We start from the raw sequence: 56,357 nt of genomic DNA on the forward strand, positions 1-56,357 counted from the left end.
AGCCCGAGCCCGACCGTGAGCGCGAACTGGAACGCCCCCACACCGACGCCGGGAAGCTGCCGTCCGGCAGCACTCGGCGACATTCCCACCAGGGCCGCGCCGATCGTGGCCAGGCACACCAGCGGCGCGATCACCCGCAGGGCGCGGCAGGCGAACGTGAGCCACCCGGGGATCCGCTCGTCCGAGCCCGGGTCGAGCCGCCGGGCGATCCACGGCAGCACCACCAGCAGCGCGGCCACGAGCTGCACGGCCGCGTTCGCGACGGTCAGGGCGAGCCCGAGCGAGGTGCCCGCGAACGGCGCCGACACGGCCAGCCCGATCGACGCGATCGCGAAGCACACGTGCACGACGCGCAGCCGCCACACCGGCGCGCCGCCGTGCCACAGCCGCGGCTGGGCCAGCAAGGGGCCGTCACCCGTGGGGCCGCCGGGCGGCAGGACCGTACGCTCGTCGCGGTCCCAGGTGCGCCGCGCGATCCACCACAGCAGCACGACGACCGCCAGCGGGACCAGGGCGGTCACGGCCAGCCGCTTCGACGGCTCATGGCCCCACAGCGCGCCCAGCCAGTGCACCCACACGGGCGCGGTGTCGTAGGTGCAGGCCCGTCCGGCGGCGGTGCACTGCCAGCCGACGAGGTCGACGCCGGCCCGGGTGACGGCCCCGACGAGCGTCCCGGTCAGCAGCAGGGCGAACAGCCGCTGGGCCGCCTCGGTCACGTGCCGCAGCCAGGCGCCGTGCGGCGGCCTGGGGAGCATGAAGTACGACAGGTTCGCCAGCGCGAACGGCAGCAGGAGCAGCCACAGCGCGATCGTCCTGCCGCCGGAGGTGAGGCCGCCCCAGGCGTACGCCTCGCGGTGGCGGCTGCCGGGCACGTCCGCGTGCTCGCCGTGCGGCCTGCCGTCCGTCGACCAGCGCCGGTAGAACCCGGTGGTGCCGTCGCCCGCGACGATCCGGGGGTGGGGGTGGTTCAGCATGCCGTCGGGGGGCGTGCCGGAGACGCCGTGCACGCGTAGCTCGGTCACACCGCCGCAGGTCTCGTCGAGGAATCCGTCCATGCCGCCATGGTCCCGCCGGGCGGCGACTACGTACAGTCACGACTGGGTGGCGCCCGCGGTGAGGCCGGTGATCAGGTGGCGCTGGACGAGCAGGAAGACGGCGCCCGCGGGGATGGCGATGAGCACGGCGGAGGCGGCCGGCGACGCCGTCCCTCCACCGCCGCCACACGCGGAGATCATCAGAGTGGATGCCGCAACTACCGCCGCGGCGGGTAAGAGTCGTCGCATGTCCTTCTCCTCTGTTTCCTCACGGGCCACGAGGGGGGAACACGCCGGGCGTTACGCCGACATGCCGCCCGGAAAAAGATGCTGCGAAAGATGTTGCATGATCGTTTTCGGAAATTCCAGAAAGGATGGCAAGCGTGGTGATCCATGAGGGCGAGGCGAGGGCCCACTGGATCGACCGCGACACGGTGGCCTGGCAGGTCGACCCGTCGTACCGGCACTCCCTGGCCTTCGGCACGGGCGTCGTCCGCCTGACGCCCGGGACGCTGAGCGACGAGCAGCGGCGCCGGTGGCCGCACCTGGCGTCGTACACCGCGCTGAAAGTGGACCCCCGCGACGTCGGCCTGGTGCGCGCGGCGCTGCGCGAACGGGTCGTGGCCGAGGAACGCGACGCGTCGGGCGCGCTGCTGACGGCCACGGGCGTGCAGATCCCCGGCGTGCTCGACGACCTGTACGCCGCGGCCGCCCGCGTCAGGCTCGGACCGGCGGGCCGGTTGTTCCCGGAGCTGTCGCTGTGGGCGCCGACAGCGCGCAAGGTCGAGCTGGCCCTGTATGGCGGCGGGTGGTGGCCGAGCGGGGGCGGCGGCGCGCGCACGCTCCACCTGATGCGGCGCGACGACGAGACCGGCGTCTGGTCGCTCCGCGGGCTGCCGACGTGGTGGGGGCGCGAGTACATGTTCCTCGTCACGCTCCACTCGGGCACGAACGAGGTCACCGACCCGTACGGGGTGGCCGTGACGCCGGACGGCGGGCGCAGCAGGCTCGTCAACCTGGACAGCCCCGCGCTCAAGCCGCCCGGCTGGGACCGCCTCGCCAAGCCCCCGGCCGTCCCCCTGCACCGGGCGTCGATCTACGAGCTGCACGTGCGCGACTTCTCCGCCTCCGACGCGAGCGTGCCGGCCGGGCTGCGCGGCACGTACGCGGCCTTCGGCGCGGACTCCGCCGGGATGCGGGAGCTGCGGGAGCTGGCGCAGGACGGGCTGACCCACGTGCACCTGCTGCCGGTCTTCGACTTCGCCACGGTCCCCGAGCGCGCGGCCGACAGGACCGAACCCGGCTGCGACTTCGCCGCGCTGCCCCCCGACTCCGACCGGCAGCAGGAGTGCGTGGCGCGCACGGCCGCGACCGACTCCTTCAACTGGGGGTACGACCCGCTGCACTACACGGTGCCCGAGGGCTCGTACGCGACGGAGCCCGACCGGCGGATCAGGGAGTTCCGCGGCATGGTGGCCGCGCTCAACCGGGCCGGGCTGCGCGTGGTCATGGACGTGGTCTACAACCACACCCACTCCACCGGAGTGCTCGACCCGATCGTGCCCGGCTACTACCACCGGCTCCTGGAGGACGGGACGGTGGCCGACTCCACCTGCTGTCCCAACACCGCGCCCGAGCACACGATGATGGGCAGACTGGTCGTCGACTCCGTCGTCACCTGGGCGAGGCAGTACAAGATCGACGGCTTCCGCTTCGACCTCATGGGCCACCACCCCAAGGCCAACCTCCTCGCCGTCCGTCGCGCCCTCGACGAGCTGACCCCGGCAGAGGACGGCGTGGACGGCAGGTCGATCATCCTGTACGGCGAGGGCTGGAACTTCGGCGAGGTGGCCGACGGGGCCAGGTTCGAGCAGGCCACGCAGGCGAACCTGGCGGGGACCGGCATCGGCACGTTCACCGACAGGCTGCGCGACGCGGTGCGCGGCGGCAGCCCGTTCGACGCCGACCCCCGGGTGCAGGGGTTCGGCTCGGGGCTGGCGGGCGCGCCCAACGGGTCGCCGGCCAACGGCACGGCCGTGCAGCAGCTGGCCAGGCTCGCGGATTACGCCGACCTCGTCAGGATCGGGCTGACCGGCAGCCTGCGCGACTACGTTCTGCCCTCGGGGAGGAAGAGCTCGGAGATCTCCTACAACGGCTCTCCCGCCGGGTACACGGACGAGCCCGGCGAGGCGGTGGCGTACGTGGACGCGCATGACAACGAGACGCTCTTCGACGCGCTGGCGTACAAGCTGCCCCAGTGGACGCCGATGTCCGACCGGGTGCGCATGCAGGTGCTGTCGCTGGCCACGGTGCTGCTGGCGCAGGGTCCGGCGTTCGTGCACGCGGGCAGCGAGCGGCTGCGGTCGAAGTCGCTCGACCGTAATTCCTACGACTCCGGCGACTGGTTCAACCGGCTGCTGTGGGACTGCGCTGCCGGGAACGGGTTCGGCGGGGGCCTGCCGCCCCGGGCCGAGAACGAGGACAGGTGGCCGTACGCCCGGCCGCTGCTGGCGGACCCGGCGCTGAGGCCCGGCTGCGCGGAGATCGAGATCTGCCGGGCCCGGTTCGGGGAGCTGCTGCGGATCAGGGCGTCGTCACCGGCGTTCGCGCTGGGGTCCGCGGCCGAGGTGCGCCGCCGGCTGTCCTTCCCGGCGTCGGACGAGGGGGTGATCACGATGCACGTGGACACGTCCGGGCTGGACCCGCGGTGGTCGTCGGTCACGGTGGTCCTCAACGCCACGCCGTCCACGCGTGCCCAGGTCGTGGAGTCTCTGGCGGGGCGTGAGGTCTCGCTCCACCCCGTGCAGGCGGCCTCCGGCGACCCGGTCGTACGGGAGTCGGCGTTCGACCGGGCCACCGGCACGCTGACGGTCCCGGGCCGCACGGTGGCGGTGTTCGTGGGTGTGATGCGATAGACGTGTGAAGGCCGTCCCCCTGCACAGGTCGATCAGCGAGGGGGGCCGCACGGGGGCACGGCGTGATCGTCAACGTGACCACGATGGCGGCGGAGTTCGGCGTGGCGGGCATGAGCCTGTACGGGTCGAGCAAGGCCGCCATAGTGCTGCTGACGAAGTCGTGGGCGGCGGAGTTCGGCCCGCGCGGCGTGCGGGTCAACGCGGTGAGCCCGGGGCCCACCGCCACGGAGGGCACCGCAGGCATGAGCGCGTACCTGGACCAACTGGCGTCGGCCGCGCCGGCGGGCCGGACGGGCACGCCCGAGGAGGTCGCCGAGGCCATCGCGTTCCTGGCCTCGCCGCGGGCGAGCTTCATCCACGGAACGACGCTCCACGTGGACGGCGGCCGCACAGCCGTGTGACACGCGCCGGTCCGGCGCCCCTGGCAAATCCCGCACCGGAGATAGGTGCGACATCCCGAGTTGAGGGAACAGTAACCAGGAATGCACATCACTGGCGTTGGCGGTCGCCGCAGCGCAGACTGGACAGACGGCGATCGCGTGGAGCAGTGGAGCACCCGTGGACAATCAGCTTGATCACATGCCGGTCCTGTCCCGCGGCAGACATCGCAACCCGAAACGCGGTGCCTGCTTCATGGAGCTGGCCTCCTACCTGGCAGGGGAACGGTGGAGCGACCATCCGGCCTGCACCCACCCGTTGCTGGCCGCCCTCGCCCGCCTGGTCAACGACAACACCAGCGACGAAAGCCGCGCCAAGCTCGTCCGGCTCGTGCCGTCCATCATCGGCCTGGCCAGCGACGACCTGCGGGTGGACGCGCAGATCGCGCTGCGCTGCGCCACGACGGCCCTGCCGGTGGCGGCGGCCGAGCGGCAGCTCGCCCTGGCGGTGTCGGTGCTGGCGGCGGAGGAGATGCTGGCCCGGCTCGACGGGGCCCCGTCGGGACGGCTCGGCGAGCTGAGCCGCCGGGCGATGGAGGCGGTGCCGCACGCGGCCGACCAGGCCCGCCGCTTCAGCCGCGCGGCCAGGATCACGGAGAAGGGCTTCCGCCGGTACGCGGCGCCGAACGCGGTGCAGCTGTCGGTGGTGGGCATCGTCCAGGCCTGCATCGCCGAGCCGGACGTGCTGCTGCGCCGGCTCCTGGAAGAGGCGATCGACGACTGCATCGCCCTCATCCGCACCCCGGAACCCGCCGCCCCGGCCCCGGTTCACGCCTGACCTTCTTTCTGCGCGGCGCCTGGCCGACGGGCGCCGCCTACGCGTCGAACAGCTCAGCTGGATCGAACGACACGGAGAAAGGCTTGGTCAGCGTCAGCACCTCTCCCGCTTTGGCCTGGCCGACCGTCTCGTAACCGTGTGGGCCCAGCTCGAGCACCTCGGCATGCGGACTGTCGATCCCCTCGGTTTCGACTCTGATGAACACCTCGATGCCCGCTTTCGCGTATTTTGGTGTCTTGATCTCGTAGTCTCGTCGGCGATTGCCCGGCCCCGGGCTGACGATCTCGGCCACCACCGCCACCTCTGAGGCGAGAAAGGCGTCCGTCCGATCCATGACCACGTCGCGGGGCAGTACCGCGACGTCGGGCAGGAAGCCGTCCTCCACCACCTGCACACCGACGCTCTCCACCGCCACGAGCCCTTCCGGGTCGGCCGCCGCGCCGAGAATCGTCCGCAGGCGGCCGGCGCACAGCGCGTGCAGCGCCGTGGGCAGCGGGCTGATCACAAAACTCCCGTCGATCAACTCGATGCGCTCCCCGCCCTCGGGCAGTTTGAGCCAGTCATCGACGGTGTAACCGGTGATCTGGCCGACCGGGAAGAGGAGGGTCCGCATGGGCGGCGGATGTGCGACCAACCACCCTGCAATCGGCTGAGAACTTATTTCTGACCGCCTTCACACGATCACACAGAGTGACGCGACGACATTACCTTCGCTTGACCCGCCGCGCGCCCCTTTCGCGAGTACCCGCTTCTTCGCAGCTCAGGGAAGCCTGGCCTTCGTTGCGGATCTTGGTGATGTGTGCCTACATTTTCGATGAAATATCGGAAAGTGGAGGCATTTGATGATGATTGAGATGACTCGGCCGTATTCGCCGGAGAAGCACCACAGTCACCGGGACGTCACCGGTGGATGGTTGCGGCCCGCGGTGTTCGGGGCGATGGACGGGCTGGTGTCCAATCTCGCGTTGATCGCCGGAGTCGTGGGTGCCGCCGGGGCGGGACGAGGGGCCGTGCTGGCCGGGTGCGCGGGGCTGATCGCGGGTGCCTGTTCCATGGCGGCCGGTGAGTACACCTCCGTCAAGTCGCAGACCGAGCTGATGCGGGCCGAGATCGCCGTCGAGCGACGGGAGCTGGCCCGCAACCCCGAGGGCGAGCAGGCGGAACTGGCGGCGCTGTACCGGGCGCGGGGGCTCGACGACGACCTCGCCCGGCGGGTGGCCGCGGGGCTGTCGGCCGATCCCGAGCAGGCGTTGCGGGTGCACGTGCGGGAGGAGCTGGGGGTGGACCCCGACGACCTGCCCTCGCCGTACGTGGCCGCTCTCTCGTCGTTCTGCGCGTTCGCGGCCGGGGCGCTGGTCCCGCTGGTGCCGTTCCTGTTCGGGGCGTCCGGGCTGGTGCTCGCCGTGGTGGTGAGCGTGCTGGCGCTGTTCGGGTTCGGGGCGGCGGTGGCGCTGATGACCGCGCGGCCGTGGTGGCTGGGCGGGCTGCGGCAGCTCGCGCTGGGCGCGGCAGCCGCCACCGTGACGTTCGGGCTCGGGCACCTGCTGGGCGTCGCCGTCTCATGACGCTCCATGGCCTGCGGGCTTGGCACCTGCTGGGCGTCACCGTCTCATGGCCTGCGCGCACCTGCCGAGCCGTCACCGCCTCATGACGCCCCGCGCGCTCATGGGCGGGTGGCGGCGGCCAGCTTGACGCCGAGGGCGATGAGGGCGGCGCCGGTCAGGCCGTCCACCACCCGGCGTACGGCAGGCCGGGCGAAGACCTTACGCAGAGTGCCCACGACGTTCGCCACCACCATGAACCACGCGACCGTCCCCGCCAGCGCGATCAGCGAGAGCACCAGTGTCTCCCCCACCGAGGACCCCGAGCTGACGAACTGCGGCATCAGCGCCACGAAGAACAGCGCCGCCTTCGGGTTGAGCACGTTCGTGAACAGGCCCTCCGCGAACGCCGCCCACGCGTTGCGCCGCCCCGGATCGGGCAGGTCCAGCTTGAGCTCGCCGCCCGAGCGCAGAGCGGAGCGCAGCGCCCTGGCCCCGAGGTACAGCAGGTAGGCGGCCCCGACCACCTTGACCACGGTGAACGCCATCGCCGAGGTGGCCAGCAGCGCCGCGATGCCGGTGGCCGCGGCCACCACCCACACGAACACGCCCACGGCGACGCCCGTGGCCGCCGCCATGCCGTACAGGCGCCCGGAGGCGGCGGAGCGGCGTACGACGACCGCGAAGTCGGGACCGGGCGACATCGCCCCGAGTAACACTATGGTGCCGAAACCCGCGATCTGCGGCAGAGAAGTCATGCCGCCCACCTTATGAGCACCCGGCCCTCCGGGATCAAGGTGGATCGCTCCCACGTCCAGGTCGGCACGGTGATCATCTCGGCGGGGCGGTCGAGGTGGACGGGCGTGTCGAGGAGCGCGGAGTGCGGGGTGAGCGGCAGCCCGCCCGCGGGGATGACGACGGTCTCGAGCGGCGTGCGCAGGGCCGGGCCGTCCGGCTCGTCGAGCTCGCTGCGTACCCAGGTGTCGTCCCCGTCGAAGGACGTGAACGCCAGCGCCCCGCCGGGGGCCGCGCCGGAGTGGCGCAGCGTCCCGGCGGGCAGCCAGCCGTGATGCCCTGCCCGGTAGGTGATGCCGGAGACGCACAGCTCGCCCTCCAGCAGCACGAACTCCTCCCCCGCCAGGTAGTGCCTGTGTTCGGCGCGGGCCCAGCCGGGCGGGAAGCGCACGAGCCAGGCCGAGCCGTCCAGCGGGGCCTGCCGCACCGGAAGGTTGGAGCCGGGCATCAGGAAGTCGCGGAAGGCGAGCTCCGCGTCGAGCAGGTCGATCAGCACGTCACCGCCTGCGCCGCCACTTCTTGAAGATGGAGCGGATGGTCAGCGCCACCACGACGAGCACGATCTGCCCGCCGATCACGATGCGGTTGACGTCGACGGCCGGCCGCCACTGGACGTCACCGTCCTTGATCAGGAACACGCCCGCGGGCGTGGCGCTGAGTCCGAACCCGCCCCCGCTGCCGCTGCCGCTCTCGTCGCCCTTCTCGTCCTTGCCCTGCCCCTGCCCTCCGCCGCCGCCGTGGAGGACCCTGGCGACCGGGATGACGATGAGGTCGCCCTGCTGGATCGGCTCGCCGAAGACGCGTCTGACGGTCGCGGTGTCCTGCGCCTGCTCGACCACCTTCATGATGTCCATTCCCCCATCGTTACCCCGGATCGCCCGTCTGGCCACCTCAGTCGAACGTGGTGGAGATCTCGTGCCAGCCGCCAGGCGCGATCTTCTCGGCCGGCTCGGGCCCCCAGGACCCCTTCTCGTACGGCAGCGGCGCATCCGGCAGGTCGAGCACCCGCTGGACGATCCGCCACGACTCGTCCACCAGGTCGAACCTGGCGAAACGCCGCGGGTCGCCGCTGATGGCGTCGGTCAGGACGCGCTCGTAGGCGGCCTCCATCGGCCCGAGCACCTTGGTGAAGTCGACGCTGACCGGCACCGGCCTGGTGTGCTGTTTGCCCGGCTCCTTGGCCAGCAGGTCGAAGGTGACCCCGGCGTCCGGCTGGAGCCGGAACCTGATGAGGTTGGGGGTGACGGACGCGTCGCCGCCGCGGAACATCGTCACCGGCGGCCTGCGCAGCTCGGCGACGATCTCCAGGTCGGTGGTCGGCAGCGCCTTGCCCGAGCGGAAGCACCACGGCACGCCGGCCCAGCGCCAGTTGTCGACGTAGGCGCGCAGGGCGACGAACGTCTCGGTCGTGGAGCCGGGGCGCACGCCGTCGGTGTCGAGGTAGCCCGCGTACTGGCCGCGTACGACGTCGGACGGGTCGATGGCCTGGACGGCGCGGAGCACCCGCCACTTCTCGTCGAGCTGGGCGCGGGCGTCGGTGGACGGCGGCGGGTCCATGGCGAGGATGGCGAGCAGCTGGAGCAGGTGGTTCTGGACCACGTCGCGGATGGTGCCGTTGGCGTCGTAGAAGGCGCCGCGGTCGCGCACGTCGAAGTCCTCGGCCATGGTGATCTGGACGCTGCGGACGTGGTTGCGGTTCCAGATGGGCTCGAGCAGGGTGTTGGCGAACCTGAAGACCATGAGGTCCTCGACCGGCTCCTTGCCCAGGAAGTGGTCGACGCGCCGCAGGTGGTCCTCGTCGAAGTGCTTCAGCAGCTCGTCGTTGAGCGCGCGGGCGGAGTCGAGGTCGTGGCCGAACGGCTTCTCCACGACGAGCCGGGCGTTCTGGTTGAGCCCCACCCCGGCCAGCCCTTCGGCGACCGCGGCGAACAGCGCCGGCGGGACGGCGAGGTAGTGGACGAGGAAGCCCTTGCCCCCCACCTCCTCACGCAGCCTGGCGAACGTCTCGGGGTCGCGGTAGTCGCCCGTGACCAGCCGCAGGTTGCCGGCCAGCTTGTCGAAGGCCGCGTCGCGCACGCCGCCGACGGCCTCGCGGGCGTGCTCGCGCAGCCCGTCGAGGTCGAGGTCGGTCTTGGCCACGGCGATGATGGGCAGATCCAGGCGGCTGTCGGCGGTGAGGCGGTAGAGGGCGGGCAGGATCATCTTGCGCGCGAGGTCGCCGGTGACGCCGAACAGCACCAGCGCCCCCGCCCGCTCCGTGCCGTGCGCGCGCGTGTGCCCCATGTCAGACGCGCCTTCCGCGCAGCTCGCGGTATTTCCGGACGAGCCGCTCGGTGGAGGCGTCGGGCAACGTGGTGGGCGCCTCGTCGGAGGTGAGCGCGGGCGCCAGGTCGAGCGCCATCTTCTTGCCCAGCTCGACACCCCACTGGTCGAAGGAGTCGACTCCCCAGATGGTGCCCTCCACGAACACGATGTGCTCGTAGAGCGCGACGAGCTGGCCGAGCGTCGAGGGGGTCAGCTTGGGCGCGAGGATCGTGGAGGTGGGCCGGTTTCCCGGCATCACCTTGTGCGGCACGATGTCGGGCGGGGTGCCCTCGCCGGCGATCTCCTCGGCCGTCTTGCCGAACGCCAGCGCCGACGTCTGGGCGAGGAGGTTGGCGATGAGCTGGTCGTGCATGCCCTCGCGGTCCTCGAACGGCTCGGCGAAGCCGATGAAGTCGGCCGGCACGAGCCGGGTGCCCTGGTGGAGGAGCTGGTAGAAGGCGTGCTGCCCGTTGGTGCCCGGCTCGCCCCAGAAGATCTCGCCGGTGGCGGCCGTCACGGGGCTGCCGTCGGCGCGCACGGACTTGCCGTTGGACTCCATGGTGAGCTGCTGCAGGTAGGCGGGGAAGCGGTGCAGCCGCTGGCTGTACGGGAGCACGGCGCGGGTCTCGGCGCCGAAGAAGTCGTTGTACCAGATGCCGAGCATGGCCATCAGCACCGGCATGTTGGCCTCGAACGGCGCGGTGCGGAAGTGCTCGTCGATGGTGTGGAAGCCGGCCAGCATCTCGCGGAAGCGCTCGGGCCCGATCGCGATCATCAGGGACAGGCCGATGGCGCCGTCGTAGGAGTAGCGGCCGCCGACCCAGTCCCAGAAGCCGAACATGTTGTCGGTGTCGATGCCGAACTCGGCGACCTTGGCGGCGTTGGTGGAGACGGCCACGAAGTGCTTGGAGACCGCGTCCTCGCCCAGGGCCTCGACCAGCCAGCGGCGGGCGACCCTGGCGTTGGTGAGCGTCTCGAGCGTGGTGAACGTCTTGGAGCTGACCACGAACAGTGTGGTCGCCGGGTCGAGGCCGGCGAGGTTGCCGGTGATGTCGGCGGGGTCGATGTTGGAGACGAACCGGGCCGCGATGCCGGCGTCGGCGTAGTCGCGCAGCGCCTCGTAGGCCATGGCGGGGCCCAGGTCGGAGCCGCCGATGCCGATGTTGACCACGGTCTCGATCGGCTTGCCCGTGGCGCCCTTCCACTCCTTGGACCTGACCCGGTCGGAGAACGCGCTCATCTTGTCGAGCACGGCGTGCACGTCGGCGGTCACGTCCTGCCCGTCGACGGACAGCTCGGCGTCACGGGGCAGGCGCAGCGCGACGTGGAGGACGGCGCGGTCCTCGCTGACGTTGATGTGCTCGCCGCCGAACATGGCGGAGATCCTGTCGCGCAGCCCTGCCCGCTCGGCCAGGGCCAGCAGCAGGTCGATCGTCTCGCCGGTCGCGCGGTGCTTGGCGTAGTCGAGGTAGAGGTCGCCGGCGGTCACGGTCATGCGCTCGGCCCGGCCCGGGTCCTCGGCGAACAGCTCGCGCAGATGTCTGCCCGCCAGCTCCTCGTGGTGCTTGCCGAGAGCCGCCCACTCCTGGCTCTGGGTGATGTCGCCGTTCACGCTTGCTCCTCGTGTCGCCAAAACCGGATCATCATTGTCCCTGCCAACCCGTACCCAACGAGGTTGATTCCTCGCACGGCGGAGGGGAGTCTTTAAACGCTCAGTGGGATTCGCGGCCCACGTGGTCGCCGCTGGAGCCGACGAGGAAGTCGAGGTCGGCGCCGCGGTCGGCCTGGGTGACGTGCTCGACGTAGAGGCGCTCCCACCCGCGTACGGGCCTGGCGTGCCCCTGCATGACGGGCTCCCTGGCGGCCAGCTCGGCGTCGGGGATGTCCACGTCGAGCCGCCTGTCGGCCACGTCGAGCACGATGGGGTCGCCGGTGCGCACCTTCGCCAGCGGGCCGCCGGCCGCCGCCTCGGGCGCGGTGTGCAGGACGACCGTGCCGTAGGCGGTGCCGCTCATGCGGGCGTCGCTGATGCGCACCATGTCGCGCACGCCCTTCTCCAGCAGCTTGGCGGGCAGCGGGAGGTTGCCGACCTCGGGCATGCCGGGGTAGCCCTTGGGGCCGCAGCCGCGCAGCACGAGCACCGAGGTCTCGTCGATGTCCAGGTCGGGCGAGTCCAGCCGGGCGTACACGTCCTCGATGCTGTCGAAGACGACGGCCCGGCCGCGGTGCCGCAGCAGCTCGGGCGAGGCGGCGGCGGGCTTGATCACCGCCCCGCCGGGGGCGAGGTTGCCGCGCAGGACGGCGATGCCGGCGTCGGGCAGCAGCGGGGTCGCGCGGCGCCTGATGACGCTCTCGTCCCAGATCTCCGCGCCCGTGAGGTGCTCGACGAGGGGCCGCCCGGTGACGGTGATCGCCTCCGGGTCGAGCAGGTCCTCGACCTCCTTCAGCACGGCCGCGAGGCCGCCCGCCCTGAACAGGTCGTCCATCAGGTGCCGCCCGGCCGGCTGGAGGTCCACGAGCAGCGGCACCCCCGAGCCCGTGCGGTCGAAGTCGTCGAGGGCGAGGTCCACGCCGAGGCGGCCGGCGACGGCCAGCAGGTGGACGACGGCGTTGGTGGAGCCGCCGACGGCGGCCAGGGTCACGATGGCGTTGAGGAACGAGCCCCTGGTCATCACCTGGCTGGGCCTGCGGCCCTCCCTGACCAGGTCCACGGCGAGGCGGCCGGTCTCGTGGGAGCGCTCGAGCAAGCGGCTGTCGGGCGCGGGCGTGCCGGCGGTGCCGGGCAGCGTCATGCCGAGCGCCTCGGCCATGCAGGCCATGGTGGAGGCGGTGCCCATCGTGTTGCAGTGGCCGCGGCTGCGGATCATGGACGACTCGGACTCCAGGAACGCCTCGCGGGAGAGCGTGCCCGCGCGTACCTCCTCGCTCAGGCGCCACACGTCGGTGCCGCAGCCGAGCGGCGCGCCCCGGAAGTGGCCGGTCAGCATGGGGCCGCCGGGCATCACGACGGCGGGCAGGTCTACCGACGATGCCGCCATGAGCAGCGACGGAATGGTCTTGTCGCAGCCGCCGAGCAGCACCACGCCGTCGATCGGGTTGGCGCGCAGCATCTCCTCGGTGGCCATGGCGGCCAGGTTGCGCCAGAGCATGGCCGTCGGGCGCACGTTGGTCTCACCGAGCGAGACGACCGGTAAGTTGAGCGGGACGCCGCCGGCCTCCCAGACGCCGTGCGCGACGCTCTCGGCCACCTCGTTCAGGTGGGAGTTGCACGGGGTGAGGTCGGAGGCGGTGTTGGCGATGGCGATGTGCGGCTTGCCGCCCTCGAACGCCTCGCGGGGCAGGCCGCGCCGCATCCATGCCCGATGGATGTAGGAGTTGCGGTCGTTACCCGAATACCAGAGCGAACTCCTCAGAGCCATATCCGCCACCCTATCGGGCTCACTGGGGATTCAGCACGTCCTGTGGAGGAAGCTGCACAGGCATGGACCATATCGACGCGTACTGGCGGGCGGCGAACTACCTGTCCGTCGGACAGATCTATCTGCTGGACAATCCGCTGCTCAGCGAGCCGCTACGGCCCGAGCACGTCAAGCCGCGCCTGCTCGGCCACTGGGGCACGACCCCCGGGCTGAACTTCTGCTTCGCCCACCTCAACCGGGTGATCATGGAGCGGGACCAGGACATGATCTACATCGTCGGCCCCGGGCACGGCGGGCCGGCGGCGGTGGCGCACTCGTGGCTGGAGGGTTCGTACTCGGAGCGCTATCCGGACATCTCGCAGGACGTGGAGGGCATGCGCCGGCTGTTCCGCCAGTTCTCCTTCCCCGGCGGGGTCCCGAGCCATGTGGCTCCCGAGACGCCCGGCTCGATCCACGAGGGCGGGGAGCTGGGTTATTCGCTCGCGCACGCGTACGGGGCCGCGTTCGACAACCCGGACCTGGTCGTGGCGTGCGTCATCGGGGACGGCGAGGCCGAGACGGGCCCGCTCGCGGCGAGCTGGCACTCCAACAAGTTCCTCGACCGCGACCGCGACGGCATCGTGCTGCCCATACTCCATCTGAACGGCTACAAGATCGCCAACCCGACCGTGCTCGCCCGCGTCCCCGAGGCGGAGCTGCTCAAGCTCATGGAGGGGTACGGCTACCGCCCCCACGTGGTGGGCCCCGACCACGGGGAGATGGCCCGGGCGCTGGACACCGCGTTCGACCAGATGGCCGCCTACAAGCGGGGTGCGGCCGACCGGCTGCCGATGATCGTGCTTCGCACGCCGAAGGGGTGGACGGGGCCGCGCGAGGTGGACGGCAAGCAGGTCGAGGGCACGTGGCGGGCGCACCAGGTGCCGCTGTCCAAGGTCCGCGAGAACCCGGCCCACCTGGCCATGCTCGAGGAGTGGATGCGTTCGTACCGGCCGGAGGAGCTGTTCGACTCCGGCGGCAGGCCCGTGCGGGGGATCCTGGACACCGTGCCGCGCGGCACGCGCAGGATGAGCGCGAACCCGCACGCCAACGGCGGCGAGCTGCTCGCGCCGCTGCGGCTGCCCGACTTCCGCAGGCTGGCGGTCGAGGTCAAGTCGCCCGCCACGCAGTCGAGCGAGCCGACGCGGGTGCTGGGCGGCTTCCTGCGCGACGTGATCGCCGCGAACCCCCGGACGTTCCGGCTGATGGGCCCCGACGAGACCGAGTCGAACCGGCTGTCGGAGGTGTTCGAGGTCACGGACCGGGCGTGGAACGCCGAGGTCCTGCCGACGGACGAGAACCTGGCTCCCGGCGGGCGCGTGATGGAGGTGCTGTCCGAGCACCTGTGCCAGGGCTGGCTGGAGGGCTACCTGCTGACCGGCCGCCACGGGCTGTTCAACTGCTACGAGGCGTTCATCCACATCATCGACGCCATGTTCAACCAGCACGCCAAATGGCTGGAGTCGTCGCAGAAGATCCCCTGGCGGCGACCGGTGGCGTCGCTGACGTACCTGCTGTCCTCGCACGTGTGGCGGCAGGACCACAACGGGTTCAGCCACCAGGACCCGGGCTTCCTCGACGTGGTGGTGAACAAGAAGGCGTCGGTGGTGCGGGTCTACCTGCCGCCGGACGCCAACACGCTGCTGTCGGTCGCCGACCACTGCCTGCGCTCGCGCGACTACGTCAACGTGATCGTGGCGGGCAAGCAGCCGGTGCTGGACCTGTTCACGATGGAGGAGGCCGTCGCGCACAGCACGCGCGGCCTGGGCATCCTGCCGTGGGCCTCCACCGACGACGGGGCCGCGCCGGACGTGGTGCTGGCCTGCGCGGGCGACGTGCCCACCCAGGAGACGCTGGCCGCCGCCGCCCTGCTGCGCGAGCACGTCCCCGACCTGAGGGTACGGGTCATCAACGTCGTGGATCTGATGCGGCTCCAGCCGCCGTCGGAGCACCCGCACGGCATGTCGGACGCCGAGTTCGACACCCTCTTCACCACCGACAAACCAGTCATCTTCGACTTCCATGGTTATCCATCGCTCATCCACCAGCTCACCTATCGCCGCCACAACCACGCCAACATCCACGTGCGCGGCTACAAGGAGGAAGGGACCACGACGACGCCCTTCGACATGGCCATGCTCAACGACATCGACCGCTACCACCTCGTCATGGACGTCATCGACCGCGTGCCTGGGCTCGGCACCACCCAGGCGCATCTGCGCCAGCGCATGAGCGACGCCCGGCTGCAAGCCCGCGCCCACGCGCGCGACCACGGCGAGGACACCCCCGAGATCAGGTCGTGGACGTGGCCGGACGCATCCTCGTGCTGAACACCGGCTCGTCGTCCATCAGGTACGAGCTCGTGGACGTGCGCGCCCGCGAACGCCCGGCCGGCGGGACCCGGCGCTCAACCTGGCCGCGTCGTCCGGCGAGCGGGCGGTGTCGCCGCCGGACGCGGAGGTGGCCGTGCTGGTCATTCCCACGGACGAGGAGTGGGAGATCGCCCGCCAGACCCTCGCCCTGCTGGGGTCATGACGGGACGGTCCCCGTCAGGCCGAGCTCGCCCGGTCCTGACGCCGCCCGTGAGACGGCGGGCACCCAGAACTCCACGGTCGTGCCCTCCCCGGGCGTGCCGCGGATGTCCCACCACCCGCCCGCCGTCTCGGCCCGTTCCCGCATCTCCATCAGCCCGAAGTGCCCGTCCCGGCTCTCCCGGTTCGCGAGCCCGGTCCCGTCGTCGCGCACGCGCACGTGGATGCCGCCGTCGAGCGAGGCCAGCCGCACGATGACGGTGTTCGCCCCGGCGTGCTTGCGCACGTTCGTCAGGGCCTCCTGGCAGATGCGGAACACGGTGATCGCGGCCTCAGGGGGCGGCTCGCCATCCAGGTCGAGCACCAGCTCGTACGCCGTGCCCGCCATCTCCCGCTCCAGGTACGCGGCCAGCCCCTCCGCCAGGCCGTCACCCGGCGGCCGTAAGCGGAAGGCCAGGTCGCGCAGGCGATCCACGGCGGACTCGACGACGTCGTCCAGCGGGGCGATGGCGGCGGCGTACTCCGCGGGCAGCCGCTCCCCCAGGGCCCGCAGCCGCATCCCGACCGCCACCATGGACTGGATGGTGTCGTCGTGCACGTCGGAGGCGATGCGGCGGCGCTCGCGCTCCTGGGCCTGGACGAGATGGGTGAGCAGCAGGCCGCGCTCGTCCAGCGCTCTGGCCATGCTGCGCCGCTCGGTCAGGTCGCGTGTCACCTTGCCGAACCCGCGCAGGTCGCCGCGCTCGTCGAACAGGGCGGTGATGACCACGCTCGCCCAGAACCGCGTGCCGTCCTTGCGTACCCGCCACCCCTCCTCCTCCCACCGGCCGTCGGCGGCGGCCGCCTCCAGCTCCATGGGAGGCTTGCCGGCCGCCACGTCCTCGGGCGGGTAGAACACGGAGAAGTGGGTGCCGATGATCTCCTCGGCGGTATACCCCTTGATGCGCTGAGCTCCGGCGTTCCAGCTCACGATCCTGCCGCGCGGGTCCAGCATGAAGATGGCGTAATCGCGGATGCTCTGCACGAGCAATCTCAAATCTTCTTGCGGGAGGTCATCCACGGCCATACTGCAGCTTTTCATGACACAGCGTAAGGACCCAAACTCAGGTCCCACATATGCTCAGTTTTCCGAGCGACTGCCCCGAATCGGGGCAAGGCGGGGCTCCAGCTCGCACCACACCACTTTGCCGCCGTCGCGGGGCGAGATCCCCCAGCCGGTGGAGAGCAGACCGACGACGTGCAGCCCCCAGCCGTTCGCCGGACCGGGCTCGCGCGGCTCGGGCAGCCGCTCGCCGTCGTCTCCCACCTCGATGCGCACCCGCGACGCGTCGCCCCTCATCCGGAGGGACGGCGGGCCGTCGCCGTGCACGAGCGCGTTCGTCACGAGCTCGGACACCACCAGCAGGACATCCTCGTGATGGCCCCGGTAGCCGAACTCGGCCAAGGCCTGTCGGGCGATCCGGCGCGCCGCCGTGATGCTGCCCATCTCCTTCGGCAGGGGCGTGTCCACCTGGTACGTCCCCACCTCCTCGCTGCCCACCCCTCTACTCTCGGGTAACGCGGCACTCGATCACGAGACGCAAGCGCTCCATAACGCCTGATGCACCTGGGGACGTGACATGGTGCAGATGCATCAGTCGAGCAGCCCGTCCCGGCGGGCGATCGCCACCGCTTCCAGCTTCGAGCCGGCCCCGAGCTTCTCCAGGACGTGCTGTACGTGGTTGCGCGCCGTGTTGCGGGCGACACCGAGGCGTTCGCTGATCTCGGCCGTGCTCGCGCCCTCGGCCATGAGCAGCAGCGTCTCCCGCTCGCGGGCCGTCAACGCGGATCCCAGCAGTCCCGCCCGCCCGGTCAGCCGGTCGAGCATCCCTGGCAGCAGCGCCGGCGCGAGCACCACCCCGCCGGACGCCACCTCGCGTACGGCCGACTCCAACTCTCCCAGCCGGGACGACTTCACCATCAGCCCGGCGCCCCCGGCCGACACCACCCTGGCCGCCACAGAGGCGGTCGCCTCGCCGGTCAGCACCAGCACCCGCGCCTTGGGCGCCGCCGCGGAGAGTCGTTCGATGGCCGTGATCCCGTCGCCGTCGGGCAGGCGGCGGTCGAGCACGACGACGTCGGGCTGGAACCGCCGGGTCTCAGCCACCGCCCCGGCGATGGTCCCGGTCTGGGCCACCACCTCGAAGTCGGGCGCCTTGCCCAACGCCAGCCCGATCGCCTCGGCGACCATGGCGTGGTCCTCGACGAGAATCACCCGGATCGTGGGGGGAGTCGCCATCCTTCGCCGTGCCTCTGTCCGTGGGGGTCCTGCTCCCGCTCGGGCCGCCTCGGGAACGGCCTGCGCCACGAGAAGTGTGCCACGATCCACCGCCCGGCCGCACGACCCCATGGCGTCCCCGCCCGCCGCGCGGCGTCCTCCTGGCCCGGCCTGGCTACTTGCTGGATATCGGGTGCCCCTTGAACATCGGGTGCTTGGTCTCCCAGTATCGCCAGCCCTCCACCCGGGCCGGCACGTTGGCGATTCCGCTGGCGACCTTGAACTCGCGGCACGTCCCGATCTGCGACCACGCCGACCAGCCGATGCGGTAGCCGAAGACCCGATACCACATATTGCCGTACATTCCCTTGGTGATCTCCCGCGTATATTCGTGGCCGGTGAAGACCATGTGCCGCTCTTCGAGGTGCGGGAGTCCCATCAGGCGGAATTGGCGTACCAGGTCCTTCGTGGTGAACTTCTCGGTGACCGACCATTGCCTCTCTTGCTCGGTCTCCAGGAACGCGCGGATTTCGTGCTCCCTCGTCACCGTCACCGTCATCGTGCCTCCGGGGCCGTCGATGAAGCGGGTGCGGGGCAGGAAGAAGTTCCGCGGCGAGAGGCGGTGGACCTTGAAGAACAGATGCGGGTCGCATCTGCCGCGGCCGAGGACGTCGTGGGGGAAGAGGCGGGCGTCGGTCGCCGTGGCCGTGGCCGTGGCCGTCTCCGTGGCCGTCGCCGTCACCGTCGGGGTGGGACTCGGGCTCGGCGTCGGGGTCGGGGTCGGCGTCGGCGTCGGCGTCGGCGTGGGGCTCGGGATCGGCGTCGGGGTCCGGTTCGGCCTCGGGGTCGGGGTCGGGGTCGCGACACCGATGCGGATGTCGATGCCGCCGTCCGCGTCCGCCGCCGTGGTCGAGGTCGCGACCAGCGCCATCGAAAGGGAGCCGCATATCGCCCTCTTCATCGCGTGACGCGCCGTAAGCCGGGCAGACGTGGCTGTGGCTTTTGTCCGGAGATTGGGCGTGAACATGTACCGTTCCTTTCGGAATGTGTCGCAAATTGACCCGCGAGCCGGAATGCGGCCCGTAAAGCCGCGGAGCGGCCCGAAGCAAGATCGGTACGATGTTTGCAGTTGCCATCGGCCATACCGCCGCGCCACGCCGGAGGCGAATTCCCCGTGCCTGGAAAGAGCCGGTGAAGAAGTGTCATCACCGGGTCGCGTCTTTGGCAAAGAGGCACCATGGCGCCCCGGGGCCGCGACGGCCGATCACGTGGCGCGCGACGCCCCTTCGGCCCTCGGCGGAGTTCGGCCGCGCGTGAAACCTGAGACTTCCTCGCTGATTTTCGAGGAGAATATCGGTTGTGTCCTCCGCGTCGTCAGTGCTGCGTCTTGCGCGGGCCGTCGTTTTCGCGACGGTCTGCGGTGCCGTGTCGGCGGGCGGACACGCGCTGGCGGGCGGCGGCCTCGTGCCGTTCGAGGTCTACCTGACCGGGGTGCTGGCGGCGCTCGGGCTGGCGTACCTGATCGACGGGCGCGAGCGCGGGCCGGCGGCCGTGCTGGCGGCGACCGTCGGCACGCAGATGCTGCTGCACCAGCTCTTCGAGCGGCTCGCGCCGGTCGCGGGCGCGGGCGCGGGGCACGGGCATCCCGCGCCGGGCATGGCCCTGGCGCACCTCACGGTGGCGGCGCTGACGGCGTGGTGGCTGCACCGCGGCGAGCGCGCGCTGTGGCTCATGATCCGCCTCTACGCCGGGCCGCCGCCGCTCATCCGGCTGCTCACCGCCGCCCCGGCGGCGCCCGCCACACCCTCGTGGCGACCGGTGACCTCCGATCTCCCCGTGTACGCCGGCAGGACCGTCTCCGGCGCGATCCACAGGCGAGGCCCGCCCGGCGGGCCAGGGCACGTGGGCTGACGTCCGTGCCCCTCGGCTCGCCCCCACGTGGGCGTACCCTTGCCTGTGTCCGGACGGCGCCCGCCGGCCAACGGCGCGCGCGGCCCGGAAGATCGTTCTGGAGACCCATCATGGCATTCCTGCCACGTCATATCCTCGGGGCGGCACTCGCGGGTGCCCTCGCCCTCATGTTCACCGCCTCTCCGGCGCTCGCCCACGACGCGCTCAAGAGCAGTTCGCCCGCCAAGGACGCGCAGGTCGGCTCGGTCAAGGAGATCGAGCTCGAATACAGCGCCGGCGTCAAGTTCCCGTTCGTCGTGCTGCACGACGCCGCCGGCAAGGCGGTCCCGCTCGGCGAGCCGCGGCTCGCCGGTCCCAAGGTGCTCACCGACGTGCTCCAGCCGCTCGCCCCGGGCGCGTACGTCATCGCCTGGCGGGTCGTTTCGTCCGATGGGCATCCCATTGAGGGCGAGATCCCCTTCAGCGTGAAAGGATCAGCTTCTTCATCGGCCTCGTCCTCGCCCTCCGGCGGGCAACCGGCGACGAACCCGCCGCCACAGGCCGCAGCGAGTGCTGCGGCCGGTGAGCAGTCGGCGGCGTCGACGGGCATTCCCGGATGGATCTGGGGCGGGCTGGCGGTGCTTGTCGTGCTGGGTGCGTTCGTCCTGATCCGGACCGCGCGCCGCGGCCCAGATCGGGAGGAAGTGGATGCTGATTGAGGAAGCCAGACAGATCGCTCGGCAGTGGGTGCAGGAAGAGGGCGCCGCGCTGCCGGGCTTCGACGGTGCGTTCCTGACCGGGTCGGCCCTGTGGGCCGGCCCGGCCGAGGAGCTGGCCCCGACCTCCGACGTGGACGTCATCGTGGTCACGAGCCGGCCCGCCCACCTCGGGAAGTTCGCCTACAAGGGGATCCTGCTCGAGGTCTCCTCCGTTCCCGCGCTCGGCTCCGCCCACGACGTGCTGAGCGACTACCACCTGGCCGGCAGCTTCCACCTCCCGTGCGTGCTGGCCGACCCGTCGGGACGGCTGACCGAGCTCCAGCGGGTGGTCTCGCGCGACTTCGCGCAGCGGCCGTGGATCCTGGCCCGCTGCACCAACGCCATGGACCGGGTGCGCGGCTTCATCAACGGCATCGACGAGCGCGCGTCCCTGCCCGACCAGGTCAACTCGTGGCTGTTCGGCACCGGGGTGACCACGCACGTGCTGCTGGTGGCGGCCCTGCGCAACCCCACGATCCGCCGCCGATACGTCGATGTCCGCGACCTGCTCGCCGAGCACGGCCGGCTGGACTTCCACGAGAGCCTGCTCGGCCTGCTGGGCTGCGCCGATCTCAGCGCGGCGCAGGTCGGGCGGCATCTGACCGCGCTGGAGAAGGTGTTCGACGCGACGGCCGGTCTGCGGGCGCCCTCGTACCGGTTCAACTCCGACATCACCCCGCCGGCGCGGCCCGTCGCCATCGACGGCACCCGTGACCTGATCCGGCGCGGGCTGCATCGGGAGGCGGTCTTCTGGCTGGTGGCCACGTACTCGCGCTGCCTGGCGAAGCGGTCGGCGGCCGGCGGGTCCGGCTACGAGGACGGCTTCCGCGAGCTGCTGGCCGACCTGGGGGCCGAGACGCGCAAGGACCGCCGCCGCCGGGGAGACCTCGTCCTGGCGGCGCTGCCGGGAGTGTGGCAGACCGCGATGGCCCTGTGCTGACGTGGAGGGGCGCTAGTCCCGTACGTCCAGCCCCAGGGCCGTGGCCACGACCGTCGCCTGGAACGGGTCGATGATCGCGCCCTTGAGCGTGACGGTGTGCGGGTCGAGCGTGCTCAGGTCGCTGCCGCGCAGGTCGCACCGCGTCAGGTCGGCGCCGCGCAGGGAGACCCCGGACAGGTCGGCCCGGCGCAGCTCGGCGCGCTCCAGCCGGGCCCCCGCCAGGTCGGCCTCCCGCAGCCGAGTGCCGCGGAAGACGCTCCCCCGCAGGTCGGCGTTGATCAGGCTGACGTAGGACCAGTCGCCGCCCTCGACCTTGAGCAGCCCGTACGTGCAGCCGTCGAACACGCTGCCCGTCAGCTTGCACCCGTCGAACGTGGCGTCGAAGAACGAGCACCGCGTGAACGTGCAGTTGAGGAAGCGGGCGTCGTCGTGCGCCGACACGTTGAACCGCACATTGCTGAAGTGGCACTCCTCGAAGGAGGAGCCGTGGTCGATGAGCTCGGTCATGTCCACGTCCTGGAACAGCACCCGGCGGTAGCTCGCGCCGGAGATCTCGAGGCTGTCCCAGTCGGTGGACCAGATCGTCTTCTCGGTGGGCAGGGCCATGCGAACAAACTAGCGGATCAGGCCCGTTTGGCGATGGCCGTGATCAGAGGTTGCACCAGCTTGGCCGCCAGCGGGCCGAAGGCCGCCAGGATGAGGACGTACGCCGCCGCCAGCGCGCCGAGGTCGGGATGCGCGCCCGCGCCCACCGCGAGGCCCGCGATCACGATGTTGAACTCGCCGCGCGGGATGAGCGCGATGCCCGCCCGGGCCTGGCCGGCCTTGCCGATGCCCGCCCTTCTGGCCGCGTACGCGCCGGTCAGCAGCTTGGTGACCATGCTGATCAGGGCGAGCAGCGCGGCCAGGCCCGCCACCGGCAGGATCTTCGCCGGGTCGGTCTGGAAGCCGAAGAACACGAAGAACACCGCCGCGAACAGGTCGCGCAGGGGCGCGAGCAGCGCGTGCGCGTCCTCGGCGAGCTGGCCGGACAGCGCGATCCCGACCAGGAACGCGCCCACCGCCGCCGACACCTGCAGCTGCTGGGCCAGCCCGGCCACGAGCAGGGCGAGCCCGACCACCTTGAGCAGCAGCACCTCGGAGTTCGGGCTGGACACGAACGCCTCGATGAACCGCCCGAACTTCAGGGCCACGACCAGCACCACGCTCACGGTCAGCAGCGCGATGCCCACCGAGACGGCCCCGCTGACCAGGCTCAGCCCGGCCAGCATGGTCGTCAGGACCGGCAGGTAGACGGCCATCGTCAGGTCTTCGAACACCAGCAGCGACAGCACCGTCGGCGTCTCACGGTTGCCGAGCCACCCGAGGTCGGACAGGACCTTGGCGGTGATGCCGGAGGAGGTGGCGTAGGTGACGCCCGCCATGGCCACGGCCGCCACCGGCCCCCAGCCGAGCAGTAACGCGCAGACAGCGCCAGGGGCGGCGTTGAGCACCAGGTCGACGATGCCCGCGCGGGCGTTGCCCGTCAGGCTGGTCACCAGCTCGTCGGCGTTGTACTCCAGACCGAGCGTCAGCAGCAGCAGGACGACGCCCAGCTCCGCGCCGACGGAGATGAACTCCTCGCTGGTGGCCAGCGGCACCAGCCCGCCGGTCCCGAAGGCCAGGCCGGCGATCAGATAGAGCGGGATGGGAGAGATGCCGACACGCAGCGCGAGCGCGCCCAGAACTCCCAGGCCAAGCAGTACAGCACCGAACTCGAGAAAGAGAACCGCGGTTTCGTGCACCCGCGGCCCTACCCGTCCGCCAGGATGCCGGCCACCTCGGCGGTGCTGTCCTCGCTGCCGACGACGACCACGACGTCGGCAGCCCTGAGCACGAACTCGGGTCCGGGGCTGGCGAACACCTGCCCCGCGCGCACGATCGCGACGACGGAGGCGCTGGTACGGGTCCGCACGCGCGCGTCGCCCATGGGACGCCCGGCGTAGGGGGAGCCGTCGGGGATGGGCAACTGCACGCTGACCAGGCCCTCGACCTCCCGGTGCAGCTGGTTGAGCCGCTGCACGATGCGGGGGGCGCCGAGCAGCTCGGCCAGGGCGTCGGCCTCCTCGTCGTTGAGCTTGACCACGTGGCACACGGCGTCGGGATCGTCCTGGTCGTAGATCACCAGGTCCCGGCGTCCGGTGCGGTGGGACACGACACCGACCCGCTGTCCTTTACGGGTGGTGAAATCGTGACGTAGCCCGATTCCCGGCAGCGCTGTTTGCTCGACCTCCACCTATCCCACCCGTCCAGATCAGCCTATTTTCTCCTAAACCCTACCAACGCGTAGGGAACGGCCCACCTCATGCAGATGGCGCATGGCCTGAGCCCAGGACTCGACCAGGCCGCACTCGACGTAGTCGACGCCGATCTCCGCGCAGTACTCGCGGACGATGGGCTGCGCCTTGCGCAGGTTCGCGGTGGGCATGTTGGGGAACAGGTGGTGCTCGATCTGGTAGTTGAGGCCGCCGAGCGCGGTGTTGACCAGGCGACCGCCGCGCACGTTCCTGGAGGTCAGGACCTGGCGGCGGAGGAAGTCCAGCTCGTCCTCCGCGGTGAGCACCGGCATGCCCTTGTGATTGGGCGCGAACGTGCAGCCCAGGTAGACGCCGTAGCACGCCTGGTGCACGGCCAGGAACACCAGCGCCTTGCCGGGGGACAGCACCAGGAACACCGCGCCCAGGTACGCCAGCACGTGCGCGGTCAGCAGCAGCCCCTCGACCTTCCTGCTCTTGAGCGACGGGCGGCTCAGTGCGCGGAAGCTCGACACCTTGAGGTTGATCCCTTCAAGGGTGAGCAGCGGGAAGAACAGGAACGCCTGCCGGCGCCCGATGAACCGGGCGATCCCCCGCGCCGCCTCGGCCTGCCGCTCCGACCAGACCAGGAAGTCGGGCGAGACGTCGGGGTCGTGCTCCTCGTGGTTGGGGTTGGCGTGGTGGCGCGTGTGCTTGTCCATCCACCAGCCGTAGCTGAGCCCGACGGCCAGGTTGCCGACCAGCAGCCCGGCCATCCTGGAGGTGCGCCGCGAGCGGGAGATCTGCCCGTGCGCCAGGTCATGGGCGAGCAGCGTGACCTGGGCGAACGCCACGGCGAGCAGCACCGCGACGAGCACCTGCCACCAGGAGTCGCCGACTGCGGCGAACAGCGCCCAGCTACCGGCGAAGAGGCCCCCGACGAAGCCGATCCTGGCCGTGTAGTAGCCTGGCCGCTTGTCGAGCAGCCCCGCCTGGGCGATGCGGCGCGACAGCTTCGCGAAGTCGCTGCCCCGCTCCCGCGGTGCCAGGCCACGGGGAGTTTCGACCACAATCACAGTTCTGACTCCGATGCTGGTGAGTTCGAATGCGAATACCCCATCAGCATCGCTGCGGCGGAGTCTATGCGAACCCCCGCAGTCACCCATTCCTGTGGTAGGGCTGGCCCTACCACAGGACGCCCCCGCCGCCGGCTCAGATCGGCTGCAGGGCGGGGAGTTCCGCCGGTCCCGGTGTCGGCAGGGCTGCCTCACCGAAGACGTGCAGATCCCGGCGGAAGGCCGCGAGATAGGCGTCCCGGTCGGGGAAGGTGGCGACCAGGGCGTCGCCGTAGTCGATGAGCTGCCCGTGGGCGTGCTTGCGGGGCTCGTAGTGGGCGGACAGCAGCCGGTCGAGCAGCTCCCCGTCCCCGCCGGCGGCACAGATGACGTCGGCCAGGATCTCCGCGTCGCGGAGGGTGTAGCTCATGCCCATCCCGGTCATGGGGTGGCAGGCGAACGCGGCCGAGCCCAGCAGCGCCGCGTTGCCCTTGTGGTACGCCCCCAGCCGCAGCGTGGAGACCTTGATCCGCTGCCAGGTCGCGGACCGGAGCCAGTCGAAGGCGTCCGAGCTCTCGGTGACGAACTTCTTCAGCTCGTCGGTCAGCGCCGGGATGCCGTCCTGGAAGATCACCTCTTCGTCCTCCGGGGGCAGACCGACGAACACCCTGGCCTGGTCCCTGCTGAGCGGGTAGAGGTAGGCGAACCAGCCTTCCGAGCTGAAGTACAGCCGGTTGAGCCGGGCGATACTGGCGGTCAGGGGCACGGTGGCCACCCGCATCAGCAGGCGGTCATACGGCATCGTGCGCGGCTCGATGTCGAGCGCCTGCCGTACGGCGGACCTGGTGCCGTCGGCGCCGATCACGACGCCGGCCCGCAGCCGCCGTCCGTTCGACAGCGCCAGTTCCTCGACGCGGCCCTCGTCCATCGTGATGTCGTCGACGCCGGCGTCGAACCAGAAGTCGACGCCCTCCATGGCGCAGCACGTGTAGATGAGCTCGACGAGCTCCCGGTAGGGCCGGATGAGGAAGCCGTCCGGGTAGTGGCACTCCTGGATGGGCTCGCCGTCGTGGTAGTAGCGGACGACGTCGCGCCTGAGGCCATGGCGTCCGGCGAGGTCGGCCAGCCCGTGCCGGGCGAGCACCTGCAGTCCTGGTGGCTTGAGGAAGTCGGCGCCCGCGCTCGGGACGGAGGGTCCCTGCTCGATGACGACGACGCGCTGGCCGCGGCGGCTCAGCATGAGGGCGAGGAAGCAGCCGCCGAGACCGGCGCCGACGATGGCTACGTCGCACGATGTGGTTGCCATGACGAGAGCCCTTTCGAATGGTTGAACTAGTTCGTGTGCCCGCGGGTGGAGGCGAGCGGGCCCGGCTCGGCCGACCGCTGCCGCGGGACACTCTCCGCAGCGGTGTCCATGGGGGGTGTGCGGGTCTCGACAGGCAGCAGCGCGTCGGCCTCCGCCGCCACGGTGGCGAGGGTCATGCGCAACTCCAGCAGCAGCCGGCGCGGCACCTTGATCATGACGTCGCCAGGGTCGGTCCGCAGCCGGGTGATCTTGGTGAGGGCCAGTGCGCCGATCAGCACCGAGATGCCCACGCACATCGCGAGCGCGCCCGCCAGTCCGGCGAAGGGGCCGGTCATGAACGGGTGGTCGATGACGACCGACACGACGGCGACGCCCACGGCGCCGCCGACCATGCGGGCCATGGTGGCCGCGCCGACGGCGGAGGCGTACTGGTGGGGGCGGGCGGCCAGGGTGGTGGCGACGGAGGTGCCGGGCGCGAGCGCGCCGACGCCCATGCCGACCACGACGCTGGCGACCAGGCCCCACACGGTGGGTCCGACCTGGATCAGCACGATCACGCAGGCGCCGCCGCAGAGCAGCGAGCCGGCGTAGATCAGGCCGTACGCGCCGACCCGCTTGACGAGGCGTCCGGCCAGGAAGCTCGTCACGACGACGGCCACCGAGGTGGGCGTCAGCCACATGGCCACCTCCAGCATGGGGTAGCCCAGGTGGAGCAGGTACAGCGGCTGCACGGTCAGCAGCCCGTACGACAGGGCGCCGAACCCCCAGGTCGCCAGCCAGCCCCAGACGAACCTGGGACGCCGCCACAGGGCCAGGTCGATCGCCGGCAGGCGGTGGTGCTTGGCCTGCGCGAGCGCGCCGCCCAGCAGGGCCAGCGCGGCCAGCGCCAGCCACACCACGTCCATGCCCCAGGCCATGGCCTTGGAGATGGCCAGTACGATGACCGCGATGCCCGCGGCGAGCAGCCACGCGCCCAGCATGTCCGGCAGGCCCCTGGCCCCGGCGCGCTTACCCGGCGGAAGCCCGACGCAGGCGATCAGGAGCGCGACGCCGATGACGACGTCGGGGACGAACAGCGACCGCCAGCCGACGGTGGCGGCCAGCCAGCCGCCGCCCGCCTGCATGAGCAGGCAGCCCAGCCCGGAGGCCGAGCTCCACAGCGCGATCGCGCCGCGCCGCTGCGACTCCGGCAGCTCACCGAGCAGCAGCCCGAGGCTGGCGGGGATCATCGCCGCGGCTCCGGCGCCCTGGACGGCCCGCGCCGCCAGGACGTACGACCAGGAATCCACCAGGACGGTGGCGATCCCGCCCAGCACGAACACCACGAGGCCGACGACCAGCACCCGTCGCCGACCGGCCAGGTCCGCCCAGCGGCCCGCGGTGGCCAGCAGCGCCGCGATCGGGATGAACGCCGCGCTGGTCAGCCAGACCAGGTCGCCCAGCGGCATGCCGGCGCCGGCGGGTGTGTACCGCAGCACTCCGACTGCCAGGGTGGTGGCCGTGGTGTCGGCCATCACCGTCAACATGACACCCGCGCCGACCAGCCGCAGCATCACGGCGTGACGGCGGTCTACGGTGCTCGTCCCCCGCGATGGTGACGAACGCACGTGGTCACCTCCAAGCTATGTAGGGTCTCCGCCGACCGGCACTCTCCGGCTTGTGCGACCGGCGGAGCTACGACAGGTCGTTCAGGCGCCGTAACGGCCGGGAGAGAGCAGGCCGTCCGGGTCGAGAGCGGTCTTGAGCCGGTGCAGCATGCCGAGACCGGCGGTGCTGGTCTCCGACCACACGTCGGCCGCGGCGTGGTCGATGTCGGAGCGGTAGATGGCGCATCCGTTCCCGCGCAGCAGGCAGTTGCCGTCGTTGCGGAGCTGGTGGGCGCGGTAGGGGGCGTCCGGCGCGTTCCGGTCGAAGAAGATCTGGATGACGCCGTTGGCCATGTGCTTGCTGACGAGGTTCCACTCGACCATGAGGGCGGTGCTGTGCGCGTCCACGGCCGTCTGGAGCGCGGCCATGAGGTGGTCGGTCCGCCTCGCGTGCATGGGCATGAGCGGCAGCAGCGCCAGGAAGCCCATGTCGCCGTCGTCGATCCGGTCGCAGGAGGTGACGCCGAGCGCGTTGCGCACGCCCTGGCAGGTGGGGATGCCCTGCGCCATGAGCGCCCTCGGGTAGAGCGGGTCGTCGGGGGCCACCTCGGCCGCGTCCACCACGCGCAGCGCCTCGGCGCCCTCGACCTCGATGAGCGCCTTGCGGAGCAGCTCCTCGGCCAGCTCCACGGTGGCGTCGCTGCCCATGAGCGGCCCCATGATGGTGAACAGACTCGGGTCGACCCCCTGGGGCAGCGTCCAGTCGCCGTGGGTGGGCGTGAGCGACAGCTCGCGCACGCGCATGAGCCCGTCGGCGGGGTTGCCGCGGCGCAGGAAGCCGGTCATCGCGCCGACCGCCGTCCCGACCTGGTCGCGCTGGAAGCGGCCGTGCACGAAGGCGATGGTCTGCGGGCGCGGCACCAGGGCGACGGCCATGGCGGTGACGATGCCCAGGTTGTGCTGGACGAACGCGGGCGTCAGGTCGGGCCCGGCGACTCGGCCGTGGTAGCGCCCGGCCGGGTCGAGCCCGCCGGTGGTGACCACGCTGCCGTCGGCGAGCACGGCCTCGATCCCGGCCGTGTCGTGGACACGCGAGCGGATGCAGCCGTCGCCGCGGTCGAGCGCGTTGCCGACGACGGAGGTGTCGGCGCAGGAGGCGGTGACGTTCAGCATCCACGGCGTGTCACGCAGCACCTCGGCGAGCTGCGCCTGGGTGACTCCCGGCTCGATGACCGCGTAGCCGGCCTCGAGGTCCAGGCTGCGGATGCGGTTCATGCCGCTCAGGTCGACGACCACGTTGTCGTCGGTGACCGGCATGGCCGAGCCCATGCCCCAGTTCCTGCCGGTGCTGATCGGGTAGAGGCGGCGCCCGGACGCCGTGGCCTGCCGTACGAGCGCGCGTACCTCGTCGAGGTTGCGCGGCGTCTCGATGCCCGCAACGGCCCGCGGGTGGTGCCCCCCGACGTCGTGCGACCTCAGCTCCAGTCGCTCTAATTCCTGCATGACTCTCCTCTTTCGGCTCACGCGGTGTGCTGGAGCAGGTCGTCGATGGAACCGATGGCCTGGTTGGACATCTCCCTGATGCCGAGCAGCCGCTGCTCGACGAACTCGTCGGGCTCAGCTATGGCGTCGGGGATGTCGAGGGTTCCGCGCGGCGCCGCCTGCACGGGGACCTCGTGCAGGCCGTAGGGGTGCCGTCGGGCTCTGGCAGTGTCGGTGTCTCGGGTGTCACGCCTGGTTCTGGCGGGCAGGTGCGGGGGGGTTCGCATGGCGGGGGTTTCTCCTACCGGACTCGGACGGGGTTTCCGGGTGACCGCTCGCCGTTGAGCGGATCTGGTTCAGCGCGCGCCCTCCGTGTGGTCGAGGTGCTCGACCAGTGGAGTGACGGCCGCGGGGGTGGCCCGCGGCACGCCGTGGTTGATGACGCTCGCGGCGATGCGGCGCTCCGCCAGCCCCATGTGGGGACGGCCGGCGGGGCCACCGGAGCTCGGCCGGGCGCCGGCCGAGCCACGGATCATGGAGCTGGCATGCACCCATCGGCGCGACTCTGCCAGCACGTCCCGCTGCGCGCGGGACAGGTCTGAGTGCCGGGCGTACTGCTCGCACACCGCCCGCGCCAGCACCCGTGCCATGACGAGGTGCTCCTCGCAGGCGGCCGCGACCTTCGCCTCCAGGCCGATGACCTGGGCGAGGAGCAGCTGCAGGTGGGGCAGGCCCGAGCTGCGCTCGAACCCGTCGAGCTCGGTCAGCCGCTCGGGCCAGCGCAGCCGCCGCTCGATCGAGGCGCACACGGCCGCCACGACCTGCGTGGCGGGCTGGTCCGGGGCCTGGCCGTCGAGCTGCACGGCCCGCTGTGCGGTCGCTTCGAAGTCGGTCAGCCTGCGCAGGCCGCTCTGGAGCAGGCGTACGCGGTTGTGCAGGCATGCGGCGCTCCATCCGAGGACCAGCAGGCGGTCCGCATCGGCCTCGCAGTGCCAGCCGACCAGGGCCACCTCACGGGCCATGCGGTGGTGGAGCACCCAGGACTCCTGCGCGCCCACCGGCACCGGAGTGTCGATCCACACCTGCAGGCCGCCCGGGGGCACCTCGTCGACGCCGACGTCCATGCCGTCGGGCGCCACCCTGGCGCAGATCCGCTGGACCACCCGCTGCTGGGCGGCTGTCTCCGGCGCCAGGGGCACCGGGCCCGGCAGCACTCGCTCTGGGGCCACTCTCGCCCTCGGCTCGATGCTCATCTGGGGCCACCTCCTGACCCGCGGCCTTCGGCGGGCCTACGTAAATTGACACTTAATAGTGCCGTCCCGATAGTCGTCACAGGGCGGTTTTCTGTCAACTGGTACTTAACCAAGACGGCATGGGTCGCCGGGCGGCCACGGGGAAGGCCTGGTGGACCAGCGACTTCCCGCCGATGAATACCGAGTTACGGAGCGTCGATCATCTAGAGTCCCGTTAACGCGGCAAGATGGGGAGGAACGAGACCGTGCCAATGGCAAGATCCATGGTCGTGGCCCTGTCGGTGGCCGCGACGACGCCCACGTGGCCGGGCGTGGCGCGGACCGAGGCCGGTTACTGCCGGCTACCGGATCACTCCGCCACGAGTGGGGCTAACCCGATCGATACTGCTTCGTCACTCGGCTGGATTCACCCCTTCCCGCCGCCCGGCGAGCGGGAGCCGACAGAGTCCGAACGGCTCGACTTCGCGGGCTTCCCCAACGTGTCGGCACTCGACGTCGTGGGGCGCGACGGCATGCTCCGCCAGAAAGTGATCACGACCTTCACCACGAACGTGGACGAGGTCGTCACCCTCACCAACGCGGCGGCGCTCTCCGACGACGGCGGCCTGACGTTCGGCCCCGCAGGCCGGACGCCGCTGCGCGAGGCGCCCGTCGAACTGCTCGACGGCCGCTTCTTCGCCACCGAGTACTACCTGCGGCGGACCGGCCCGCACACGGCCCGGCTGGGCGTGCTCACCTCCAGGTCGCCGGACGACCAGGAGAGCTGGGTGCGCTCGGAGTCGACGCTGTTCACGCCCGGCGACCTGCTGCCCGGCGGGGCCGCGCACGGGGTGCCGATCCAGCTCGCCGACGGCACGATCCTGATCACGGTGTACGCCCGCTACGGCGACACGGGGACGTACCAGGCCGAGCTGTACGCCAGCCGGGACGGCGCGCGCACCTTCGAGCGGCGCGGCGTGATCGCGGGACCTTCGGACGGGTTCGTCTACAACGAGGCGGCCGTCGAGCAGACGATGGACGGCAGCCTGCTGGCGGTGCTGCGCCGCGACGGCGGCCCGTACTCCACGCTGCACCAGAGCCGCTCCACGGACGACGGCCGCACCTGGTCACCGGCCGCCGAGCTGCGCTTCAGCGGGCAGGACTGCGTGGTGCGTGGCGTGGCCCCGCGGCTGCTGCTCACCCCCGGCGGCGTCCTGGTGCTCAGCGCCGGGCGCCCGGACAACTGGCTGGCCGTCTCCCCCGACGGGCTCGGCGACGAATGGCTCTGGCCGCAGGTGACGTACCACAACCGCGACGGGATCTGGGACAAGCACGGCTCGTCCGGCTACACCGGGATCGCGGCGCTGGGCCCGCACACCCTGATCCAGGTGTTCGACAACTGCAAGCTGCCCGGGGCACGCCCTGAGGGGCCGCTGAACGAGACGGCCTGCCCGGCGCACGGGCGGTTCGAGAACGGCGGCTGGTACGCGATCAAGCGCCGGCTGTTCACGATCGCGGGGCCCGGCACAGGCCTGCTGGACCTGGCCGCCATGCGCCGGCGCGGGACGCTCGGCGTCGAGACCACCATGCGCTGGACCGGCCACCCCGGGTCGCGCCCCAGCGCGGCCTTCGACGGCGGCACCGGCTACTGGTCGAGTGCCGTCGCCCCCGGCCGCGGCCGGTACGTGCTGCACCTGGACCGGGAGTACCGGCTCACCCGCATCGGCCTCAGCCTGCGTCCGGGACACGCGGCCGGCGCCCGCGTGTACGTCTCCAGGGACGGCCGCTCATGGGGCCGCCCGGTCGTCACGATCATCGACAGGACGGACTACGCGCTCCGGTACTCGGAGATCGCCGCGACCGGCCGCCACGTCAAGATCGTCACCGACCCGACCTCCGACTGCGAGCCGGAGATCGGCCGGACGTGCAGCATGCTCAACGAGGTCGAGCTCTACTCATGACCTGTGGGGGTCATCGGCGACACGGGCGTCTCCGTGCCGGGGGACGATGACGGCCCCGGGCTGCCGCCCTCGGCCTGCCGCAGCGCGGCCAGGTGTTTCTCCAGTGTCGGCACCGCGGACCTGGCCAGCGCCACCACCGCCGGCGACGAGCCGCTGGCGATCTCCGTCTGGGTGGCGGAGATCGCCTGCGTGTGCGCGTTGGTCATGATGGCGAGGAACTCCTGGTCGAAGCTCTGACGCGGGGCGTCCTTCAGCCGCACTATGTCGGCACGCTGATCGGCGGTCGGGGACTCGGGCAGCTTGATGCCGAGCTGCGTGGCCGCCTTGGTGACCTTGGTGTCGAACTCGGTGTGGTCTCTGACGATCAGCTTGCCGACCGCCCTGATCTGCTTCGTGCCGCCCTTGGTCACGCCGAGCTGCCCCATCTGCATCTCGGCCAGATTGCCCTCGTGGATCCCCCGCATCCAGGCCCTGTCCTGCTCGGACGGCTGCGAGTCGGTTCGCGGCGCCAGGCCCGCGGTGTCCGTCGGCGTGCCGGCGCACCCTCCGAGGGCGGCGACGGCCACGGCTGCCAGCAACAGAGTGCGCATGAGCTTTTCCTATGACATAGCGATACGTTCCACTCACAGAGCGTAGTCGCCACCCTGGCGGAGTCTCGGCATTCCGGGTTTCCGGGCGCGTCAGGCGTCCATGAAGCTCAGCACCAGCGTGGTGTGCCGTTTGCGGATGACCGTCCCACCGGCCGCCGTCCGGGAGCGGCCCGGATACGCCGCCACGCGGAGATCGCCCATGTCCGGGCGGCCGGCCTCGGCCCACGCCTGGACGTGCCCGGCCAGCTCGGCCGCCAGCTCGGCCCCACCGGGCCCGTGACCCTGGGCCACCACCCCGTCACCGGTGGCCGCCCGGCCGCGGGCCACGTGCGAGCCCTCGGCGGCGAGCAGCGCGATGCCGTCGCCTTCGACGAGGCCGACGCTCATGCCGTAGCCACGGCCCAGCTTCCCGCTGAGTGCGCACCACCGGGGTTCGTGCAACGCCAGCCAGAGCGAGAAGCCCGGGACGTGGGCCGCTCCCACCTCAGGCACGGCGATCTCGGCCGGCGCCGCGTCCAGCGCGGCCGGCACGTCGCCGATCTCGCGCCGCTCGGGCAGCGCCAGCATCAGGCCGGGGTCGCGGCGCAGCACCACGACCTCCTCCGGGCCGGTGAACGGCCCGCGCATCCGCATGAACCCGCAGGGCGCGACCGACCGGCCCGCCCAGTGGTCGCCGGAGCGCTCGAAGGCGACGGACGCCTGCACGCCGCGCAGGTCGAGCGGCGCCACCAGCCGCCCGCCGGCGCCCAGTTGCTCCAGCCAGGCCGGGGCCAGGTCCCACACGCCGACCGTGGCGATCAGGCGGTCGTACGGGGCCGACGCGGCATGCCCCTGGGCGCCGTCGGCGCAGACCGCCTCCACCTGCGACATCCCGGCGGCGGCCAGGTTCAGCCGGGCCTGGGCGACGACGTCGGCGTCGATGTCCACGCTCACCACGTGCCCGTGCGGCCCCACGAGGTGGGCGAGCAGCGCCGCGTTGTAGCCGGTGCCCGTGCCGATCTCGAGGACCCGCTGCCCCGGCTCGACGCCGAGCTGGTCGAGCATCGTGGCCATGATCGCGGGCTGGGAGGACGAGCTGATCGGCAGGCCCGCGTCGTCGCGCTTGGTGACGATGGGCTCGTCGCGGTAGGCGTCCTCGGGGGCGACGCCGGGCAGGAAGAGGTGACGCGGCACCGCCAGCAGCGCGGCGGCCACGCGCCCGCTGATCTCCTGGCGCTCCCGCAGCCGGTCCACCAGGGCCTGCCGCTGCTCCGCGAAGTCCATGGCCCTCATTGTCCACGCGGCTCGCGAGGAATTCTTGGTAAAGAAGAGGTCAAGAAGGGTTGAGCGCAGGTTCGGGGGGAAGGGCAGGCAATTCCTGAACGTCGACTCAGAGGAGGAGCCGTAGTGCTCACCCTTACAGCCAACGCAGCCCAGGCGATCCGCGATCTGACCGCGGCCGCGCCCGAGCCTTCCCAGAGCGGGATTCGCATCTCGTCTCAGGGGGAGGGCGCGAGCGCGCTCACCCTGACGCTGGCCACCGCGCCGGAGCCGGCGGACGAGGTGGTCGAGACCGAGGGGGCGCGGGTCTACCTCGACCCGGTGGCCGCCAGTGTGCTGGACGACAAGTCTCTTGACGCCGGAGCCGATGACCAGGGGAGCGTGTCGTTCCTGGTCAAGGAGCAGTCGGCTTGAGCCGGGCGCCCGCCGTGCCGGCGCGCGGCACGGCGGGCGTACCCGTCAGTCCTCGCCGAGCAGCTTGTGCAGGTAACGCAGCTGCTCCTCGGACTGGTACCCGCCGCCGCCCTCGTGGCCGTTCCACGGCCACACGGTGATCTCCTTCGGGCCCCGCCAGTGGTTGTACGCGGCGAACACCGTGGACGGCGGGCAGATGTCGTCCATCAGCGCCACGGAGTAGAGCGCGGGCACCTGGCCGCGCGCGGCGAAGTTGACGCCGTCGAAGTACGACAGCGTGCGGAACACCTGGTCGGCGCTGTCCCTCCGGGTGGACAGGAACCGGACCAGCTCCTGGTACGGGTCCCTCCCGGTGATCTCGACGGCCCGGCGGAAGTGGGTCAGGAACGGCACGTCGATGAGCGCCGCCTTGACCGACGGGTGCAGCGCGGCCGTCGCCTGGGCGATGCCGCCGCCCTGGCTGCCGCCGGACACGACGACGCGGCTCGCGTCGACCGATGGATGCTCGAGCGCGGCGTCCACCGCCCTGACGGCGTCGGTGAAGACCCGCCGGTAGTAGTAGTCGTCCGGGTCGAGGACGCCCCGGGTCATCATGCCCGGCGCCTGCGGCGTGGCGCCGCCGTGCGGGTCGCCCGTGGTGCCGGGGGCGCCGGGGTTCACGCCGCCGTGGCCGCGCGTCTCCATCACGAACACCGCGTACCCCGCGGCCGGCCAGAACAGGTGATCCTTCGGGAACCCGCGCCCGCCGCTGTAGCCGATGTAGTGCATCACGCACGGCACCGGACCCTCGACGCCACGCGGCACCAGGAACCACCCGTTGATCCGATGCCCGCCCCAGCCCGCGAAGGAGACGTCGAACACGTCCACGGAGGCGAAGGGCAGGTCGTGCGGGACGTACTCCGCGCCCAGGTCGAACTCCCTGGCCTCGCTCAAGGTGCGTGACCAGAACGCGTCGAAGTCGGCGGGCTCGTCGCGATCGGGCAGGTAGCCGCGGAGTTGCTCAAGCGGCATGTCGAACAGTGGCACGGAATCTCCAGCCTGTAGAGGGATGCTGATACTTCACCACATCACGCACGGAAAGCGCTATCCCAGGCCATGAGCCCGGCGCTGAAAGCGTCAGGGCGGGGTAAAGAGATCATGTGAGCATCTACGTCATCGAGGTCCCCGACTCCCACCTCCGTCCCGGCCTGTGGTTCGAGCTCCCCGCGGGCACCGACGATTTCCTGGTGCAGTTCAGTGCCGACACCGAGTCCCGCGCCCAGCTGCTGCTCGACGACACGGGCCGGCCGGTGCTCAGGATGGGCGGTTACATGACGGCCACCGGCGCGGTCGTCGACGAGGCCGTGTGGACCGTGAGCGAGACCATCCGCGACGGCGACCGCGTCCGCCTGCGCATTGGCCACGCACTTTAGGAGCCGAGTCCACTAACGTCCCCCTATGAGGTATTTCGCCAGGCTGGCCGGGCGGGCGGTCGCGGGTGCCGGAGTGCTGGCGCTCTCGCCGGTCCTGGGGCTGGCCGCGCTGGCGGGGATGGCGATGGTGGGCGCGGAGCCGACGGCGTTCGCGGTGACGGGGCTGGCGGTGTTCGCGTCCGTCTTCTTCCTGGGGCTGCTGCTGTGCGTGCCGAGGCCGAGGGCGGCGTGGGGGCGGTGGCTGCGGGCCGCGCTGATCCTCGGTGTGGAGGCGGCGGTGGTCTGGCACGTGAGCGTGGCCACGCTGCGCCCGCCTGCGGCCCCTGCTCCCCTGGCGCCCGTGGCCGGGCAGCGGGAGTGGCGGCTGCCGACCGGCTCGGAGCTGGCGTACGTACGGCTCGCGCCGAAGCGCGTCACCCGGCCGGACCCCGTGGTGTTCCTGCACGGCGGGCCCGGGGTGGCGGACCTGGCGGCGTCCGCGGCGTTCTTCCGGAAGCTGACGGCGGACGGCTACCAGGTCTACGTCTACGACCAGCTCGGCGCCGGGCGCTCGGCGCGGCTGCCGGACCCGCGCGGGTACGGCCTGACCCGCGACGTCGCGGACCTCGAGGCCATCCGCGAGGCCGTGGGCGCCAGCCGCCTGAACCTGATCGCCCAGGACTACGGCACCCGGCTCGCGGCCGCCTACGTCACCGCCCACCCGGACCGCGTGGCCAAGGCGGTCCTCGCCTCGCCCGTGTGGGAGGACCAGGGGCGGCAGCCGGGCGGCCCGGTCGAGAAGGCGGCGGTGGTCGGCCGGGACGGCACGCCCGACCCGCGCCTGCTCGCCGTCTCCACGCTGCTGCGGGTGGAGCCGCCGGCGGCGCACGCGTTCGCGGGCGACCGGGAGCTGGACGGCTACCTCGACCTCGTCCGCCGGGGCGCCGCGCATCCGTGCCCCGCCGCCCCGACGGCCGGCTCCGGAGGCTACGTCGGTCTGACCGCGCCGTCCGCGCCCGGCGCGCCGCGGCCGAGCATGACCGAGGTGACGGCGCCCGTGCTGATCGTCAAGGCGGCCTGCGACGAGCAGAGCTGGGCCGCGGCCACGGAGTTCCGGCGGGCGCTGCCCTCGGCGACGTTCGCCTACCTCGGCGGCGGCACGTACCGGAGCGAGGCCTACCTCGGGCTCCTGCGCGCGTTCCTGACCGGCCGCCAGGTTCGCGCGTACGAGGGCGATGCCCCTCCCCCGGACTACCGCGGCCCCCGCTGACCGGCGGGAACGGTCAGCGGGACTCGGGGCCGCGGTCGGAGCAGGCGCCGGCCTTGGCGCCCGCGACCTTCCACTCCGCCCCGGGGAACGGGCTCATGAAGTGGGTCAGCAGGTCCACCGCGTAGCCCGGCACCTGGCCCCCGGGGTCCAGCAGCGACACCATCTGGGGCCCGTCCGCACCGCGCAGCGTGATGGAGTTGGCCTCTCCCCCGGCGGCGAAGCCGGGCTTGGCGTCCACTGTCACGCACGCCAGGCTGACCCCCGCCGCCTTGATCTCCTGCTTGGCCCCGATCCGCCGCATCCGCTGGTCGTAGCGGCGCAGCGCGAGCGTGCCGGTGGGCGCCAGCCGTACCGAGTCGTGGAAGACGTCGGTGCCGACGTCCCTGCTCAGCCGGACGTCCAGGGACACCTCGGGCCGCAGGTCCACGCCCTTGGCGGCGACCTTCGCCTGGCCGTAGTTCCCCTCGAAGCCGGGCGCGACGTACCCCAGGGCTGGGGGCGCCTTCAGGCCGAACGGGACCTTGCCGGGCCGGATGCGGAGCCACGACACGCGCTGCAGGTCCAGCGACAGGTCCTTGACCGAACTCGGCCCGAGCCCGAACGTGCCCCCGACGTTGTAGGTGAGGAAGCCCGTCGTGTACGGGACCTCCTTGTTCACAGTGATCCGCTGCGGCGCGACCGCGTCGACGCGGAGCCCCGCGTGCAGCGTGATGCGGCCCGTGGGGGCGGGACGCGAGACCAGGTCGAGCGACTGGTCGGGGTTGAGCCGGACGGTGGTGTCGGCGGCCAGGTCCTGCACCGAGAACGACACGTCCCCGAGCCGCCCCTGCGGGTCCACGAGGCCGCCCTCGACGCCGAGGTGGCCGTCGAGGGTGCTGACGTTCGACTTGTACGTGAGCGCCGGCACGCTCAGCCCGGCGGCCGAGGCGTCGGCGTCCACCCCGAACACGGCGGGCACGTCCGAGAACCGCAGCTCCCCGGTGCCCTTGCCGGCCAGGGTGACCTCGGCCTCGAGACGCTTGACGGCCGCGGAGTTGTTGACGCGGATGCGGGTCTTGGCGCCGTACGTGCCCTGGACGGACACCGACGCGGGCACGGGGTCGATCGCCACGTGGCCGCGCAGGTCCCCCGCCTCGGCCCGCACGTCGAGCGCGCCGAGCGTGGCGGGCGGCTCGATGCGGTACGCGGCCTGCACGACGTTGCCCTGGGCCGGTTGGCTGGCGACGCCGAACGGCCCCACCGACATGCTGGTGATCGTGGCGGGCAGCCCGGTCAGGGTGGCCCTGGCCTTGACCGGCACGGGCGACAGAACACTGCTGGCCAGGTAGACGCCGAGGCTCTTGCGCCGCGGGCTGAAACCGGAGAACGCGAACGTTTTGCCCGTCATGTCCACCGTCACCTGGTCGGGCAGCCCGGTCACGTCCAGGTAGCCCTGCAGGCCGAAGCAGCCGCGATCCGGCGTGCAGAACGGGCCCTGCGCGCAGCCCGGCGATCCGGCCGCGCAGCCGCCGTCCACCAGGGACACCCCGCCGGGCACGGCGGGGGCGGCACGCATGTGGTCGAGCGCCGCCGCCTTGCCGAGCCAGGCGCGGGCGCGCACGTCCAGCCGGGAGCCGGCGTAGGTGAGCTTGCCGCCCTCGGAGGTGACGGCCAGGCGGCCGGGCACGGGCCCGAGCGTGCCGATCAGGCCGTAACGCGTGTCGCCCTGCGTGACGTCGGTGTCCACGGCGAGCGTCTGCTTGGCCGAGCGGAAGTCGGCGGCGAAGCCCTGCGCCGCCGGACTGAACGCGACCTCTTTGAGCCCCTTCACCAGCACACTGGCGTCGAGGTCGCCGGTGGCCTGGCTGTAGTGCGCGGAAAGGTGCGGCCCCGTGGGCGACTTGGCGCCGTCGTGGTTGGTGAAGGCCAGCTCCGCCGATCCGACCGGGCCGGACAGGCCGCGGAAGCGGTACGAGGCCGCGTCCCACGAGGCGTCGAAGCGGGCCGGCACGCCGCTCACCTCGGCGGCGGCCCTGACGTAGCGGTCGCCGAGCTTGGCCCTGGCCAGGGCGGAGACCTTGCCGACCGGGTGGTCCGCGGTCCAGGTGAGCGTCCTGGCGTTCGTGTCGGCGACCAGCTCGACGTTCTCGCGCACGCCTTGGACGGCCGCCTCCAGGTCCTCCCCGGAGGGTGACGTCACGTACGCCTTACTCGCGTAGAACCGGACCTCATCGATCTTGGAGGGCGTCGCCACCTTCACGGTCGAGCGCTCGCCCAGCTCCCATGACGCCTTGACGTCGTCATGCACTCCCATGACGGTGCCGTCGATCGTCGGGCCTGACGTCCGGTCGGCGTAGGCGGCACGGAGCTTCCTGATCACGCCGCTGGCCTGGTAGACGGCCTTCCTGCGGGCGGGGTCGAGGGTGACGTCCACGGTGGAGGGCGTGTTGGAGATCTCCAGGCGGGCCAGCTGGACGCCGTCGATGCTGGCCGCGCCCAGGAACGACCGCCCGCTGGAGCCCACCTCCAGGCGGGCGTGCGGCACGTCCCCGTACGTGATGTCGAACCCGGACAGCTTCGACAGCAGCCCGGACACCCCCAGCGCGGAACCCTTCTTGATCATCGTGACGTGGCCGCCGCGCGGGCTGGAGATGGCGCCCTCGTTGCGCTGCAGCACCACGGCGAACCTGCCGATGGGCGAGCTGGTCGTGTGCGTGACGCGGTGCTCGGCCAGGTCGTTGACCAGGCGCACCCTGGCCGGCAGGTGGCTCAGCTCGGCCTTCACCACGGTCTTGTCCGCGGCGCGGTCGTAGTAGAGCAGCGTGCCGGCCCCGGCCCGGCCCTTGCGGGAGTCGACGGTCAGGGTCTGCTTGCCGTCCGCGGTGCCGTACTCGGCGGTCAGGGACGGCGGCACCCTCGTGAGCTCGGCGCTCAGCACCCTGGCGAGCTTGCCGTCGCGGTACGAGTAGCTGTGCACCTGAGCGCGGGCGATCGAGGACGGGCCGGTGAAGCGGATCCGGCCGCCCGTCAGCCGCACCTCGGCGCGTGAGGGCATCCGGTCGAGCACCGCCTCGGTGAACTGGCGACCGGTCACCGCCAGCGCCTCCAGCTTGGCGGGGCCGGAGGCGTCGACGTCCAGGGACGGCGGGTCGAGCGCCGCGGTCACGGCGAGCTTCTCGGTGGCGGGCGTCTGCCGCAGGCTCACCGCGCTGCGACCGGTCAGCCCCGCGATCACCGTCGCGGACCTCCCCGGCTCGCTGCGCTTGAGGCTGACCTTGACCTGCTTGCCCTCCAGATCCACGGTGAAGTTGCCCCAGTCGAAAGCCGACAGCGACGAGCCGCGCCGAAGGCCGTCGAACCCGACCGACACCTTGCCGTCGTACTCCGCCCAGACCTGCGCCTTGAGGCTGCTCCGCGACAGCCGCTTGACGGCGAAGCCCAGCCCGACGGACCCCTCGGTCGGGTCCGCGGTGGGCAGCAGGTCGGCGGCCAGGTCGGGCCTGCCGTCGCCGGTGACGTCGGCGGCCACCGGCGTGGCGACGGGCTGCGAGATCGTGCAGGAGACCGGCACTTCCTCGCTCTCGACGCAGAGCCGGTACGTCAGCCCCGGCAGGGCCTTCCCCAGTCCGTCGAACGCCTTGAGCACGGACGCGAGCGGCTTGATCAGCGACAGCGTCTCGGCGTGCGAGGTGTCGGGCAGCACGTTGCGCACGGCGGGCGCCTGTCTGCCGAGGCCCCGCTTCTCCTGGATGGAGGCGGCCTCGTCGGTGATCTCGTCGATCAGTTGCGGCCCGGCAGGCGTGGTGACCTCGGGCTCCGTCGGCCCCACCCGCCCGTCCCCAGCGGGCCGGAGCGCCAGCGAGGGCCGCGATGGAACGCTGACCGCGGCGGCCGGCGGCTCCTGCACGGCAGGCACGGGCTGGATCCCTGTCAGGGGCTGAGGCCGGGTCTGAGCCTGGGCGCTCGGTGGCACGGCCACCAGGATCGTGGCGGTTGCGGTGGACCCTGCGATGAACACGGAAGCGAGCACGCGCAGGAGGGCGTGCGGCATGAAACGTTCTCCCCCGGACCGGTGTAATTCATCCCATCAGAAACATAGGTCACGATGCGACCACATCCCCTCACTGGTAGTCAAACCTGCCTCGACATGGGGCCCCAATTTTCAGGACTTATGCGGATGCGGTGGACTCTCCACTTAGGGGAGACACGAAGGTGGGGGCATGGCGCACTACTCGATCGGCGAGCTGGCCCGGCGCACCGGGCTGACCGTCAAGACCATCCGGTTCTACTCCGATCAGGGGATCGTGCCGCCTGCCGACCGCAGCCCCGCCGGCTACCGCCGCTACGACGCCGACGCCGTCGCACGCCTGGAGCTCGTACGGACACTGCGCGACCTCGGGCTCGACCTGCCCACGATCCGGCGGGTCGTGGACCGGGAGTCCTCGCTCCCCGAGGTCGCCGCGGCGCACGCCGAGGCGCTGGTCGTGCAGATCCGCACGCTCCACCTGCGGCGCGCGGTGCTCGCGGCGGTGGCCAGGCGCGGCTCCAGCCCCGAGGAAATGGATCTCATGCACAGACTGGCCCGACTCTCCGAGGGCGAGCGCCGCCGCCTCGTCGCCGACTTCCTGGACGCCGCCTTCGACGGCCTGGACTCCGTCCCGGGGTTCGCCGGGGTCATGCGCTCGATGACGCCCGAACTGCCCGACGACCCGTCGCCGGAGCAGCTGGAGGCGTGGGTGGAGCTGGCGGAGCTGACGCAGGACCCGGACTTCCGCGCGGGCATCCGCCGCACGGCCGAACACTACGCCACCGAACACCACACGACCCCGCCACGGCCTGACGCCGCCGCGCTGGCCCGCGACCACGCCCGCCCCGCCCTGGCGGCGGGCGTCGACCCGGCCTCGCCCGAGGCCGATCCGGTGGTGGCGGCGGTCGCGACCCGGTACGCGCGCGAGCGCGGGGTGCCCGACTCCCCCGAGCTCCGGCGACGGCTGCTGGCCTGGCTGGAGAGCGCGAACGACCCGCGCAGGGAGCGCTACCTCGAGCTGCTGGCGGTGGTCAACGGCTGGCCCGCCCCCGAGAGCCTGACCCCCGCCCTCGACTGGTTCACCGCCGCCCTGAGCACCCGGCTCCCGAGCGCGTGCTGAGCGGTCGGAATCGTAAGGCGGCTTGCGGAATTTTTGTAAGACGCCTTACGATCTCCGGATGATCGACCCCGAACGCCCCCCGTACGACGAGCTGGAGTCCCGCTACGGCGCCCCGCTGGGTGTCGAGGACGCCCGCGCTCAATGGGGCACCCTCGTGCGCGGCGCCACGAGCGGCCACACCACCCTCATCACCCGCGAGCGCTGGGAGTGGGCCGCGCTGGTCCCGCTCTCGGAGGTGTCGGGGATGCTGAGCGGCCTGCCCGTGGTGTCGCTGTCGACGGCCCGCGGCAAGCTCGGAGAGCTCGTACGGCAGGTCGCCCAGCCGTACGACGAGACGCCCGTGCTGCTGTCACGCCACCGCACCCCGGTCGCCGCCCTCGTCGCCGCCCGCCGGCTGCTCGAAAGGCCGGCTCCGCGACGCCGCGCGGACCCCGACGAGCTCCTGCGCACCGGCCACACGATCACCCTGGCCCTCGATCCCTGGGACCGGATCATCGCCACCGCCCGCGACGGGGACGGCAACGAGATCGCCACCGGCTCGGCCGGCAGCGCGGCCGGGGCGCTCAGGTCGCTCGATTTTCAGGGCCCGGCCGGTTGGACCACCGCGTCGGGTCCCGGGTAGACGAGCTCCTCGTGCCCGTCGTCGAACCGGACGAAGAACGGCGGCGCCCCGTTCTCGCCCCGGACCTCGATGATCTGGCCCTTCCTGTCTCCCTGGCCGACGATGTGACCGTGGACGATCAGGGTGTCACCGACGCTCGCGTGCATGATGGGTTCCTCTCGGTTGGACTGCGGCAACGTTGAGGTTCCTTCCCACCTTGCACCAGGGAGGCCGCCCGGGAAAGACATGCCTTTCTCACATATGCCCTAGCGTTGCCTCCATGCGTGCCTTCGTCATCACAGGCCCGGGACATGCGGAGGTCCAGGAGGTCGAGCCGCCCGCACCGCTGGAGGGCGAGGTGGTGGTCGAGGTCGAGCGGGCCGGGGTGTGCGGCACGGACATGGAGTTCTACCGAGATGCGGGCCAGTGCTCCCGTCTTTGAGCGGGGGGTGAAGGCCCGAGCGGGAAGGCTCCTTGGGGCGTGAGTGTGCCCTGACCCGCACTCATGAGATCAGCGTGACCACGCGTTGGTCTTTTCTTATATCTGAGGTCGGTCCTGGGACTGGATGTCGTTGCGGATGGTGGCCGGGTTCGCGCCGCCGGTGGAGCCGGCGTAGTAGGAGCGGGACCAGAAGTGGCCTTTCCACAGGTATGTGCGGATGTGGGCGCTGTACTCCTGGCGCAGATAGCGGGCGGAGACCCCCTTTGATGCTGGTGACCAGGGTGGACAGGGCGGCCTTGGGCGGGTAGTGCACGAGGAGGTGGACGTGGTCGTCCTCGCCGTTGAACTCGGCCTCACAATCGAATGTTCGCAGTGTTTCAGCATGGGGTCAGTGAAGACGTTCCGCCGATATTTCGCGACGAACACCAAATGTGCGGTGAGCGTTCTGAACGCAATGCCGTCCCATCCGTATTTCCGCGTTGAATTCCCGTCGCGGCGACATACACCAACGATAAAGTGAGGTTTTGTGGAGCTGGAGAAACGTTCGCGTGCTCATGTGGCGCGCCTGGACCTGGACGCGCGGCAGAGTGCCGTGCTGGACGGGCAGGCCCACAACGCGCGCGCGTTGTGGAACCTGCTTCATGAGTACTTCACCTTCCGCCAGGGACGGTTCGCCTCGCTCAAGGACTGCGACGAATCGATCAGGGCCGCCCGCAAAGAGATCGGCTGGTTGAAAGACCTGCCCGCCCAGGCCGCGCAGGCGGTACTCAAGGCCTACCGGCAGGCGTGGAAGAACTTCTTCAACCCCGACCATCCGGCCAGGCGGCCCACGTTCAAGAGTCGGTTCCGCTCTCGGATGGCCGTGGACGTCCCCCAGGCGCGTGACCTGAACATCACCCGGATCAACCGGCGGTGGGGCGCGGTCACCATCCCCAAACTCGGCCGGGTCCGCTTCCGGTGGACCAAGGACCTGCCCGGCGTCACCCGGGGCGGTCCGGACCGGAAGATCACCGGGGCGCGGTTGGTGAAGGAGGCCAATGGGTGGCACATCGTGTTCCGCACCCAGACCAGCGAACCGTTGCCCGCCCCGCACGCGGGACCGGCAACCGCGATCGACCGGGGAATCGCCGTGCCGTTGGCCCTGGCCACCGGGGAGAAAGTCCGCCACCGCAAGGACTGGCTGACAGACGGGGAACAACAACGCCTGCTCCGCCTGGAACGCAAAGCCGCCCGCCAGAAACGAGCAGCCACACCCGGCCAGATCGCCCGCCTGCGCGCAAAAGCCAAGCGCCGGGCCATCGACTGGCAGCACCAGACCACCGCCCAGCTCACCGACCGGTTCTCCCTCATCGTGCTCGAAGACCTCAAAGTCAAGAACATGATGGCCTCCGCCTCCGGCACCCTCGCCGCGCCGGGCAAGAACGTCGCCCAAAAACGGGGCCTGAACCGCGCCATCGCCAGCCAGGCGTGGGGGCGTACCGCCGAGTTTCTCACCTACAAGGCCACCGCGAAGGGCGGGAAGGTCGTCGTCATCCCGGCACCGGGCACCAGCCAAGAATGCCACGCCTGCCACACGATCACCAAGGGCTCCCGCCAGAGCCAGTCCCGGTTCGTGTGCAAGAACACAGCCTGCGGGTGGATCGGCAACGCCGACGTCAACGCCGCCCGCACCCAGATGTACCGGTACACCTCAGCCGCCGGACAGGCGGTCACTGGACGTGGAGGCCCTGCACCACTGGGGCCGGCGAAGCGTCAAGCACCTCATGGCGGGACTACCCACATCGCCCCGTACGGGGCAGCTGCGTAGCGGTCATGAGAATCCTCCCCATCCATAGGAGGAGCACGTCAATCGGGCGCGATGACGTACCCGTACCTGCTGCACACAGGAGAGGCGCGTTATCCGTACGGATCGGCCACGAATAGGCAGGGAAGGTGCGCGAGATCGGCGAGGGCGTGGACCCCGCCTGCCCCGGTAGCGTCGGCCGGTGTGAAGACGGTCCTCTTCGACGCGATGGGCGTCCTGTACAGGTACGGGAACGTGCAGGGGCGGGTGCTGATCCCGTACCTGCGGGCGCAGGGGTGCGGTGCTCCGGAGGAGGAGATCCGCGCGGCGTACCGGGCGGCGACGCTGGGGCACCTGACCACGGACGAGTTCTGGTCGGCGCTCGGGCTGACGGCCCGCGACGAGCACTACTGCCGGGAGCACGCGCTCACGGAGGGCACGCGCGAGGCGCTCGACGCGCTGGCGCACGACGGGCTGGAGCCGGCGTGCCTGAGCAACGACACGGCCGCCTGGTCCGCGATCCTGCGCCGCCGCTTCGGCCTGGACGGGCGCATCCGGCGCTGGTTCATCAGCTCGGACCTCGGGGCCCGCAAACCCGACCCGGCCGCCTATCGGGCGGTGCTCGACGCGCTGGGGCTGCCCGCGGAGGAGGTGCTGTTCGTCGACGACCGCCCCGTGAACCTGGCGCCGGCGCGTGCGCTGGGCATGCGTACGATCCTCTACCGCAGCGACGACACCGGACCCGAGCCCGGGCCGAGCGTCGGGACCATGCCGGAGCTGGTCGCCGCCGTCCGCGCTATGGCCGGTCCAGGGCGGCCAGGTCGTCCGGGGTGAGCTCGATGGCGGCCGCGTCCAGGTTCTCCTCCAGGTGGGCAAGCGAGCCCGTGCCCGGTGTGGGCAGGACGACCGGCGAATGGTGCAGCAGCCACGCCAGCGCCACCTGGCCGGCGGTGGCCCCGTGCCGCCGCGCCACCTCCGGCAGGTCGGCCCGGGCCAGCGCCCCGTTGCCCAAGGGGAACCAGGGCAGGAACGCCAGCCCTCGCTCCTCGCACGCCCGCAGCACCGGCGCGGACTCGCGATCCAGCAGGTTGAAGCGGTTCTGCACCGAGGCGATCTCGGTGATCTCCAGCGCCCGCTCCAGCTCCTCCAGGGTGACCGTGTCGAGCCCGATGTGCCGGATCTTGCCCTCCTGACGCAGCTCGGCCAGCGTGCCGAGCTGGTCGGCCAGCGGCACGTCGGGGTCGATCCGGTGGAGCTGGTAGAGGTCGATGGTCTCGGCCTTGAGCCGGCGCAGGCTGGCCTCGCACATGGCCCGCAGCCGCTCGGGCCGCCCGGCGACGTGCCAGACATTGGGCCCGGTACGCACGACGCCGCCCTTGGTCGCCACCACCAGGTCGTCCGGGTACGGGTGCAGCGCCCGCGCCACCAGCTCCTCGGCGATGTCCGGCCCGTAGTTGTCGGCCGTGTCGACGAGCGTGACCCCGCGCTCCACGGCGCGGCGCAGCACGGCGACGGCCTGGTCGGGCTCGAGGCGCGGCCCCCAGTAGCCGGCCCCGGTGAGCATGCCGGTGCCGTACCCGAGCCGCTGGACCCGCAGCTCGCCCGCGATGGTGAAACTCTGACTGGTCAATGCCGGCCTTTCAGTAGCTGTGGCTCGCCGTGACCTCGGCGGAGGCCGAGACCGCCCGTTCGGCCGCGCCGCCGCGCAGTGCGAGCACGATCATGGACAGCGTGTCGACGATGGTGAGGTGGGCGAGGCGGCTGGCGACCGCCTCCATCCCGAAGACGAGGTCCTGCCCGCCGCCGACGAGCACCCACGTGCTCTCCTCGGTCAGCGGCGAGCTGGCGTAGCTGGTGACGGCCACGACCCGCGCCCCGGCGGCGCGGGCGCGGCGGGCGGTCTCGACGGTGGAGCGGGTGGCGCCGCTGTGGCTGATCGCCAGGCAGACGGCCTGGTCCGGCAGCAGCTCGGCGGCCAGGTGCGCGGTGAGCGGGTCGGGCGGCAGGTCCACGGGCAGGCCGAGGGCCCGTAGCCGGTAGGCGGCGTCGGTGGCGGTCGCCCCGGACAGGCCGGTGGCGGCGAGCAGCACCCGGGAGGCCCCGCCGATCGCCTCGGCCACCGCTCTCAGATCGGCGCGTGACAGCGTGGCGCTCAGTCCGCCGAGCGCCTCCCGCGCCGCCCGGACGGTCGCGGCCAGCGGGTCGAGGTCGTCCGGAGGCTCGGCGCCCGTCGGCGCCTCGCGGGCGGCGGCGATCTTCAGCTCCTGGTAGCCGCCGAACCCGAGCCGCCGGCACGAGCGCACGACGGTGGACGCCGACGTGCCCGCGAGCTTCGCCACGTCGTTCACGCTCAGGTGGACGAGCCGGACGCCCTGGTCGAGCACCACCTGCGCGACCCGCGCCTCGGCGTCGTGCAGCCCGGAGAGCCTGGCCCGCACGGTGGCAGCGAGGGAATTCTGTTCCACGGTCGAAGAGTAACAGAGAACAGAATTCCGTATTGTCGGAAAACCTGTCGAGCCGCCGCCTCCGGATGTCTAGCGTTTCGCGGGTGGACATCTTCCTGGAGACCGAGCGGCTGATCCTGCGCCGCTTCACCGAGTCGGACGCCGACGACCTCTTCGCGCTCGACAACGACCCTGAGGTCATGGAGTTCATCAACGGCGGCAAGCCGACGCCGCGCGAGGAGATCGTCGAGGAGACGCTGCCCTGGTTCATCACGCACGACTTCTTCGCCGTCGTCGAGAAGCCGTCGGGAGCCTTCCTCGGCTGGTTCCATCTGCGGCCGCGCAAGGGCGAGCCGGACGACGAGCCGGAGCTGGGCTACCGGCTGCACATGTCCGCCTGGGGCAAGGGGTATGCGACCGAGGGCTCGCTCGCGCTGATCGACAAGGCGTTCCGCGATCGGGGCGCGCGCCGCGTGTACGCCCAGACGATGGCCGTGAACCTGCGGTCCCGGCGGGTCATGGAGAAGTGCGGGCTGACGCACACCCGCACCTTCCACCCGGAATGGGACGACCCGCTGCCCGGCACCGAGGAGGGCGAGGTGGAGTACGAGCTGACGCGCGCCGACTGGGAGACGCGCTGACCCAACCTGGTGCACTGGTCGGACCAGTCGCTAGGGTTCGTCCATGGGATATGACGCACTGTTCCGCCTGGACGGGCGGAAGGCCGTGGTGATCGGGGCCGGCAGCGGGATCGGCAGGGAGGCGGCGCTGGCGCTGGCCGCCCATGGGGCCTCGGTGGTGTGCGCCGACCGCGACCTGCCCTCGGCGGAGGCGACCGCGGCCGCGTGCGGCGGGGCCGCCCGGCTGCTCGACGTGCTCGACGCCGCGGAGGTGCGCAGGGCGGCCGAGGAGGAGCCCGCCGACGTGCTGGTGTTCACGGCCGCCACGAACGTCCGCAAGCGGCTGCTCGACTACTCCGGCGAGGAGTTCGACCGGGTGGTGGGCCTGAACCTGCGGGCCTCCTTCGACGTGGTACGGGCGTTCGGGGCGGGCATGGTCGAGCGGGGGCGCGGCTCGATCATCGGGTTCGCGTCGATCCGCGCGTCCGTGACCGAGCCCGGCCAGAGCGTCTACTCGGCCACCAAGGCGGGCCTCGTGCAGCTGCTGCGCACGGCCGCCGCCGAGTTCGGCCCGCACGGGGTGCGGGTCAACGCCATCGCGCCCGGCGTCGTGGAGACGCCGCTGACCAGGCAGATCAAGGACAACCCCGGCTGGTACGACGCGTACGCCGCCAAGAGCGCGCTCGGCCGGTGGGCGACGGCGGAGGAGATGGCCGGGGCGGTGGTCTACCTGGCGGGTGACGCGGCGAGCTTCGTGACCGGCTCCGTGCTGTACGTGGACGGCGGCTGGACGGCCGTGGACGGCCGCTTCGACCCGCCCAACTGATCCGCACAAGCCATTCGCAGGAGCGATGGAACGAGCACGGCCGAGCCGCCCTGTACGCGGGTTTTGCTCCCGGATGAAGTGGATATTCTCACTGCGCGTTCAGTGCGGTGGGAGGTCTGCTGGTGAGTGTGGTCGAGGACGTGAGGTTCGGCGTTCTTGGACCGCTCCGGGCCGAGGTCGGCGGTCGCGCGGCAGGGCTTGGCGGACCTCGCCAGCGGGCCGTGCTGGCGCTGCTGCTGATCGCGCGGGGCAGGAGCGTCTCGGCAGAGCGGATCATCTCCGAAGTGTGGGAGGGCTCGCGGCCGCCCTCCCTGACGACCCTCCATGGGTACATCGCCGATCTGCGCAGGACGCTGGAGCCGGAAAGAGCGCCCGGCGCTCCGGCCCGGCTGCTGGTGCGCGAGGGGCCCGGATACGCCCTTCGGGCAGGACCCGCCGCGGTTGACGCCGAGCGTTTCACCGATCTGGCCGCTCGTGGCCGGCGCGCGTTGGAGGGCGGTGAACCGCGACGCGCCGCGGACCTGACCGGAAAGGCGCTCGCGCTGTGGCGGGGCCCGGCCTATGCCGACTTCGGCGGAGCCGCCTTCGCGGTGCCCGACGCGACCCGGCTGGAGGATCTGCGGGCCACAGTCCGCGAGGACCGGCTCGCGGCTGTCATCGCATCGGGGCAGCACGCCGCCGCCGTGAGCGAGCTTGAGGCGCTGATCGCCGAGCAGCCGCTGCGGGAGCGTGGCTGGGAGCTGCTGGTCCTCGCCTTGTACCGGTCAGGGCGGCAGGCCGACGCGCTCGCCGCCCTTCGAGCGGTACGCAGAAGGCTGGCCGACGAGCTGGGCATCGACCCGGGACGCGGCCTGCGCGACCTGGAGGCGGCCGTACTCGCCCAGGACCCGCGTCTGGCCCCGGCGCCGACCGAGTCCACCCGTGTGTCGTACCCTCCGGCCGCGGCTCCGGCGCCGTCCTCGGGCAATCTGCCGTTCGCGCTGTCCAGCTTCGTCGGCCGCGGCGGCGACCTCGCGGCCGTCGCATCTCTGCTGGACGGGCACCGGCTCGTCACGCTCACCGGCCCGGGCGGGGTCGGCAAGACCCGCCTGGCCTTGGAGGTCGCGCGCGCCCGTACCGACGCCGACGGGCCCTGGCTCGTGGAGCTGGCAGGGCTGCACGCACCCGAACTGCTCACCGGGACCATGGCCGCCGCCCTGGGACTGCCCACCGCGGCGTCCCCCGATCAGCTGGCCGGGATGATCGCCGACCGTGACATGCTGATCGTCCTGGACAACTGCGAGCATCTGCTGGTCCCCGCCGCCATGCTGGCCCACACGCTGCTGACCCGCTGCGGGACTGTGCGGATGCTGTGCACCAGCCGCGAACCCCTGGGCATCTCGGGGGAAATGGTCTACGAAGTACCGTCCCTGGATGCCGCCACGGAGGCCGCGGACCTGTTCCTGCGCCGTGCGGCGGCCGTCTCTCCCGGCTGGGCGGCCGAGCCGGGCGACAGGGAAAGGATCGCGGCCCTGTGCTCACGGCTCGACGGCATCCCGTTGGCCATCGAACTCGCCGCCGCGCAGAGCCGGGCACTGTCCGTCGCCCAGATAGCCGATGCCGTAGCGGACCGCTTCACCTTGCTGGTGGACGGATCAGCCGGACGGCCGGACCGTCATCGCACGCTGCTGAACACGGTCGCCTGGAGCGATCAATTGCTGCAGCCGGCGGAACGCCGGCTCTTCCACCGGCTCGGCGTGTTCGAAGCCGGCTTCGACCTGGAGGCGGCCGCCGCGGTGGGAGGAGTCGAGCCTGTCCTGGCACCGCTGTTGGCGTTGGTCCGCAAATCGCTGGTCACCGCCGAAACCGGCACGGCGCCGCGCCGCTACCGGATGCTGGAGACCTTGCGCCAGTACGCCTTGGCCTCGCTCTCCACCGACGAGCTGGCCTGGGCGCGGGAACGCCACCGCGCCTGGGCCCTGGGCCGGGCCGAGAACGCCGAACGTCATCTCCGCGGCCCGCAGGGAGCGGCGTTGCTGAACGGGCTGAGCCGCGATCAGGCGGAGTTCCGGGCGGCGTTCGCCTCGTCGCTGGCAGCGGGTCACGGCGAGTACGCGCTACGGCTGAGCGGCGCGCTGTTCTGGTTCTGGTTCCGCATGGGTCATGTCGCGGAGGGTCTGGCCTGGCTGTCCGAGGCGTTCGCGGCGGCCCCGCAAGCCGGTGCGGAGGTCCGGGCTCGTGCCCGGTTCGCGGTCGCGGGACTGCACTACCTGGCCGGACAGCCGCCACAGGCGTACCAGGCGGCCCGTTCGGCGATGGAGGAGGCCCGCCAGGCAGGTGACCCGGTGACGGAGGCGGTCGCCACCGCGTACGCCGCCTACCTGGGGCTGCTGACCGGGGCGGCGCTCGACGCCGGGGCTCTCGCCCGCGAGGCCGTCGAGCTGGCCCGGCGCAGCGCCCTTGACTGGCTGGAAGCGGAAACGCTCATGATCCAGGGCATGGTCCTGCGGGTGCTGGGGGATCTGCCGGGCGCCGACAGGGTCTTCCAGGAGGCCATCGGCGCCGCTCGCGCCAGTGGCCACGACTGGGCAGCGGACGGGGCGGCCTGGTGCGACATGAAGACGGCCTCGGACCGCGGGGACGGCGCTCGGGCACTGGCCATCGCGGCGGACATCCTGGCCACGATGGACCGTTACGGAGACATCTCGTTCTGGCTGGTGACGGTGCACAGCGCGGCCCGCGCCCTCGCGCTGACCGGGCAGGCCGAGCACGCGGCCGTGCTCATGGGGGCCGTGGAGGCCATCGGCAAGCGAGCCGGCGTCTCCCCGGAGTTGATGGACCCGTTGGACGGGCCTCGCGAGGCCGCCGCCGTACGCGGGGCACTTCCGCCTGAGGAGTACGAACGTCATGCGGCCCGCGGGCGCGCTATGTCCCGGCGGGATGCGAGTGCCCTGCTCACCTCGTTGATCGCTGGACGATGATCCCCTGATCGAGACGCTGGTCGGGACGCTGGGAAGCCTTGGAAGTCGCTGGGAAAGCCCGTTCCCACCGACTTCGAAGCAGGCCGGCCCACTCTCGTTGTCATGAACGCGGCGCCGCCTGGTCCGGGCGGCCGGACAACGAGGTGAACCATGATCAACCGAATGATCCGTACCGCGGCGGCGGCGGGAATCGCCCTGGGAGCCCTGCTCGGACTGGGCGCCACGACGGCTCACGCCACCGACGGCGACCCCTCCCCCTGGACTGTGGCGGGCGACCCCTCCCAGTGGGGCTGATCCGGAGAGGGGTGAGGAAGCCATGACAAGCATCGGAAACCCGCCCACCGGACACGCCGTCGTCGCGGGAGCGGGGATCGGCGGACTCCTGGTGGCCCGGGTGCTGAGCGAGACGTTCGACCGGGTCACGGTGATCGACCGTGACGCACTGCCCGCCCAGGGTGTCCCCCGGCGGGGTGTGCCGCAGGGGTACCACGCGCACGGGCTGCTGTCCCGGGGCTGTGAGATCCTCGAGGACCTGTTCCCCCGGCTGACTGCGGACCTGGTCGCGGCGGGCGCCACCACCTGCGACATCCAGGACGACGTCCGCTGGTACAACGACGGCCGGCTGCTGCGCCCCGCGCCTTCGCGGCTGCGTGGCCTGACGGTGAGCCGGCCGGAACTCGAACGGTATCTGCGCTCCCGGGTCGCGGATCTTCCCGGCGTGGTGATCCACGAGCGCTGCGAAGTGATCGAGCCGATCGCCGGCAGGGACGGCGTGGTCACCGGAGTACGTCTGCAGCGTTCGGGGCACCGGCCCGAGGACATGGCGGCCGATCTCGTGGTGAACGCCGTGGGCCGGGGAAACCGGGGCGCGGAGTGGCTGCGCCGGCTGGGATACGAGCCCGCGCCGGAGGAACGTGTCGACTCCCGGCTGCAGTACGTTTCACGTGAGTACCGGCGCCGGCCGGGCGACGCCGACTTCATCGCCATGGTGGTGGGGCACAGCGCGTCGGTCCCCAGGGGCGGGGTCGCCCTCAGCGGGGAGGGAGACCGCTGGCTCGTCACCCTGTTCGGCATGGGCGACGACGTCCCGCCCGTCGACCGGGACGGGTACCACGGGTTCGCCGCCCGGCTCCCGGTCCCGGACCTGCACCGCCTCCTGGAGCGCCTGGAACCGCTGGGCGAGCCGCGGCGGATGCGCATCCCGGTGAGCATTCGGCGCCGCTACGAACGGCTGGACCGTTTCCCCGAGGGCTATGTGGTGTTCGGTGATGCCCTGTGCCAGTTCAATCCCAGCTACGGGCAGGGCATGACCGTGGCCGCCTGCGAGGCTGTCGCCCTTCGTGAGTGCCTGGAGGACGGCCGGCGCGACGGCCTGGCCCGCCGCTTCTTCGAGCGGGCCGCGCGGATCATCGACGTGCCCTGGGACCTGTCGGTCGGTGGTGACCTGCGGTTCCCGTCCGTCGAGGGTCCACGCCCGCTGCGGGTGAAGCTGCTCAACCGCTACATCACCCGCCTCCACGTCGCCGCGGAGGCGGACCCGGTGGTCGGGCACGCCTTCCTGAGCGTCGCCAACCTGCAGGCCCCTCCACAGCGCCTGTTGTCGCCCGGCGTCCTGGCCCGGGTGCTCCGGCCGCGTCCCAGCGTCGGCCCGGCCGACCCCAGACTTCCGGCCCGGGAGCAGGTCCCGGCCGGTCAATGACGTCGCGGCTCATCCTGAGCCCCGGCATCCGAAACCGAGAACCGTCCCCAAGGGATGGAGAGAAAGGACACCATCATGTTCAAGAACATCACCGCGGGCATCGTGCTGGCGACCGCCGTGGCCGGTGGGCTGACGGCCATCGCGGCCCCGGCCTCGGCGGCGACGGCCGGCGCGGGCAACGCGGTCTGGGTCGAGCCCGGCGCCACCAGATCCTTCCTGGTCATGTGCCCTTCGTACGCCCCCACGATGCTGACCGACACGATCAAGGTCACCGCCGGCGACGGGGTGTCGGTCTCGACCAGCCTGGACACGACCTCCGACGCGTTCAGCCGCGACAAGCTCACAGTGACGGCCGCGAACGGAGGCGCCGTCCGCCGGTACGTCTCGGTCACGGCCACCTGCTCGAGCTGACCGGCTCCGGCCACCCCCTTCCAGCCCCCTTCCTGGGCCGCAGCCCTTCGGTTACCCTCGCATGAGATCTTCATAAAGGTGCGAGAGGGGCGCCGATGGGTGGGGTCGCTCCCGATATCGTGCGGTTCGGGGTGCTCGGTCCTGTCCGGGCCGAGCTGGCGGGACGGGCGGTCGGCCTGGGGGGTCTGCGGCAGCGGGCGGTCCTGGCTGTCCTGCTGATCGCCAGGGGCAGGATGGTCTCCGCCGAGCGGATCACGTCCCAGGCGTGGGAAGGCTCCCCGCCCTCCACGCCGACGACCCTCCACGCGTACATCTCCCAGCTGCGCCGGGCCCTGGAGCCGGAACGCTCGCCCGGCGCTCCGCCCCGGCTGCTGGTCCGTGAGGGGACGGGATACGCGCTGCGGACTGATCCGTCCGCAGTCGACGCCGAGCGCTTCGCCGACCTCGCCGTGGCGGGGCGGCGGGCTCTGGACGGCGGCCGACCGGGCTCCGCCGCGGAACTACTCACCGAGGCACTGGAGCTGTGGCGTGGTCCCGCCTACGCGGACTTCGGCGGGGCCGGCTTCGTCTTCACGGAAGCGGCCCGGCTGGAGGACCTGCGTGCGGCCGCGTCCGAGGACCGGCTGGCCGCCACCATCGACCTGGGCAGGCACGCCGCGGCCGTCGGCGAGCTGGAGGCGCTGGTGGCCGAGCAACCGCTGCGGGAACGCGGCTGGGAGCTGCTCGTCCTGGCCCTGTACCGGTCCGGGCGGCAGGCTGACGCGATCGCGGCGCTGCGCACGGTACGGCGTCGGCTCGCTGACGAGCTGGGCATCGACCCAGGACCCGCGTTACGCGACCTGGAGTCCGCGGTGCTCGCCCAGGACCCCCGGCTCGACCCGCCGCCCGCCCGCTCCGCCGGAACCGTCGGCGCTCACGTCGGTGGGGCTCACGTCGGTGGGACCACTCCCGCCACCACCAGTCCCCGTATCCCTTCCGCCGCTCCCGCCGCTCCCGCCCGCCGTTCGGCGACGGCGCCCGTCGGTAACCTGCCGTTCGCGTTGTCCAGCCTCGTCGGACGCACGGACGACATCGCCGCCGTGGAGCGTCTGCTGGCCGAGTACCGGCTCGTCACCCTCACCGGCCCGGGCGGAGTGGGCAAGACACGCCTCGCGCTGGAGACGGCCAGAGGCCGTACCGACGTCACCGACGGGCCCTGGCTGGTCGAACTGGCCGGACTCACCTCACCCGAGCTGCTGCCCGCCACGATCGGCGCCGCCGTCGGCATCCCCGGGGCATCCTCAGCCGAAGACCTGTCGGCCGTGCTCGCCGGGCGGCGATTACTGCTGGTCCTCGACAACTGCGAACACCTGCTGGACGAGGTCACCACCCTGACCGGTGTGCTGCTGAGCCGATGCGGCGACCTGCGGGTACTGTCCACCAGCCGCGAAGCGCTGGGCGTGGAGGGCGAGGCGGTCTACGAGGTACGGCCGCTCGACCCTGACGGGGACGGCGCCGAACTCTTCCGGGAACGGGCTGCCGCGGGCCTGGCCACCTGGTCCCCCGACGAGGACGACCTCGACCGGATCCCCGGGCTCTGCGCCGGTCTCGACGGCATTCCGCTCGCCATCGAACTGGCCGCCGCGCAATGCCGGATGCTCTCCATCGGCCAGATCGCCGACGCCTTGGAGAACCGCTTCGACGTACTGGTCGGCGGCCCTGTCGACCTGCCCGCCCGGCATCGTGCGCTGGAGTCCGCCATCGCCTGGAGCCACCGGCTTCTCGAACCCGGGGAACGGCGGCTCTTCCACCGGCTGAGCGTGTTCGCCGCCGGATTCGACCTCGACGCCGCGGGCGCGGTCGGAGACCAGGCTCCCGTGCTGCCTCCCTTGTCGGCCCTGGTCCGCAAGTCGCTGGTCGGTGTCGAGCCCGGGACCGCGCCACGCCGCTACCGGCTGCTGGAGACGCTGCGTCAGTACGCGCTGCGGGAACTCGACCTGGAGGACCTGGC

53 protein-coding genes and 2 pseudogenes (1 of these 55 cut by a window edge) are annotated in these 56,357 nt (G+C 71.7%); 25 read left to right on the top strand and 30 right to left on the bottom strand.

The window, feature by feature from the left end; all coding sequences use genetic code 11:
- Positions 1-1,018: 1,018 nt before the first annotated feature.
- On the bottom strand, positions 1,019-1,063 hold the full coding sequence (locus tag ABD830_RS54065) for a hypothetical protein (RefSeq protein WP_378520859.1): 45 nt from the start codon (positions 1,061-1,063) through the stop codon (positions 1,019-1,021).
- Between the two features lie 28 nt (positions 1,064-1,091).
- The gene (locus ABD830_RS00455; protein ID WP_344984182.1) at positions 1,092-1,283 is read right to left on the bottom strand and encodes a hypothetical protein; all 192 of its coding nucleotides are present in this window, start codon (positions 1,281-1,283) and stop codon (positions 1,092-1,094) included.
- 134 nt (positions 1,284-1,417) lie between these two features.
- On the opposite strand from ABD830_RS00455, the gene pulA reads away from it, so the two are divergent.
- The 3 genes and pseudogenes from pulA to ABD830_RS00470 all read left to right on the top strand — a co-directional run bounded on the left by pulA (position 1,418) and on the right by ABD830_RS00470 (position 5,164).
- Positions 1,418-3,949 (top strand): pullulanase-type alpha-1,6-glucosidase, encoded by a 2,532-nt coding sequence (gene pulA / locus ABD830_RS00460; protein WP_344984183.1) that lies wholly within the window; start codon positions 1,418-1,420, stop codon positions 3,947-3,949.
- 56 nt (positions 3,950-4,005) lie between these two features.
- Positions 4,006-4,350: pseudogene (locus ABD830_RS00465) on the top strand (SDR family NAD(P)-dependent oxidoreductase); the annotation flags it as partial.
- A 157-nt stretch (positions 4,351-4,507) separates the two neighbouring features.
- On the top strand, positions 4,508-5,164 hold the full coding sequence (locus tag ABD830_RS00470) for a hypothetical protein (protein WP_344984184.1): 657 nt from the start codon (positions 4,508-4,510) through the stop codon (positions 5,162-5,164).
- 37 nt (positions 5,165-5,201) lie between these two features.
- On the opposite strand, the gene ABD830_RS00475 is transcribed toward ABD830_RS00470, so the two are convergent.
- Positions 5,202-5,777 (bottom strand): Uma2 family endonuclease, encoded by a 576-nt coding sequence (locus ABD830_RS00475; RefSeq protein WP_344984185.1) that lies wholly within the window; start codon positions 5,775-5,777, stop codon positions 5,202-5,204.
- A gap of 241 nt (positions 5,778-6,018) precedes the next feature.
- Between ABD830_RS00475 and ABD830_RS00480 the strand changes: the two genes are divergently transcribed.
- Complete coding sequence (locus ABD830_RS00480; RefSeq protein WP_344984186.1) at positions 6,019-6,729, top strand: VIT1/CCC1 transporter family protein; 711 nt, start codon at positions 6,019-6,021, stop codon at positions 6,727-6,729.
- Positions 6,730-6,827: 98 nt separating this feature from the next.
- Here the strand turns inward: ABD830_RS00480 and ABD830_RS00485 are convergent, their stop codons facing one another.
- From ABD830_RS00485 to ABD830_RS00510, 6 genes are all read right to left on the bottom strand, one after another.
- A complete protein-coding gene (locus ABD830_RS00485; RefSeq protein WP_344984188.1) occupies positions 6,828-7,463 on the bottom strand; it encodes a LysE family translocator in 636 nt (211 codons plus the stop codon).
- Entirely contained in the window at positions 7,460-7,996 is a 537-nt protein-coding gene (locus ABD830_RS00490) for a cupin domain-containing protein (RefSeq protein ID WP_344984189.1), read from the bottom strand. Before ABD830_RS00490 ends, ABD830_RS00485 begins: the two co-directional genes overlap by 4 nt.
- Position 7,997: 1 nt before the next feature.
- Positions 7,998-8,354: a spore germination protein GerW family protein gene (locus ABD830_RS00495; protein WP_344984190.1), complete on the bottom strand. Its 357-nt coding sequence runs from the start codon at positions 8,352-8,354 to the stop codon at positions 7,998-8,000.
- Positions 8,355-8,391: 37 nt separating this feature from the next.
- Positions 8,392-9,783, bottom strand: coding sequence for a glucose-6-phosphate dehydrogenase (gene zwf / locus ABD830_RS00500; RefSeq protein WP_344984191.1), 1,392 nt, complete (start codon positions 9,781-9,783; stop codon positions 8,392-8,394).
- A 1-nt stretch (position 9,784) separates the two neighbouring features.
- Positions 9,785-11,416 carry a glucose-6-phosphate isomerase gene (gene pgi / locus ABD830_RS00505; RefSeq protein WP_344984192.1) on the bottom strand — a complete coding sequence of 544 codons (1,632 nt, stop codon included), beginning with the start codon at positions 11,414-11,416 and terminating at the stop codon, positions 9,785-9,787.
- A 100-nt stretch (positions 11,417-11,516) separates the two neighbouring features.
- Positions 11,517-13,223, bottom strand: a complete 1,707-nt coding sequence (locus ABD830_RS00510) for an IlvD/Edd family dehydratase (protein WP_344984193.1) — start codon at positions 13,221-13,223, stop codon at positions 11,517-11,519.
- Positions 13,224-13,285: 62 nt separating this feature from the next.
- Here ABD830_RS00510 and ABD830_RS00515 point away from each other — a divergent pair, with 62 nt between their 5' ends.
- Complete coding sequence (locus ABD830_RS00515) at positions 13,286-15,589, top strand: phosphoketolase family protein (protein ID WP_344984194.1); 2,304 nt, start codon at positions 13,286-13,288, stop codon at positions 15,587-15,589.
- A gap of 199 nt (positions 15,590-15,788) precedes the next feature.
- Here the strand turns inward: ABD830_RS00515 and ABD830_RS00520 are convergent, their stop codons facing one another.
- The 4 genes from ABD830_RS00520 to ABD830_RS00535 form a co-directional block, all read right to left on the bottom strand.
- Entirely contained in the window at positions 15,789-16,820 is a 1,032-nt protein-coding gene (locus ABD830_RS00520; RefSeq protein WP_344984195.1) for a PAS domain-containing sensor histidine kinase, read from the bottom strand.
- 90 nt (positions 16,821-16,910) lie between these two features.
- Positions 16,911-17,330 (bottom strand): ATP-binding protein, encoded by a 420-nt coding sequence (locus ABD830_RS00525; protein ID WP_344984196.1) that lies wholly within the window; start codon positions 17,328-17,330, stop codon positions 16,911-16,913.
- A 93-nt stretch (positions 17,331-17,423) separates the two neighbouring features.
- Positions 17,424-18,068: a response regulator gene (locus ABD830_RS00530; RefSeq protein WP_344984197.1), complete on the bottom strand. Its 645-nt coding sequence runs from the start codon at positions 18,066-18,068 to the stop codon at positions 17,424-17,426.
- Positions 18,069-18,222: 154 nt separating this feature from the next.
- Positions 18,223-18,789 (bottom strand): hypothetical protein, encoded by a 567-nt coding sequence (locus tag ABD830_RS00535; protein ID WP_344984198.1) that lies wholly within the window; start codon positions 18,787-18,789, stop codon positions 18,223-18,225.
- Between ABD830_RS00535 and ABD830_RS00540 the strand changes: the two genes are divergently transcribed.
- The 4 genes from ABD830_RS00540 to ABD830_RS00555 all read left to right on the top strand — a co-directional run bounded on the left by ABD830_RS00540 (position 18,773) and on the right by ABD830_RS00555 (position 21,635).
- Positions 18,773-19,015: a hypothetical protein gene (locus ABD830_RS00540; protein WP_344984199.1), complete on the top strand. Its 243-nt coding sequence runs from the start codon at positions 18,773-18,775 to the stop codon at positions 19,013-19,015. The two genes, ABD830_RS00535 and ABD830_RS00540, sit on opposite strands and share 17 nt — an antisense overlap.
- Before the next feature lie 391 nt (positions 19,016-19,406).
- Positions 19,407-19,958: a hypothetical protein gene (locus ABD830_RS00545; protein WP_344984200.1), complete on the top strand. Its 552-nt coding sequence runs from the start codon at positions 19,407-19,409 to the stop codon at positions 19,956-19,958.
- 110 nt (positions 19,959-20,068) lie between these two features.
- Positions 20,069-20,656, top strand: coding sequence for a copper resistance CopC family protein (locus ABD830_RS00550; RefSeq protein ID WP_344984201.1), 588 nt, complete (start codon positions 20,069-20,071; stop codon positions 20,654-20,656).
- Positions 20,646-21,635, top strand: coding sequence for a hypothetical protein (locus ABD830_RS00555; protein WP_344984202.1), 990 nt, complete (start codon positions 20,646-20,648; stop codon positions 21,633-21,635). Before ABD830_RS00550 ends, ABD830_RS00555 begins: the two co-directional genes overlap by 11 nt.
- Before the next feature lie 12 nt (positions 21,636-21,647).
- Here the strand turns inward: ABD830_RS00555 and ABD830_RS00560 are convergent, their stop codons facing one another.
- The 9 genes from ABD830_RS00560 to ABD830_RS00600 form a co-directional block, all read right to left on the bottom strand.
- Entirely contained in the window at positions 21,648-22,241 is a 594-nt protein-coding gene (locus tag ABD830_RS00560; RefSeq protein WP_344984203.1) for a pentapeptide repeat-containing protein, read from the bottom strand.
- Positions 22,242-22,258: 17 nt separating this feature from the next.
- On the bottom strand, positions 22,259-23,419 hold the full coding sequence (locus ABD830_RS00565) for a cation:proton antiporter (protein WP_344984204.1): 1,161 nt from the start codon (positions 23,417-23,419) through the stop codon (positions 22,259-22,261).
- Between the two features lie 8 nt (positions 23,420-23,427).
- Positions 23,428-23,910: a cation:proton antiporter regulatory subunit gene (locus ABD830_RS00570; protein WP_344984205.1), complete on the bottom strand. Its 483-nt coding sequence runs from the start codon at positions 23,908-23,910 to the stop codon at positions 23,428-23,430.
- A 33-nt stretch (positions 23,911-23,943) separates the two neighbouring features.
- Positions 23,944-24,984, bottom strand: coding sequence for a fatty acid desaturase family protein (locus ABD830_RS00575; protein WP_344984206.1), 1,041 nt, complete (start codon positions 24,982-24,984; stop codon positions 23,944-23,946).
- 136 nt (positions 24,985-25,120) lie between these two features.
- Entirely contained in the window at positions 25,121-26,269 is a 1,149-nt protein-coding gene (locus ABD830_RS00580; protein ID WP_344984207.1) for an FAD-dependent oxidoreductase, read from the bottom strand.
- Between the two features lie 26 nt (positions 26,270-26,295).
- Positions 26,296-27,876 carry an MFS transporter gene (locus ABD830_RS00585; protein WP_344984208.1) on the bottom strand — a complete coding sequence of 527 codons (1,581 nt, stop codon included), beginning with the start codon at positions 27,874-27,876 and terminating at the stop codon, positions 26,296-26,298.
- Between the two features lie 81 nt (positions 27,877-27,957).
- Positions 27,958-29,358, bottom strand: a complete 1,401-nt coding sequence (locus ABD830_RS00590) for an FAD-binding oxidoreductase (protein ID WP_344984209.1) — start codon at positions 29,356-29,358, stop codon at positions 27,958-27,960.
- Positions 29,359-29,375: 17 nt separating this feature from the next.
- Positions 29,376-29,624 carry a hypothetical protein gene (locus ABD830_RS00595; RefSeq protein WP_344984210.1) on the bottom strand — a complete coding sequence of 83 codons (249 nt, stop codon included), beginning with the start codon at positions 29,622-29,624 and terminating at the stop codon, positions 29,376-29,378.
- Positions 29,625-29,693: 69 nt separating this feature from the next.
- On the bottom strand, positions 29,694-30,590 hold the full coding sequence (locus ABD830_RS00600) for a hypothetical protein (protein WP_344984211.1): 897 nt from the start codon (positions 30,588-30,590) through the stop codon (positions 29,694-29,696).
- Positions 30,591-30,841: 251 nt separating this feature from the next.
- Here ABD830_RS00600 and ABD830_RS00605 point away from each other — a divergent pair, with 251 nt between their 5' ends.
- Positions 30,842-32,530: an exo-alpha-sialidase gene (locus tag ABD830_RS00605; protein ID WP_344984212.1), complete on the top strand. Its 1,689-nt coding sequence runs from the start codon at positions 30,842-30,844 to the stop codon at positions 32,528-32,530.
- On the opposite strand, the gene ABD830_RS00610 is transcribed toward ABD830_RS00605, so the two are convergent.
- Positions 32,521-33,120, bottom strand: coding sequence for a DUF4142 domain-containing protein (locus ABD830_RS00610; RefSeq protein ID WP_344984213.1), 600 nt, complete (start codon positions 33,118-33,120; stop codon positions 32,521-32,523). The two genes, ABD830_RS00605 and ABD830_RS00610, sit on opposite strands and share 10 nt — an antisense overlap.
- Before the next feature lie 90 nt (positions 33,121-33,210).
- Positions 33,211-34,383: a methyltransferase, FxLD system gene (gene fxlM, locus ABD830_RS00615; RefSeq protein WP_344984214.1), complete on the bottom strand. Its 1,173-nt coding sequence runs from the start codon at positions 34,381-34,383 to the stop codon at positions 33,211-33,213.
- Between the two features lie 123 nt (positions 34,384-34,506).
- Between fxlM and ABD830_RS00620 the strand changes: the two genes are divergently transcribed.
- Positions 34,507-34,794 (top strand): HesB/IscA family protein, encoded by a 288-nt coding sequence (locus tag ABD830_RS00620; RefSeq protein WP_344984215.1) that lies wholly within the window; start codon positions 34,507-34,509, stop codon positions 34,792-34,794.
- 45 nt (positions 34,795-34,839) lie between these two features.
- On the opposite strand, the gene ABD830_RS00625 is transcribed toward ABD830_RS00620, so the two are convergent.
- Positions 34,840-35,820 (bottom strand): acetylxylan esterase, encoded by a 981-nt coding sequence (locus ABD830_RS00625; RefSeq protein WP_344984216.1) that lies wholly within the window; start codon positions 35,818-35,820, stop codon positions 34,840-34,842.
- A gap of 113 nt (positions 35,821-35,933) precedes the next feature.
- Between ABD830_RS00625 and ABD830_RS00630 the strand changes: the two genes are divergently transcribed.
- The gene (locus ABD830_RS00630) at positions 35,934-36,206 is read left to right on the top strand and encodes a hypothetical protein (protein ID WP_344984217.1); all 273 of its coding nucleotides are present in this window, start codon (positions 35,934-35,936) and stop codon (positions 36,204-36,206) included.
- 25 nt (positions 36,207-36,231) lie between these two features.
- Entirely contained in the window at positions 36,232-37,455 is a 1,224-nt protein-coding gene (locus tag ABD830_RS00635) for an alpha/beta fold hydrolase (protein ID WP_344984218.1), read from the top strand.
- 13 nt (positions 37,456-37,468) lie between these two features.
- Here the strand turns inward: ABD830_RS00635 and ABD830_RS00640 are convergent, their stop codons facing one another.
- Complete coding sequence (locus tag ABD830_RS00640; RefSeq protein WP_344984219.1) at positions 37,469-41,485, bottom strand: hypothetical protein; 4,017 nt, start codon at positions 41,483-41,485, stop codon at positions 37,469-37,471.
- 169 nt (positions 41,486-41,654) lie between these two features.
- On the opposite strand from ABD830_RS00640, the gene ABD830_RS00645 reads away from it, so the two are divergent.
- Positions 41,655-42,581, top strand: a complete 927-nt coding sequence (locus tag ABD830_RS00645; RefSeq protein ID WP_344984220.1) for a MerR family transcriptional regulator — start codon at positions 41,655-41,657, stop codon at positions 42,579-42,581.
- A 58-nt stretch (positions 42,582-42,639) separates the two neighbouring features.
- The gene (locus tag ABD830_RS00650; protein WP_344984221.1) at positions 42,640-43,203 is read left to right on the top strand and encodes a type II toxin-antitoxin system prevent-host-death family antitoxin; all 564 of its coding nucleotides are present in this window, start codon (positions 42,640-42,642) and stop codon (positions 43,201-43,203) included.
- On the opposite strand, the gene ABD830_RS00655 is transcribed toward ABD830_RS00650, so the two are convergent.
- On the bottom strand, positions 43,161-43,349 hold the full coding sequence (locus ABD830_RS00655; RefSeq protein ID WP_344984222.1) for a DUF1918 domain-containing protein: 189 nt from the start codon (positions 43,347-43,349) through the stop codon (positions 43,161-43,163). The genes ABD830_RS00650 and ABD830_RS00655 overlap by 43 nt on opposite strands.
- Before the next feature lie 113 nt (positions 43,350-43,462).
- Between ABD830_RS00655 and ABD830_RS00660 the strand changes: the two genes are divergently transcribed.
- A complete protein-coding gene (locus ABD830_RS00660) occupies positions 43,463-43,624 on the top strand; it encodes an alcohol dehydrogenase catalytic domain-containing protein (protein WP_344984223.1) in 162 nt (53 codons plus the stop codon).
- Positions 43,625-43,720: 96 nt separating this feature from the next.
- Here the strand turns inward: ABD830_RS00660 and tnpA are convergent.
- Positions 43,721-44,126 (bottom strand): annotated as a pseudogene (tnpA, locus tag ABD830_RS00665) (IS200/IS605 family transposase).
- A gap of 24 nt (positions 44,127-44,150) precedes the next feature.
- On the opposite strand from tnpA, the gene ABD830_RS00670 reads away from it, so the two are divergent.
- Together ABD830_RS00670 and ABD830_RS00675 are read left to right on the top strand one after the other, a co-directional pair.
- A complete protein-coding gene (locus tag ABD830_RS00670) occupies positions 44,151-45,431 on the top strand; it encodes an RNA-guided endonuclease InsQ/TnpB family protein (RefSeq protein ID WP_344984224.1) in 1,281 nt (426 codons plus the stop codon).
- Positions 45,432-45,611: 180 nt separating this feature from the next.
- Positions 45,612-46,241, top strand: coding sequence for an HAD family hydrolase (locus tag ABD830_RS00675; protein ID WP_344984225.1), 630 nt, complete (start codon positions 45,612-45,614; stop codon positions 46,239-46,241).
- On the opposite strand, the gene ABD830_RS00680 is transcribed toward ABD830_RS00675, so the two are convergent.
- Entirely contained in the window at positions 46,204-47,037 is an 834-nt protein-coding gene (locus ABD830_RS00680) for an aldo/keto reductase (RefSeq protein WP_378520855.1), read from the bottom strand. The genes ABD830_RS00675 and ABD830_RS00680 overlap by 38 nt on opposite strands.
- Positions 47,038-47,047: 10 nt before the next feature.
- Entirely contained in the window at positions 47,048-47,872 is an 825-nt protein-coding gene (locus ABD830_RS00685) for a MurR/RpiR family transcriptional regulator (protein ID WP_344984226.1), read from the bottom strand.
- A gap of 83 nt (positions 47,873-47,955) precedes the next feature.
- On the opposite strand from ABD830_RS00685, the gene ABD830_RS00690 reads away from it, so the two are divergent.
- The 7 genes from ABD830_RS00690 to ABD830_RS00720 all read left to right on the top strand — a co-directional run.
- Positions 47,956-48,492: a GNAT family N-acetyltransferase gene (locus ABD830_RS00690; protein ID WP_344984227.1), complete on the top strand. Its 537-nt coding sequence runs from the start codon at positions 47,956-47,958 to the stop codon at positions 48,490-48,492.
- 43 nt (positions 48,493-48,535) lie between these two features.
- Positions 48,536-49,297 (top strand): SDR family NAD(P)-dependent oxidoreductase, encoded by a 762-nt coding sequence (locus ABD830_RS00695; RefSeq protein WP_344984228.1) that lies wholly within the window; start codon positions 48,536-48,538, stop codon positions 49,295-49,297.
- A 122-nt stretch (positions 49,298-49,419) separates the two neighbouring features.
- Positions 49,420-52,257, top strand: a complete 2,838-nt coding sequence (locus tag ABD830_RS00700) for an AfsR/SARP family transcriptional regulator (RefSeq protein WP_344984229.1) — start codon at positions 49,420-49,422, stop codon at positions 52,255-52,257.
- A gap of 150 nt (positions 52,258-52,407) precedes the next feature.
- Positions 52,408-52,551, top strand: a complete 144-nt coding sequence (locus tag ABD830_RS00705; protein ID WP_344984230.1) for a hypothetical protein — start codon at positions 52,408-52,410, stop codon at positions 52,549-52,551.
- A gap of 22 nt (positions 52,552-52,573) precedes the next feature.
- Positions 52,574-53,956, top strand: a complete 1,383-nt coding sequence (locus ABD830_RS00710) for an NAD(P)/FAD-dependent oxidoreductase (RefSeq protein ID WP_344984231.1) — start codon at positions 52,574-52,576, stop codon at positions 53,954-53,956.
- 75 nt (positions 53,957-54,031) lie between these two features.
- Entirely contained in the window at positions 54,032-54,367 is a 336-nt protein-coding gene (locus ABD830_RS00715; protein WP_344984232.1) for a hypothetical protein, read from the top strand.
- A 95-nt stretch (positions 54,368-54,462) separates the two neighbouring features.
- Positions 54,463-56,357, top strand: partial view of an AfsR/SARP family transcriptional regulator gene (locus ABD830_RS00720; protein ID WP_344984233.1) — the 5' portion only. Its footprint extends 1,033 nt past the window's final position; 1,895 of the gene's 2,928 nt are visible here — the first part of the coding sequence; it begins with the start codon at positions 54,463-54,465; the stop codon falls past the right edge of the window.

It is taken from the genome of Nonomuraea helvata (assembly GCF_039535785.1).
Classification (GTDB): domain Bacteria; phylum Actinomycetota; class Actinomycetes; order Streptosporangiales; family Streptosporangiaceae; genus Nonomuraea; species Nonomuraea helvata.

What these genes read in the sequence shown, in the direction of transcription:
- zwf (WP_344984191.1), bottom strand. Translation starts at nt 9,783, where the DNA reads ATGGGGCACACGCGCGCGCACGGCACGGAGCGGGCGGGGGCGCTGGTG.
- ABD830_RS00455 (WP_344984182.1), bottom strand. Translation starts at nt 1,283, where the DNA reads ATGCGACGACTCTTACCCGCCGCGGCGGTAGTTGCGGCATCCACTCTG.
- ABD830_RS00530 (WP_344984197.1), bottom strand. Translation starts at nt 18,068, where the DNA reads ATGGCGACTCCCCCCACGATCCGGGTGATTCTCGTCGAGGACCACGCC.
- ABD830_RS00705 (WP_344984230.1), top strand. Translation starts at nt 52,408, where the DNA reads ATGATCAACCGAATGATCCGTACCGCGGCGGCGGCGGGAATCGCCCTG.
- ABD830_RS00595 (WP_344984210.1), bottom strand. Translation starts at nt 29,624, where the DNA reads ATGCGAACCCCCCCGCACCTGCCCGCCAGAACCAGGCGTGACACCCGA.
- ABD830_RS00610 (WP_344984213.1), bottom strand. Translation starts at nt 33,120, where the DNA reads ATGCGCACTCTGTTGCTGGCAGCCGTGGCCGTCGCCGCCCTCGGAGGG.
- ABD830_RS00475 (WP_344984185.1), bottom strand. Translation starts at nt 5,777, where the DNA reads ATGCGGACCCTCCTCTTCCCGGTCGGCCAGATCACCGGTTACACCGTC.
- ABD830_RS00605 (WP_344984212.1), top strand. Translation starts at nt 30,842, where the DNA reads ATGGCAAGATCCATGGTCGTGGCCCTGTCGGTGGCCGCGACGACGCCC.
- ABD830_RS00510 (WP_344984193.1), bottom strand. Translation starts at nt 13,223, where the DNA reads ATGGCTCTGAGGAGTTCGCTCTGGTATTCGGGTAACGACCGCAACTCC.
- ABD830_RS00485 (WP_344984188.1), bottom strand. Translation starts at nt 7,463, where the DNA reads ATGACTTCTCTGCCGCAGATCGCGGGTTTCGGCACCATAGTGTTACTC.
- ABD830_RS00590 (WP_344984209.1), bottom strand. Translation starts at nt 29,358, where the DNA reads ATGCAGGAATTAGAGCGACTGGAGCTGAGGTCGCACGACGTCGGGGGG.
- ABD830_RS00480 (WP_344984186.1), top strand. Translation starts at nt 6,019, where the DNA reads ATGACTCGGCCGTATTCGCCGGAGAAGCACCACAGTCACCGGGACGTC.
- ABD830_RS00550 (WP_344984201.1), top strand. Translation starts at nt 20,069, where the DNA reads ATGGCATTCCTGCCACGTCATATCCTCGGGGCGGCACTCGCGGGTGCC.
- fxlM (WP_344984214.1), bottom strand. Translation starts at nt 34,383, where the DNA reads ATGGACTTCGCGGAGCAGCGGCAGGCCCTGGTGGACCGGCTGCGGGAG.
- ABD830_RS00645 (WP_344984220.1), top strand. Translation starts at nt 41,655, where the DNA reads ATGGCGCACTACTCGATCGGCGAGCTGGCCCGGCGCACCGGGCTGACC.
- ABD830_RS00715 (WP_344984232.1), top strand. Translation starts at nt 54,032, where the DNA reads ATGTTCAAGAACATCACCGCGGGCATCGTGCTGGCGACCGCCGTGGCC.
- ABD830_RS00640 (WP_344984219.1), bottom strand. Translation starts at nt 41,485, where the DNA reads ATGCCGCACGCCCTCCTGCGCGTGCTCGCTTCCGTGTTCATCGCAGGG.
- ABD830_RS00695 (WP_344984228.1), top strand. Translation starts at nt 48,536, where the DNA reads ATGGGATATGACGCACTGTTCCGCCTGGACGGGCGGAAGGCCGTGGTG.
- ABD830_RS00650 (WP_344984221.1), top strand. Translation starts at nt 42,640, where the DNA reads ATGATCGACCCCGAACGCCCCCCGTACGACGAGCTGGAGTCCCGCTAC.
- ABD830_RS00580 (WP_344984207.1), bottom strand. Translation starts at nt 26,269, where the DNA reads ATGGCAACCACATCGTGCGACGTAGCCATCGTCGGCGCCGGTCTCGGC.
- ABD830_RS00600 (WP_344984211.1), bottom strand. Translation starts at nt 30,590, where the DNA reads ATGAGCATCGAGCCGAGGGCGAGAGTGGCCCCAGAGCGAGTGCTGCCG.
- ABD830_RS00655 (WP_344984222.1), bottom strand. Translation starts at nt 43,349, where the DNA reads ATGCACGCGAGCGTCGGTGACACCCTGATCGTCCACGGTCACATCGTC.
- ABD830_RS00495 (WP_344984190.1), bottom strand. Translation starts at nt 8,354, where the DNA reads ATGGACATCATGAAGGTGGTCGAGCAGGCGCAGGACACCGCGACCGTC.
- ABD830_RS00660 (WP_344984223.1), top strand. Translation starts at nt 43,463, where the DNA reads ATGCGTGCCTTCGTCATCACAGGCCCGGGACATGCGGAGGTCCAGGAG.
- ABD830_RS00710 (WP_344984231.1), top strand. Translation starts at nt 52,574, where the DNA reads ATGACAAGCATCGGAAACCCGCCCACCGGACACGCCGTCGTCGCGGGA.
- ABD830_RS00515 (WP_344984194.1), top strand. Translation starts at nt 13,286, where the DNA reads ATGGACCATATCGACGCGTACTGGCGGGCGGCGAACTACCTGTCCGTC.
- ABD830_RS00555 (WP_344984202.1), top strand. Translation starts at nt 20,646, where the DNA reads ATGCTGATTGAGGAAGCCAGACAGATCGCTCGGCAGTGGGTGCAGGAA.
- ABD830_RS00560 (WP_344984203.1), bottom strand. Translation starts at nt 22,241, where the DNA reads ATGGCCCTGCCCACCGAGAAGACGATCTGGTCCACCGACTGGGACAGC.
- ABD830_RS00635 (WP_344984218.1), top strand. Translation starts at nt 36,232, where the DNA reads ATGAGGTATTTCGCCAGGCTGGCCGGGCGGGCGGTCGCGGGTGCCGGA.